The organism is Pseudonocardia yunnanensis (genome assembly GCF_039534065.1).
GTDB classification, from domain to species: Bacteria; Actinomycetota; Actinomycetes; order Mycobacteriales; family Pseudonocardiaceae; genus Pseudonocardia; species Pseudonocardia yunnanensis.
In genome coordinates, this window is sequence record NZ_BAAAUS010000043.1 from 53025 (window position 1) to 109335 (window position 56311).

At 72.0% G+C, this 56311-nt stretch carries 57 protein-coding genes; 18 read left to right on the forward strand and 39 right to left on the reverse strand.

Annotated elements, in window-relative coordinates; genetic code table 11:
• Positions 1-12: 12 nt before the first annotated feature.
• Together ABD743_RS33680 and ABD743_RS33685 are read right to left on the reverse strand one after the other, a co-directional pair.
• A complete protein-coding gene (locus tag ABD743_RS33680) occupies positions 13-1077 on the reverse strand; it encodes a coiled-coil domain-containing protein (RefSeq protein WP_344727059.1) in 1065 nt (354 codons plus the stop codon).
• 169 nt (positions 1078-1246) lie between these two features.
• Positions 1247-2005, reverse strand: coding sequence for an SDR family NAD(P)-dependent oxidoreductase (locus ABD743_RS33685; protein ID WP_344727061.1), 759 nt, complete (start codon positions 2003-2005; stop codon positions 1247-1249).
• A 152-nt stretch (positions 2006-2157) separates the two neighbouring features.
• Here ABD743_RS33685 and ABD743_RS33690 point away from each other — a divergent pair, with 152 nt between their 5' ends.
• Positions 2158-3249, forward strand: coding sequence for an adenosine deaminase (locus ABD743_RS33690; RefSeq protein WP_379659174.1), 1092 nt, complete (start codon positions 2158-2160; stop codon positions 3247-3249).
• A gap of 17 nt (positions 3250-3266) precedes the next feature.
• On the opposite strand, the gene ABD743_RS33695 is transcribed toward ABD743_RS33690, so the two are convergent.
• The 11 genes from ABD743_RS33695 to ABD743_RS33745 form a co-directional block, all read right to left on the reverse strand.
• Positions 3267-4487, reverse strand: a complete 1221-nt coding sequence (locus ABD743_RS33695) for a primosomal protein (protein WP_344727065.1) — start codon at positions 4485-4487, stop codon at positions 3267-3269.
• A gap of 25 nt (positions 4488-4512) precedes the next feature.
• Positions 4513-5397: an aldehyde dehydrogenase family protein gene (locus ABD743_RS33700; protein WP_344727067.1), complete on the reverse strand. Its 885-nt coding sequence runs from the start codon at positions 5395-5397 to the stop codon at positions 4513-4515.
• Between the two features lie 10 nt (positions 5398-5407).
• Positions 5408-6115 carry a response regulator gene (locus tag ABD743_RS33705; protein ID WP_344727681.1) on the reverse strand — a complete coding sequence of 236 codons (708 nt, stop codon included), beginning with the start codon at positions 6113-6115 and terminating at the stop codon, positions 5408-5410.
• Positions 6116-6132: 17 nt separating this feature from the next.
• Positions 6133-7758 carry a sensor histidine kinase gene (locus ABD743_RS33710; RefSeq protein ID WP_344727069.1) on the reverse strand — a complete coding sequence of 542 codons (1626 nt, stop codon included), beginning with the start codon at positions 7756-7758 and terminating at the stop codon, positions 6133-6135.
• Entirely contained in the window at positions 7721-8410 is a 690-nt protein-coding gene (locus tag ABD743_RS33715; protein ID WP_344727683.1) for a phosphatase PAP2 family protein, read from the reverse strand. Before ABD743_RS33715 ends, ABD743_RS33710 begins: the two co-directional genes overlap by 38 nt.
• 114 nt (positions 8411-8524) lie before the next feature.
• Positions 8525-11281: a helix-turn-helix transcriptional regulator gene (locus tag ABD743_RS33720; RefSeq protein WP_344727071.1), complete on the reverse strand. Its 2757-nt coding sequence runs from the start codon at positions 11279-11281 to the stop codon at positions 8525-8527.
• Entirely contained in the window at positions 11278-12651 is a 1374-nt protein-coding gene (locus tag ABD743_RS33725) for an MFS transporter (protein WP_344727072.1), read from the reverse strand. The genes ABD743_RS33720 and ABD743_RS33725 overlap by 4 nt, the downstream gene beginning before the upstream one ends.
• A gap of 68 nt (positions 12652-12719) precedes the next feature.
• Complete coding sequence (locus tag ABD743_RS33730; protein ID WP_344727685.1) at positions 12720-13304, reverse strand: NADPH-dependent FMN reductase; 585 nt, start codon at positions 13302-13304, stop codon at positions 12720-12722.
• Positions 13305-13418: 114 nt separating this feature from the next.
• Positions 13419-14852, reverse strand: coding sequence for an aldehyde dehydrogenase family protein (locus ABD743_RS33735; RefSeq protein ID WP_344727074.1), 1434 nt, complete (start codon positions 14850-14852; stop codon positions 13419-13421).
• Complete coding sequence (gene deoC, locus ABD743_RS33740) at positions 14849-15808, reverse strand: deoxyribose-phosphate aldolase (RefSeq protein ID WP_344727687.1); 960 nt, start codon at positions 15806-15808, stop codon at positions 14849-14851. The genes ABD743_RS33735 and deoC overlap by 4 nt, the downstream gene beginning before the upstream one ends.
• 280 nt (positions 15809-16088) lie before the next feature.
• A complete protein-coding gene (locus ABD743_RS33745) occupies positions 16089-16325 on the reverse strand; it encodes a hypothetical protein (RefSeq protein WP_344727075.1) in 237 nt (78 codons plus the stop codon).
• Between the two features lie 579 nt (positions 16326-16904).
• Between ABD743_RS33745 and ABD743_RS33750 the strand changes: the two genes are divergently transcribed.
• Both ABD743_RS33750 and ABD743_RS33755 read left to right on the forward strand, forming a co-directional pair.
• A complete protein-coding gene (locus ABD743_RS33750; protein WP_344727076.1) occupies positions 16905-17816 on the forward strand; it encodes a haloalkane dehalogenase in 912 nt (303 codons plus the stop codon).
• Positions 17813-19396: a metallophosphoesterase family protein gene (locus ABD743_RS33755; RefSeq protein WP_344727078.1), complete on the forward strand. Its 1584-nt coding sequence runs from the start codon at positions 17813-17815 to the stop codon at positions 19394-19396. The genes ABD743_RS33750 and ABD743_RS33755 overlap by 4 nt, the downstream gene beginning before the upstream one ends.
• A 6-nt stretch (positions 19397-19402) precedes the next feature.
• On the opposite strand, the gene ABD743_RS33760 is transcribed toward ABD743_RS33755, so the two are convergent.
• A complete protein-coding gene (locus ABD743_RS33760) occupies positions 19403-20776 on the reverse strand; it encodes an MFS transporter (RefSeq protein WP_379659189.1) in 1374 nt (457 codons plus the stop codon).
• A gap of 122 nt (positions 20777-20898) precedes the next feature.
• On the opposite strand from ABD743_RS33760, the gene ABD743_RS33765 reads away from it, so the two are divergent.
• Both ABD743_RS33765 and upp read left to right on the forward strand, forming a co-directional pair.
• The gene (locus ABD743_RS33765; RefSeq protein WP_344727082.1) at positions 20899-21363 is read left to right on the forward strand and encodes a winged helix-turn-helix transcriptional regulator; all 465 of its coding nucleotides are present in this window, start codon (positions 20899-20901) and stop codon (positions 21361-21363) included.
• A gap of 26 nt (positions 21364-21389) precedes the next feature.
• Positions 21390-22013, forward strand: a complete 624-nt coding sequence (gene upp, locus ABD743_RS33770) for a uracil phosphoribosyltransferase (RefSeq protein ID WP_344727085.1) — start codon at positions 21390-21392, stop codon at positions 22011-22013.
• A 218-nt stretch (positions 22014-22231) separates the two neighbouring features.
• On the opposite strand, the gene ABD743_RS33775 is transcribed toward upp, so the two are convergent.
• The 4 genes from ABD743_RS33775 to ABD743_RS33790 are packed head-to-tail and all read right to left on the reverse strand — an operon-like array spanning position 22232 to position 26937.
• The gene (locus ABD743_RS33775; RefSeq protein ID WP_344727087.1) at positions 22232-22807 is read right to left on the reverse strand and encodes a TetR/AcrR family transcriptional regulator; all 576 of its coding nucleotides are present in this window, start codon (positions 22805-22807) and stop codon (positions 22232-22234) included.
• A gap of 33 nt (positions 22808-22840) precedes the next feature.
• Positions 22841-24466, reverse strand: coding sequence for a phospho-sugar mutase (locus ABD743_RS33780; RefSeq protein ID WP_344727089.1), 1626 nt, complete (start codon positions 24464-24466; stop codon positions 22841-22843).
• Positions 24463-25263, reverse strand: a complete 801-nt coding sequence (locus ABD743_RS33785) for a purine-nucleoside phosphorylase (RefSeq protein WP_344727091.1) — start codon at positions 25261-25263, stop codon at positions 24463-24465. The genes ABD743_RS33780 and ABD743_RS33785 overlap by 4 nt, the downstream gene beginning before the upstream one ends.
• 36 nt (positions 25264-25299) lie before the next feature.
• A complete protein-coding gene (locus ABD743_RS33790) occupies positions 25300-26937 on the reverse strand; it encodes a serine/threonine-protein kinase (RefSeq protein WP_344727092.1) in 1638 nt (545 codons plus the stop codon).
• Between the two features lie 406 nt (positions 26938-27343).
• On the opposite strand from ABD743_RS33790, the gene ABD743_RS33795 reads away from it, so the two are divergent.
• Complete coding sequence (locus tag ABD743_RS33795; RefSeq protein ID WP_344727093.1) at positions 27344-28582, forward strand: amidohydrolase; 1239 nt, start codon at positions 27344-27346, stop codon at positions 28580-28582.
• 82 nt (positions 28583-28664) lie between these two features.
• On the opposite strand, the gene ABD743_RS33800 is transcribed toward ABD743_RS33795, so the two are convergent.
• Complete coding sequence (locus ABD743_RS33800; RefSeq protein ID WP_344727094.1) at positions 28665-29114, reverse strand: gamma-glutamylcyclotransferase; 450 nt, start codon at positions 29112-29114, stop codon at positions 28665-28667.
• A gap of 72 nt (positions 29115-29186) precedes the next feature.
• Between ABD743_RS33800 and ABD743_RS33805 the strand changes: the two genes are divergently transcribed.
• Positions 29187-30590, forward strand: a complete 1404-nt coding sequence (locus ABD743_RS33805) for an NAD(P)H-quinone dehydrogenase (protein WP_344727095.1) — start codon at positions 29187-29189, stop codon at positions 30588-30590.
• Positions 30591-30597: 7 nt separating this feature from the next.
• Here ABD743_RS33805 and ABD743_RS33810 read toward each other — a convergent pair whose 3' ends face one another.
• Together ABD743_RS33810 and ABD743_RS33815 are read right to left on the reverse strand one after the other, a co-directional pair.
• Entirely contained in the window at positions 30598-32028 is a 1431-nt protein-coding gene (locus tag ABD743_RS33810) for an FAD-dependent oxidoreductase (RefSeq protein WP_344727096.1), read from the reverse strand.
• 102 nt (positions 32029-32130) lie between these two features.
• Complete coding sequence (locus ABD743_RS33815) at positions 32131-32451, reverse strand: DUF5808 domain-containing protein (protein WP_344727097.1); 321 nt, start codon at positions 32449-32451, stop codon at positions 32131-32133.
• Between the two features lie 85 nt (positions 32452-32536).
• Here ABD743_RS33815 and ABD743_RS33820 point away from each other — a divergent pair, with 85 nt between their 5' ends.
• Positions 32537-32896 (forward strand): hypothetical protein, encoded by a 360-nt coding sequence (locus ABD743_RS33820; RefSeq protein ID WP_344727098.1) that lies wholly within the window; start codon positions 32537-32539, stop codon positions 32894-32896.
• Positions 32897-32954: 58 nt separating this feature from the next.
• Here the strand turns inward: ABD743_RS33820 and ABD743_RS33825 are convergent, their stop codons facing one another.
• The 13 genes from ABD743_RS33825 to ABD743_RS33885 form a co-directional block, all read right to left on the reverse strand.
• Entirely contained in the window at positions 32955-33728 is a 774-nt protein-coding gene (locus ABD743_RS33825; protein WP_344727099.1) for an ESX secretion-associated protein EspG, read from the reverse strand.
• A 175-nt stretch (positions 33729-33903) separates the two neighbouring features.
• Positions 33904-34380, reverse strand: coding sequence for a hypothetical protein (locus ABD743_RS33830; RefSeq protein WP_344727100.1), 477 nt, complete (start codon positions 34378-34380; stop codon positions 33904-33906).
• A gap of 224 nt (positions 34381-34604) precedes the next feature.
• Complete coding sequence (locus ABD743_RS33835; RefSeq protein WP_344727101.1) at positions 34605-35150, reverse strand: GNAT family N-acetyltransferase; 546 nt, start codon at positions 35148-35150, stop codon at positions 34605-34607.
• A gap of 11 nt (positions 35151-35161) precedes the next feature.
• On the reverse strand, positions 35162-36919 hold the full coding sequence (locus tag ABD743_RS33840) for an acetyl/propionyl/methylcrotonyl-CoA carboxylase subunit alpha (RefSeq protein WP_379659188.1): 1758 nt from the start codon (positions 36917-36919) through the stop codon (positions 35162-35164).
• A gap of 127 nt (positions 36920-37046) precedes the next feature.
• Positions 37047-37484, reverse strand: coding sequence for an SCO6045 C-terminal-like domain-containing protein (locus ABD743_RS33845; RefSeq protein ID WP_344727103.1), 438 nt, complete (start codon positions 37482-37484; stop codon positions 37047-37049).
• Positions 37481-38305, reverse strand: coding sequence for an MbnB/TglH/ChrH family RiPP precursor modification enzyme (locus ABD743_RS33850; protein WP_344727689.1), 825 nt, complete (start codon positions 38303-38305; stop codon positions 37481-37483). The genes ABD743_RS33845 and ABD743_RS33850 overlap by 4 nt, the downstream gene beginning before the upstream one ends.
• Before the next feature lie 13 nt (positions 38306-38318).
• Positions 38319-39227, reverse strand: coding sequence for a TIGR04222 domain-containing membrane protein (locus tag ABD743_RS33855; protein ID WP_344727104.1), 909 nt, complete (start codon positions 39225-39227; stop codon positions 38319-38321).
• Between the two features lie 97 nt (positions 39228-39324).
• Complete coding sequence (locus ABD743_RS33860; protein WP_344727105.1) at positions 39325-39765, reverse strand: SufE family protein; 441 nt, start codon at positions 39763-39765, stop codon at positions 39325-39327.
• A complete protein-coding gene (locus ABD743_RS33865; protein ID WP_344727106.1) occupies positions 39762-40652 on the reverse strand; it encodes a sulfurtransferase in 891 nt (296 codons plus the stop codon). The genes ABD743_RS33860 and ABD743_RS33865 overlap by 4 nt, the downstream gene beginning before the upstream one ends.
• Before the next feature lie 42 nt (positions 40653-40694).
• Positions 40695-41309, reverse strand: coding sequence for a hypothetical protein (locus ABD743_RS33870; RefSeq protein ID WP_344727107.1), 615 nt, complete (start codon positions 41307-41309; stop codon positions 40695-40697).
• Positions 41310-41485: 176 nt separating this feature from the next.
• Positions 41486-42118 carry a Maf family protein gene (locus tag ABD743_RS33875; protein WP_344727108.1) on the reverse strand — a complete coding sequence of 211 codons (633 nt, stop codon included), beginning with the start codon at positions 42116-42118 and terminating at the stop codon, positions 41486-41488.
• Between the two features lie 89 nt (positions 42119-42207).
• Positions 42208-42462 (reverse strand): hypothetical protein, encoded by a 255-nt coding sequence (locus tag ABD743_RS33880; RefSeq protein ID WP_344727109.1) that lies wholly within the window; start codon positions 42460-42462, stop codon positions 42208-42210.
• Between the two features lie 183 nt (positions 42463-42645).
• Positions 42646-42924, reverse strand: a complete 279-nt coding sequence (locus ABD743_RS33885) for a hypothetical protein (protein ID WP_344727110.1) — start codon at positions 42922-42924, stop codon at positions 42646-42648.
• A gap of 165 nt (positions 42925-43089) precedes the next feature.
• Between ABD743_RS33885 and ABD743_RS33890 the strand changes: the two genes are divergently transcribed.
• Entirely contained in the window at positions 43090-43683 is a 594-nt protein-coding gene (locus ABD743_RS33890) for a hypothetical protein (RefSeq protein ID WP_344727111.1), read from the forward strand.
• 9 nt (positions 43684-43692) lie between these two features.
• Here the strand turns inward: ABD743_RS33890 and ABD743_RS33895 are convergent, their stop codons facing one another.
• Together ABD743_RS33895 and ABD743_RS33900 are read right to left on the reverse strand one after the other, a co-directional pair.
• The gene (locus tag ABD743_RS33895) at positions 43693-43950 is read right to left on the reverse strand and encodes an acyl-CoA carboxylase subunit epsilon (protein ID WP_344727112.1); all 258 of its coding nucleotides are present in this window, start codon (positions 43948-43950) and stop codon (positions 43693-43695) included.
• A complete protein-coding gene (locus ABD743_RS33900) occupies positions 43947-45590 on the reverse strand; it encodes an acyl-CoA carboxylase subunit beta (protein WP_344727113.1) in 1644 nt (547 codons plus the stop codon). The genes ABD743_RS33895 and ABD743_RS33900 overlap by 4 nt, the downstream gene beginning before the upstream one ends.
• Positions 45591-45776: 186 nt before the next feature.
• Between ABD743_RS33900 and ABD743_RS33905 the strand changes: the two genes are divergently transcribed.
• The 5 genes from ABD743_RS33905 (at position 45777) to ABD743_RS33925 (ending at position 50383) form a co-directional block, all read left to right on the forward strand.
• Positions 45777-46583: a biotin--[acetyl-CoA-carboxylase] ligase gene (locus ABD743_RS33905; RefSeq protein ID WP_344727114.1), complete on the forward strand. Its 807-nt coding sequence runs from the start codon at positions 45777-45779 to the stop codon at positions 46581-46583.
• Positions 46584-46599: 16 nt separating this feature from the next.
• Complete coding sequence (locus tag ABD743_RS33910; protein WP_344727115.1) at positions 46600-47091, forward strand: PH domain-containing protein; 492 nt, start codon at positions 46600-46602, stop codon at positions 47089-47091.
• A 121-nt stretch (positions 47092-47212) separates the two neighbouring features.
• Positions 47213-48127 carry an alpha/beta hydrolase gene (locus ABD743_RS33915; RefSeq protein ID WP_344727116.1) on the forward strand — a complete coding sequence of 305 codons (915 nt, stop codon included), beginning with the start codon at positions 47213-47215 and terminating at the stop codon, positions 48125-48127.
• Between the two features lie 66 nt (positions 48128-48193).
• Entirely contained in the window at positions 48194-49141 is a 948-nt protein-coding gene (locus ABD743_RS33920) for a hydroxymethylglutaryl-CoA lyase (RefSeq protein ID WP_344727117.1), read from the forward strand.
• A 72-nt stretch (positions 49142-49213) separates the two neighbouring features.
• Entirely contained in the window at positions 49214-50383 is a 1170-nt protein-coding gene (locus tag ABD743_RS33925; RefSeq protein ID WP_344727118.1) for an LLM class flavin-dependent oxidoreductase, read from the forward strand.
• A gap of 16 nt (positions 50384-50399) precedes the next feature.
• On the opposite strand, the gene ABD743_RS33930 is transcribed toward ABD743_RS33925, so the two are convergent.
• Both ABD743_RS33930 and hisN read right to left on the reverse strand, forming a co-directional pair.
• Entirely contained in the window at positions 50400-50870 is a 471-nt protein-coding gene (locus ABD743_RS33930) for a MaoC family dehydratase (protein ID WP_344727119.1), read from the reverse strand.
• On the reverse strand, positions 50867-51661 hold the full coding sequence (hisN, locus tag ABD743_RS33935; RefSeq protein WP_344727120.1) for a histidinol-phosphatase: 795 nt from the start codon (positions 51659-51661) through the stop codon (positions 50867-50869). Before hisN ends, ABD743_RS33930 begins: the two co-directional genes overlap by 4 nt.
• Before the next feature lie 199 nt (positions 51662-51860).
• Here hisN and ABD743_RS33940 point away from each other — a divergent pair, with 199 nt between their 5' ends.
• Together ABD743_RS33940 and ABD743_RS33945 are read left to right on the forward strand one after the other, a co-directional pair.
• The gene (locus ABD743_RS33940; RefSeq protein ID WP_241039700.1) at positions 51861-52517 is read left to right on the forward strand and encodes a response regulator transcription factor; all 657 of its coding nucleotides are present in this window, start codon (positions 51861-51863) and stop codon (positions 52515-52517) included.
• 12 nt (positions 52518-52529) lie between these two features.
• Positions 52530-53816 (forward strand): ATP-binding protein, encoded by a 1287-nt coding sequence (locus tag ABD743_RS33945; protein ID WP_241039699.1) that lies wholly within the window; start codon positions 52530-52532, stop codon positions 53814-53816.
• Positions 53817-53841: 25 nt separating this feature from the next.
• On the opposite strand, the gene ABD743_RS33950 is transcribed toward ABD743_RS33945, so the two are convergent.
• Positions 53842-54351 carry a GtrA family protein gene (locus ABD743_RS33950; RefSeq protein ID WP_344727121.1) on the reverse strand — a complete coding sequence of 170 codons (510 nt, stop codon included), beginning with the start codon at positions 54349-54351 and terminating at the stop codon, positions 53842-53844.
• A 57-nt stretch (positions 54352-54408) separates the two neighbouring features.
• On the opposite strand from ABD743_RS33950, the gene ABD743_RS33955 reads away from it, so the two are divergent.
• Positions 54409-55629 (forward strand): 5-(carboxyamino)imidazole ribonucleotide synthase, encoded by a 1221-nt coding sequence (locus ABD743_RS33955; RefSeq protein WP_344727122.1) that lies wholly within the window; start codon positions 54409-54411, stop codon positions 55627-55629.
• Positions 55622-56125: a 5-(carboxyamino)imidazole ribonucleotide mutase gene (purE, locus tag ABD743_RS33960; protein WP_344727123.1), complete on the forward strand. Its 504-nt coding sequence runs from the start codon at positions 55622-55624 to the stop codon at positions 56123-56125. The genes ABD743_RS33955 and purE overlap by 8 nt, the downstream gene beginning before the upstream one ends.
• Positions 56126-56311: the final 186 nt, after the last annotated feature.

Sequence of the window (56311 nt, forward strand, 5' to 3'; positions counted from 1 at the left end):
CAGGGAAGAGGGTCAGTCGTCAGGGTCGTCGGCCACGGTGTCGCCGATCGACGCCCCGTTCGGGGACTTCACCGTGATCTTGCGCGCCCGGCGCTGAGCCGGACGCGGGGGCGGCGGCGGGGACTGGCCGGCGGGGCCCCGTCCCAGGATCAGCTCCGCGAACGTGGCCATGGCCTCGTCGAGCTGACCGGCGTTACGCCGCTCGGACTCCTCGTTGGCCTGCTCCACCAGCGTGCGCAGCGAGGTGGAGTCGGGCCGCTGCACCAGCGCGGCGTCGAGCTTCTCGAGCTTCGTGTCGATCTCGCCGCCGAGTGAGCCGAGGCGCCCGGACACGCCCTCCTCGAGCGCGTTGAGGCGCTCGCTGACGGTCTCCAGCCGGGTGGACAGCGACTCCAGCCGCTGCGCCAGGCCGTCGAGCGGTTCCGTCGGGTCGACCGCGGGGCGGGATGCCAGGTCCTCGAGCCGCCGGTGCAGCCCGATGCTGGTGTCGCCGAGCAGGTTGCGCATGCCCTCGTCGGACTCGTCCATGGCTCGGACGGCCGTCTCGAGCTGCTCGCGGACCGCGCGCTCGATCCCGTCGATCCGCTCCTTGATCGGCGTTCCCACCGACGACGGCATCGCGTCGAGCCGCATCTCGTGCCGGTCGAGGCGGTTGTCGAGGTCGTCGAGTCGCTTGTGGAGGCCGAGGAGCCGGTCGTCGAGCCCGTCCATCCGGCCCGACACGCCCTCCAGCCGCCCGGCCATTCCGTCGAGCCGCCCGTCGAGCTGGGCGATCGGCTTGGCGATCTTGTCGGGCAGCGCCTCGACGGCCCGCATGACGGCAGCGATGGCGGTGTCCTGGGCGTCGAGCTTGGCGACCGTCTCGTCCAGCCGCTCGGCCAGGACGCTGACCTCGGTGCGGTCGGGAAGCTCGGTCAGCCGCTTGCGGACCGTGCCCAGCGCGTCGAGCGCGGCGAGCCGGGCGTGGATCTCGTCGAGCGAGTCGAAGATCTGCTGCTGCTCGCTGTCGCGGATCTCCGCGGCGCGCATGAGCATGCCGCGCATGCGGTCGAACGACAGTGTGGAGTCATTGCTCATGGCGGGCGGGGAGCTTTCTCTTTGCCGGACAACGGGGAGTGCCGTGCGCACTGAGGGTAGCGAGGCGCGTAGATCACCCCCTCCGGGACTCCCCGTTCGGGAGCCATTACCCCGTTTGCAGTAGTTTGTCACTCTCGTGCGTCGCGGTATGCGCCCGGTGGCAGCACTTTCAGGACCGGAGGTACGACGCCCCGTTCACGTCGACGATCGCGCCGATGGCGTACTCGGTGCCAGGCGAAGCCAGGAAGACGATGACGCGGGCGATCTCCTCCGGGGAGGCGGCCCTCCCGAGCGGGCTCTGCGCCCGGACCGCCGCACCATCCGCTCCGTCGAGGTAGGGCGCCGCCATGTCGGTCTCGACGAAGCCCGGCGCGACCGTCGTGACGTAGATGCCGTGCGGTGCGAGCGCCTGGGCCAGCGACTGGCTCAGGCTGTTCAGCCCGGCCTTGCTCGCCCCGTACGCCGGGTGCTCCGGTTCCCCGCGGAACGCCCCGCGCGAGGTGACGTTCACGATCCGGCCACCGCCTGCCGCGATCATGTGCGGCACCACGCGGTGCACGAGGTTGGCCGGCCCGATCAGGTTCGTGTCGATCGTCCGCCGCCACGATTCCTGCCATTCCGCGTAGCCCGTGGTCGGGACGGGGTGACGCTCGTAGACGCCGGCGTTGTTCACGAGGACGCCGATGCCTCCGAGGCGCTCGACCACCGACTCCACGAGGTTCTGCACCTGCCCGGGGTCGGCGACGTCGGCCTGGAGCGCGATGTGTGCACCAGGCCCGAGCTCGGAGAGCACCTTCTCGGCCGCCTGGCGGTCCTGCCGGTACTGGACGACGACAGTGGCGCCCGCCGCGGCGAACTCACGCGCCACCGCCCGGCCGATTCCGCGTGAACCACCCGTGACCAGCACGACGTCACCATCGAAGATCATTGGTTCAGCATGTCAGCCGGGGGTGGCAGATGGCCGTCGGGGATCGGTGGTGGAGATCGGCGATCAGGAGTGGATCCCGGCCCCGACGGGTGACGTGGGAGGCGCTCCTCGGGTGCCCTCGCCCACGACGGCCAGGGGTGTTCTAGCGTGATGTGGTGCCCGTCTCGCTGAACGTCGACTCCGTCCGGGACGCACCGAAGGTGCTGCTCCACGACCATCTCGACGGCGGGCTGCGGCCCGCCACCGTCCTCGATCTCGCCGATGCGGCCGGCTATCAAGGCCTCCCGAGCACCGACGCGCAGGAGCTGGGCGAGTGGTTCCTCGCCGCCTCCCACTCGGGCTCGCTCGAGCTGTACCTGGAGACGTTCGGCCACACCGTCGGGGTGATGCAGAGCGCTGATGCGCTGGTCCGCGTCGCCGCGGAGTGTGCAGAGGACCTGGCCACCGACGGCGTGGTCTACGCCGAGGTGCGGTTCGCCCCGGAGCTGCACGTGGAGCGGGGCCTCGAACTCGACGCCGTGGTGGAAGCCGTGCTCGAGGGCTTCCGGGTCGGCTCGGCCCGGGCGGCGGAGCGTGGCAGGCGGATCCGCGTCGGCTGTCTGCTCACCGCGATGCGCCACGCCGCCCGCTCGCGCGAGATCGCGGAGCTGGCGGTGCGCTACCGGAACCTCGGCGTGGTGGGCTTCGACATCGCCGGCGCCGAGGCCGGGTTCCCGCCCACCCGCCACCTGGACGCGTTCGAGTACCTCCGCCAGCAGAACGCGCACTTCACGATCCACGCCGGCGAGGCCTTCGGGCTGCCCTCGATCTGGGAGGCGCTGCAGTGGTGCGGTGCAGACCGGCTCGGCCACGGCGTGCGGATCGTCGACGACATCACGCTGGGCGCCGACGGCACACCCCGGCTGGGCCTGCTCGCCGCGTACGTGCGGGACAAGCGCATCCCGCTCGAGATGTGCCCGACGTCCAACGTGCACACCGGCGCGGCCAAGTCGCTCGCCGACCACCCGATCGGGCTGCTCACCGAGCTGCGCTTCCGTGTCACGGTCAACACCGACAACCGGCTCATGTCCGACGTGTCGATGACCAGTGAGATGACCGCCCTCGCCGACACCTTCGGGTACGGCTGGGCCGACCTGCAGTGGTTCACGGTCAACGCGATGAAGTCGTCGTTCCTGGGCTTCGACGAGCGGCTGGCCATGATCAACGAGGTGATCAAGCCCGGGTACGCCGCCCTGATGGCCTGACGGCCCCAGAGCGCCGGTCAGTGCACCGCGAGCCGGCGCGTGAGGTTCTCGACCAGCTCCCGGAATCGCGCCGCCTCGGCGTCGAACGGCGGGCTGGGCGCGAGCCGGGTGGGGTCGGGCTTGATCACGAACGAGACGAGCCAGCCGAGGGCCTGCGATTCGGTGAGCGCCTCGCGGGCGTCGTCCTTGCCTGCCCACTCGTCGACGTCCAGCAACAGCTCGACGGCCAGTTCCAGCTGCGAAGGGTCGACGGAGAGCGTGCCCTCGGCGATGTCGTCGTCGAGGCCGGTGAGGGTGTAGGTGTTCAGTTCGTCGACCTCCACCTCCAGCTCGCCCACCGCGGCCCGCTCGACCACCTCCGTCCAGGTCGACGCGGCGACGAGGTCGTGGCCGTCGGCGCCGTCCTCGCCGACCCACCGGGCGAGCGCGCGTTCCGAGGTGAAGACGTCGATCTTGCCGTTCGAGCCCAGGAAGACCGGGGCGTCGTCGAGGTAGCAGCGCAAGGTGACGAACTCGCCGTCGCGGGTGGTGATGCGGACGGGGTCGATGCCGACCTCCTCCCAGAAGCCGGCGGGCTCGTCCTCGTCCGCCTCCTCGCCGTCCTCGTCGAGAGTGGTGGCACCGGCCTCGTCGGCGTCCTCGGCGACGACGATTTCCTTCTCCGCCGCGGCCAGGGCAGCAGGGTCGACCTCCGGGGTGGCGACCAGGTCGTCGATCGTGTCGATGACGTCGTCCCAGCGGTCCGCGATCGTCTCGACCATCTGTGACCACAGCCGTGCGCCCTCGCGACCGGCGAACGGGAGGGTGCCCTGGCGCAGCAGGCCGAACGCGGGCGCGGCGTCGAGCACCTCTGTGACGCCGTCCAGTTCACAGACGTCGGCGATCGAGCGCACCATCTCGGTGATCTCGGCCAGCTCGGCGACCGTCCACGTGTCGGGGTCCTCGGCTGCCAGCTCGGGCACCCCGACGATGTCGAAGCGCCGCGTCTCCTCCGGCGTCAGCTCGGCGACCGTCAGGTCCGGGACCACCGACCAGGCCGGGTGGTCCAGCAGGTCGTGCTCGCCGGCCGTGCGCACGAACGCGGCGAGCTGGGCGACCTCCGGGAACGCGAAGAGCGCGTCGTCGTCGCCGAGGAACGCCTCCCACTCCTCGCCGTCCTCGCGCCACCGCGGGGCCCAGAGCGTGACGAGGTCTCCCTCCGTGAGGGAGAGCTGGATCGGGACGATGTCGCTGGCCACGACGGAAGCCTAGGACGTTCGCAGGTCAGCGCCCGACCGGGTGCCAGACAGTCTTGATCTCGGTGAAGGCGCGCAGCCGCGCGATCCCTGCTGGTCGCATCGGATCGGCCTCCGCGGCGGGCCGGGGCAGCACACGTTTGACGGTCTCGGCCGCGGCGCGTTCCAGGTCGGCGCTCAGCTCCTCCGGTGCACCGGCCAGGTCGAGCGCTTGTACGTCGGCGTGGCCGGCGAGCCACGGCCCCAGCTCGGCGGCACGTCCCGTGAGCAGGTTGGCGACGCCGCCCGGCACGTCGGAGGTGGCGAGCACCTCGGCGAGCTCGATCGCGGGCAACGGCCTGCGCTCGGACGCGACGACGACGGCGGTGCACCCGGTGGCGAGCACCGGGGCGAGCACGTCGACCAGGCCGAGCAGGGCCGACGACTGTGGTGCGAGCACGCCGACGACGCCGGTGGGCTCGGGGGTGGACCAGTTCAGCAACGGGCCGGCCACCGGGTTGACCGAGCCGAGCACGGTCGCGATCTTGTCGGTCCACCCGGCGTACCAGACCCAGCGGTCGATCGCGGCGTCCACCAGCGTCGATGCCCGCTCACGCGGCACGCCCTCGGCCGCGACGACATGGTCGGCGAAGCGGTCGCGGCGGCCCTGCATCATCTCGGCGACGCGGTAGAGCACCTGACCGCGGTTGTACGCGGTGGCGCCCGACCAGCCGCCGAACGCGGAGCGGGCGGCGCTCACGGCGTCGCGGACGTCCTTGCGCGAGGCGAGCGCGGCGTGCGCGAGGAGCACGCCCGTGGCGTCGTGGACGGGGTAGCTGCGACCGGACTCCGACCGCGGAAACGCGCCGCCGACGTAGAGCTTGTAGGTCTTGGCGACGCCGACGCGACCGTCGACGGGCGCGGACTGGGTCATGCTGCCGAGCCTAGGGGTCTGAAGCCGAATCCGGACCGGGTCGAGGCGGCGGGCCGGCTGCGGGGCGGGTTGCGCGCGGGATGAGGCCTGCCTCGTGGGCCAGGATGGCTGCCTCGACCCGGTTGCGCACCCCGAGCTGCCGGAAGATCCCGCTCACGTAGACCTTGACGGTGCCCTCGACCACGTGGATGTGCTCGGCGATCTCGCCGTTGGACATTCCGGAGCCGAGGAGCCCGAGTACCTCTCGTTCGCGGTTGGTGAGCCCGTCGAGTTGCTGTGCGGCGCCCAGACGCGACCCGGTGGCGGCGAGGTGGTCGATCACCCGCCGGGCGACGGAGGGCGAGAGGTAGGCCGCGCCGGAGGCGACGGCGCGCACGCCCGCGATGATCTCGGTGGGGTCACCCGTCTTGAGCACGAAGCCTCCCGCGCCCTCCCCGAGCGCCCGGGAGATGTAGGCGTCCTCGGCGAAGGTGGTCAGCACCAGCACCGTCGTGCCGACGGACAGCCGGCGGATCTCCGCCGCAGCCTCGAGTCCGTTGAGCCGTGGCATCCGGATGTCCAGCACGGCGACGTCCGGGCGGTGCGCCAGCACCAGGTCCACCGCCTCGCGCCCGTCCTGTGCCTCGGCGACGACCTCGACCTCCGGCGCGGCGGCGAGAACGGCCCGCACCCCGACGCGCACGACGGCCTCGTCGTCGGCGAGCACGACGCGGATCACGCCGCGGTCCTGGCCCGTCACCGTTCGCTCCCGACGAGCTCGTCCCCGCTCACGAGTCGTCGCGTGCCCCGGACGAGCAGGTCCTTGCTCACGAGCCGCCCGTCGCGGAAGCAGAGCCGGTACAGGTCGCTCCCGCGTTCGTCGAACGGGTTGGGGTGGGTGCTGTAGTGGCTGCAGGCCGAGCCGGCCGGTGGCGGCGGCACGCCGTCGGGCAGGTCGACCCGCGTCTCGGCGGGCAGCAGCGGCGTGACGGACGACTGGTCCTGCCCGACCGTGAGCCTGGCGTAGTCCGCGGGGTCGAGCACCGACGTGACGGCGTCGACGACCATGTAGGCCACCACGCAGGCGACGACCGCTGCCGAGATCCCGGCGGTGACGAGGACCGTCCGGCGTCCGCTGCGCCGCACCTGCAACTCGGCCTGCCTGCGGTGCAGGTGCGTGGCCGGTCCCGCGGGTGCCGAGGGCCGGTGGGGGACGTGCGCGGTGACTTCGTACCCGCCGTCGGCGCGGTGGCCGGCATCGAACCGCCCTCCGACGAGCCGCACCCGTTCGGCGAGCCCGAGCAGGCCGTACCCACCGGTGACCCCGGGTTCGGGTGCCTCGGGCGCCGCCGCATTGGCCACCCGCACGACGCTGCCCTCGTCGGTCTCCTCGATCCGGACGGTCACGGGGGTGCCCGGGGCGTGCTTGATGGCGTTGGTGAGGGCTTCGGCGACCACGCGGTGGATCGTCCGTGCGATGAGGGGGTCGTGGTCGCGCGGGGGGTCCGCGACGAGCTCCACGTCGAGCCCCGACGTCCGGGTCCGGGCCACGAGCTCGGCCACCGACTCGGTGGATCCGTCGGTGCCGCTCCGGTCCGCGCGCAGCACGCGTACCGCGTCGGCCAGGCGTTCGGCGGCTGTGGTCACGGCCGCGCGGGCGCCGCCGGCCGCCGATCGATGCCGATGGTCGAGCCCGGCGTCCACCTCGAGGGCACCGATGCGCAGCGCGGCGTGCGCCAGCTCGTGGCCGATCAGGTCGTGCATCTCGCCGGCCAGTCGGGCCCGTTCGCGGGTCCTGGCCCTGTCCTCGGCCAGCTCGAGCTCCCGTTCCACCCGTTCCGCGTGCTCCCAGCCGGCTCGGACCATCCGGGTGTACTCGCGGCGGTACCGGCCGATCGTCCAGGGCACGACCGCGAGCACCGCCATCGCGGCGACCGTCCCGAGGGCGGAGTCGCCCCCGCCGCCGAGGGCCGCCGCAGCCGCTGCACCGGTGGCGGTGCCCGCCAGCAGGACCACCGCACCCGCTGTGCCCGTGAACGCGTTCCGGCCGGCCACGAAGCTGACCGCGAGCAGAGCTCCCGCGAACGCGAGCACTCCGAGCGTGCTGTCCAGCTCGGCCCGCGACAGGAACGTGATCTGCCACGCCACCACCACCAGCACGAGAGCCACGACCGGCCGGCGCTGCACGACGGCCGCTGCGACGCCGAGAACGGCCAGCCCGGCGAGGGCCTCTCCTGTCGAGAGCCGGCCGGTCCACGGTCCGATCGCGGCCGCGAGCACCGGCACTGCCGTGATCGTCCAGAGGGCGAGTGCGCGCACACCCATCAGTTTCGCGGACGTCGTCTCAGGCGCGTGGGCGGTGAAGACGAACGGTCGGCGCATCGACCGGCTCAGCGGCCGGACGACCGACCAGCCATGCCGCACGGGGTCGCTTCCGTGCCTCGGCGATCACCGGCGCCAGCAGACGTGCCGATGCCGGAAAGACGAGGGCCACCGTCGCACCGAGAACCAGGCCGGCGATCACATCGTGCGGATAGTGCACGCCCACGACAACACGTGAGGCGGCGGCGAACAATGCCACGCCCACGGCGAAGAATCCGAGGCGCGCACCCGACCAGGCAAGAGCGACGGCCGCCGCTCCCGCGACCGTTGCGTGGTTGCTGGGAAAGGACCAGTCGCCGTACGCGGGGCAGGCCGCGATCGTGGCCAGCTCGCCGAGCGTTCGGCACGGACGTTCCTCCTGCCACAGCTCCTTCGCCATCTCGCTGAGCAGGTACGCCACCACCGTTGCCACCGGGACCAGCAGAGCCCGTGCCATCTGCAGCGACGAGCCGGTCCGCGCGCGCCACCACGCCGCCACGAACATCGCGGCGAGCAGGACGGCGACGGCATCGGTGGCGATATCGACGAGTACGCGAACGGCCTCCGGGCTCTCAGCCGCCGATTCGACGACACGCCGGTACCATTCCGCACTGACATCGGGCACATCCGGAATTCCGGTGCCATCCGGAATCGGCTCCACGAGCGCATTCATCACGAAGATGAACGCTATTTATCGGTGCCGGTCGATCGCCTTCGTCGAAAGCGCTGCGCCGCCCCTGTCCTTCGGCAGGGTCGCGCACCTGACGATCGGCAGGGCGCCACCGGCTCAGGCGGGCAGATCGAGCCGGACGAGCTGCCCGCGGGAGGTGACGCCGAGCTTCGGGAACGCCTTGTACAGGTGGTAGCCCACCGTGCGCGGGCTGAGGAACAGCTGGGCGCCGATGTCCCGGTTGCTGAGCCCGGCCGCCGCGAGCCGGACGACCTGCAGTTCCTGAGGGGTGAGCTCGGCAAGGAGGTCGCGGCCGGGCTGCGCGTCGGCCCGGCTCTCCCCGGTGGCCCGCAGCTCGGCCCGCGCGCGCTCGGCCCAGGGACGGGCACCGAGCTCCTCGAACGTCTCCAACGCCGATCGCAGCGGCGATCGGGCCTGTGCCCGGCGCCGTTCCCGGCGCAGCGACTCCCCCTGGAGCAGTTCGGTGCGGGCGCGCTCGAAGGGGCGTGTCCCGTCGAGCCGGTGGTGCGCCACGGCCTCTGCGAAGAGTTGTTCCGCCCGGTCACCGCCGTCGACGAGCGCCCGGCAGCGCAGCGCGACCGCCCGTGCCCAGGCCTGTCCGACGTGGCCCGCCCATCGCTCGAAGCGCGTGGCCGCGTCGCGGGCGAGCTCCGTGCGACCCGCGCGTGTGGCCGCCTCCACCAGGTCGGGCAGGGACTGTGAGTGGTGCGGGTCCGCCATCAGTTCGGCCAGCCGCTCGGCGGCGCTGTCGATGCGGCCGAGTCCCAGGTCCAGAAGGCTGCGGGCCGCCGCGGCGGCCTCGGGGAAGCCCAGCGGCATCCGGCGTCCGTCGAACTCGGCGAGGACGGCAGCCAGGCGCACCTCGTCGCCCTCGACGGCCGCCAGATGCGCCACCACCACCGCGAGTTCGCCGAGAGCCTGCTCGTGGCCGGTGTCCCGGGCGAGCTGCAGCCCCTCGGCCGCGGCGACAGCGGCGTCGTGGCGGCGACCCAGGTGCCACCGCCCAGCGGCCAGCACGGCCAGCACCCGCGGCAGCACGCCGCGCGCCCCGTGGGTGCGGCAGTCGCGCTCGGCGCAGGCGGCGAGCGCATGGGCCGTGATGTGGTCGCCGACGGCGAGGTGCCACGCCGCGAGGGTGGCCCCGACGCGCGGCGATCCCGAGCCGTGGCAGATCGCCATCTCACGCAGGCCCGCGATCGCCCTCGGCAGCGCGGCGTCGCCGGCGTCGGGGAGTTGGGCGAGTGCCACCGCGGCCAGCGCCCGGACGTACCGCGCGTTGCCGGACAGCTCGGCAGCGGCCACGATTCGCTCGATCATGCCGCGCTCACGCGCCGACCACCCCGCCTCCACCGCCCACATCAACATCTCGCCTGCCAGCTCGGGGGCGACGACCGCGATCGGCATCGCCGCCTCCATCAGCAGCCGGTGCGTCTCCTCCGGCCGGTTGACCTCGTCGGCGAGACGGGCGTGGATCAGGGCGAGCCGCGCAAGCTGCACCTGGTCGGCCACGGGCCGTGCGGCGTCGATCGCCAGGGCGGACGCCCATTCACGGTGCCCGGCGTCCGCCGCTGCCTCCGCTGCGGCGGTGAGCCGGCGTGTCCGCCGTGCGGGGTCGGGGCTGAGCGAGCCCGCCCGTTCGTACGCGGCGGCCGCCGCCTCGTTGCTGCCGCGGTCCGTGGCCGCGCGTGCGCTCTCCTCGAGCGCGGCGGCGACGTCCTCGTCGGGGCCGATGCTGGCGGCGGCGCGGTGCCAGTTGCGCCGGTCGACGTCGGGCCGCCCGTCGAGTACGTCGGCGAGCGCGCGGTGGGCCGCCTGTTTGCGCACGACGGTGGCGCTGCCGTAGGCGGCCGTGCGGATCAGCGGGTGCTGGAAGCCGAGGCACCCCTCGGAGAACATGAGGAGCCTCGCGCGCTCCGCCGCCTCCAGGTCGGCCACGGAACTGCCGAGGCGTTGTGCGGCCGCGAGCACCACACCCGTGTCACAGGTGTTGTCCGCCGCCGCCACGAGCAACACGGTGCGGACCCTCTCGGGCATCGCCTCGATCCGGGCGGCGAACTCGCGCTCCACCGGGCTGTGTGTCGGTGCCGACCCACCCCGCCCGGCCTCGGGTGGACCGAGTGGGTACACCGGTGCCCGCCCCGCACGGTGCGCCGCAGGCAGCTCGTGCAGGGCGAGCGGGTTGCCTGCCGCCTCCCGCAGCAGCTGTTCCCGGATGTGGCGGGGCAGGTCGCCAGCACCGGAGTCCAGGACGTGCCGCGCGGTCGGCTCGTCCAGCCGGGGGAGCGCGAGCTCCGCCAGCCCCGGGGCCGGAAACGCGGGGGCGTGCCCGGTGCGCGCCGCGAAGAGCATCACGACGGCCTCGGCGTCGAGCCGGCGCGCGACGAACAGCAGCACCTCGGCCGATGCACGGTCGAACCAGTGGGCGTCGTCGAGCAGGCACAGCACCGGTCGCTGCGCCGCCAGCTCGCCGAGCAGCGTCAGCACGGCGAGTCCGACCAGGAACCGGTCAGGGGCACGTTCCGGTGTCGCCAACCCGAGTGCCGCGCGCAACGCGCCCGCCTGCGCCTCGGGCAGCTCGTCGACGCCCGCCATGTTGTCCTTCACCAGCAGGTGCAGGGCGGCGAACGGCAGCTCCGTCTCGGTCTCGACGCCGGTCCTGGTCAGCACCAGCATGTCCGGCGCGGCCGCGGCGGTGTGCCGTAGCAGGGTCGACTTCCCGATCCCTGCCTCCCCACGGACGACCAGAGCAGCACTGCGGCCCGCGCGGGCGGTGTCGAGCAGGCGCTGCACGTCCGCGGTCTCGGCGGCCCGGCCGGGGAGAGCGGGGCGGACCGGCGCCCCGGCCAGGTTCATCGGGCTTCCTCCACCCTGGGCTGGGCGGCCACCGGTACCAGCAGCACGAGAAGGCCGAGGCCGACCACCGCGGTCACCACCACGACCCCGGCGCGGAAGCCCGCTGCGCCGCCCCCTGCCATGGTCCAGGCCAGCGCGGTCACCGCCGGGGCCACCGTCATCGCGATCGTGCGCACCGTCATCCCGACGCCACCGGCCACCCCTTCCGACCCGGCGGGGGTGCCGACGAGCAGCGCGGTGTTGATCGCCGGGTTGAACAGCCCGGATCCCACGCCCAGCAGGATCAACCGCCAGGCCAGATCCGCGAGTCCCGAGCCGGCGTCCAGGGTGAGCATGGAGAGCATCGCGACGACAGTCACCGCGCTCCCGACGACCGCGACGGCCCTCGTCCCGTAGCGGTCGGACAGCAGGCCTGCGAGCGGGGAGACCGGCGCCATCGCACCGACCACGAACAGGAGCGCCACGCCGGTGACGTCGGGTCCGTCGCCCAGCACGTCGGCCACGAAGTACGGGAGCAGGAACGCGATCAGCCCGCCGGTGAACGTGGTCGTGAACAGCGCGAGCAGCGTGCCGGCGAACGAGCGCCCGCGCACGAGCGCGATCACCGGCCCCGACGCCGTCAGCCGTGCCCACCACACTCCGAGCGCGACCGCCGCCACCCCGAGGGCGGCGGCGACGAGCGGCTGCCCGTCCACCTCGTCGAGCGCCAGCAGCAATGCCGCCACCGCGCCCCCGAGCAGCAGCGCCTCGCGAACGAGTGCCACGCCCGGGCGGGGCAGGCCGCGGTCCGGGGTGCGCGGGATGCTGCGCAGGCCGATCCACAGCACGACGAGGACCAGCGGGATCTTCATCAGGAAGACCTCGCGCCAGGTGAACACCTCGGCCACCAGCCCGCCGAGGGGCATGCCCACCGTGGCCCCGATCGTCATGATCGTGATCACGAACCCGATCGCCCGGCCGCGCTGCTCGTGGCGGACGCTGCCGCTGATTATCGGCATGTACGCGGCCACCACGAGCGCACCCCCGATCCCCTGCACCAGGCGGCCGACGACGACCAGCCCGAACGTCGGTGCGAGCGCCACCAGCACGCTCGCCAGTCCGAGCCCGATCATGGCCAGGGCGAAGACCGCGCGGACGTCCGCACCGTCGGCCCAGCGGCCTGCGGGAACGGACACGGCTGCCGACGGCAGGGCGTAGGCCAGCAGCACCCATGCCGTCGCCGCAGCGGACACGCCCAGCTCGGCGCCCATGCCGGGGAGGGTCACCGCGGGGATCGTCATCTCGGAGGTGACCATCAGCATCGCGAGCCCGAGCGCCGCCACCGGAGCCCAGCTCGTGCGTTGCGGCGGGAGTACCGCTCTCGTGGTCATGGGCGTCCCTCCTGCGGTGATCGGGATCCTGACCGTAAGAGCTGAAGCTGACTCGAGGTCAAGGGATCTCACCCGGTCACGTAGGGCCGGGCGGCGCGGGCCTCGCGCAGGGCCAGCGCCCACCACGTGAGCTGGTCCAGCATCGTCTTCGCGGCCGCCGAGCACTCCGCCTCCTCGAGCGGACGGCCGCCGTCGCCGAACCGGGCCCACGCTCCGTGGAAGCTGACGGTGTCGCGCACCGTGGTGGCGTGCACCTCCGCGAACACCGGGCGCAGGTGCTCCACGGCCCGCAGGCCGCCCGACATCCCGCCGTACGACACGAACGCCACCGGCTTGGCCTGCCACTCCCGCCCGTACCAGTCGATGAGCGTCTTCAACGGAGCCGGATAGCTGTGGTTGTACTCGGGCGTGACCACCACGAACGCGTCGGCCGCAGCGAGCCGTGAGGACACGGCGGCGACGGCAGGTGGCGTCGGCGACCCGAAGGATTCCAACCGGTCGGGCAGCGCGGCTTCCGCCAGGTCGAGCACGTCCACATCGAGGTCGGCGCGTTGACGCGCCTCCCCGGCGAACCAGTCGGCCACCGTCGGCCCGAACCGGCCGCCACGGGTGCTGCCGATGATCACCACCAGCCGGATGCTCGCGTCGGTCATGGTGGGTTCCTTCCCCTCGTCACGGTCCATATGGCGGACGCTATGAGCGGGGAAAGGGGCACCGAATCCGTCACGTGACCGGTGCGAGCGCCTCGACGATCGTCGAGTTCGGGCTCAGGCCCGGAGGTAGGCCTCCAGGCCGACCCGGCCACCTTCGCGGCCGAAGCCGGACTCGCGGTAGCCGCCGAAGGGGGCCGTGGGGTCGAAGCGGTTGAAGGTGTTGGCCCAGACGACGCCCGCGCGCACCCGCTGTGCCGTCCACAGTGCCTTCGCGCCGTTGCTCGTCCAGATGCCGGCGGACAGGCCGTAGCGCGTGTTGTTCGCCTTCGCGACGGCCTCGTCCGGCGTGCGGAACGTGAGCACCGAGAGGACCGGCCCGAAGATCTCCTCCCGCGCCACGCGCATGGTCTGCTCCACCCCGGAGAAGACGGTGGGCGGGAAGAACAGACCGCGCTCGGGGAGCGGGCACGAGCTCGTCCAGCGCTGTGCACCCTCGGCGTCGCCCGCGGCCGCGAGGTCGACGATCCGCTCCAGCTGGGCGGGCGAGTTGATGGCGCCGACATCGGTGTTCTTGTCGAGCGGGTCGCCCAGTCGCAGCGTCTCGATCCGGGCGCGCAGGAGCGTCTCGAACTCCTCCGCGATCGACTCCTGCACCAGCAGGCGCGAGCCCGCGCAGCAGACGTGTCCCTGGTTGAAGAAGATGCCGTCGACGACGCCGTCGATGGCCTGGTCGAGCGGTGCGTCGTCGTAGACGATGTTGGCGGCCTTGCCGCCGAGCTCCAGGGTGAGCCGTCTGCCCGCGCCGGCGAGGCGGCGCTGGATCTCCTTGCCCACATCGGTGGAGCCGGTGAACGCCACCTTGTCCAGCCCGCCGTGCCCGACCAGGGCCTCGCCCACGTCACCGGCGCCCGGCAGCACGTTCAGCACGCCTGCGGGCAGCCCGGCGTCGGCGGCGATCTCCGCGAGCACGAGCGCCGTGAGCGGGGTGGTCTCGGCGGGCTTCAGGACGATCGTGTTGCCGCACGCCAGCGCGGGAGCGATCTTCCAGGCCGCCATGAGCAGCGGGAAGTTCCATGGGATCACGGCACCCACCACGCCGAGCGGCTGCGGGTCGGGACCCAGGCCCGCGTAGCCGAGCTTGTCGGCCCAACCGGCGTGGTGGAACAGGTGCGCCGACGCGGTGGGCACGTCGACATCGCGCGACTCGCGGATCGGCTTGCCGTTGTCCAGCGTCTCCAGCACGGCCAGCTCGCGGGCGCGCTCGGCCACCATCCGCGCGATCCGGAACAGGTACTTGGCCCGCTCCGCGCCGGGCATCGGGCCCCACACCTGCTCGTACGCGCGACGGGCCGCGGCGACGGCACGGTCGACGTCCTCGGCTGCCGCCGTGCCGACCTCGGCGAGCACCTCCTCCGTGGCCGGGTTGACCGTCTTCAGCGGCTGACCGCCGCCGTCGACGAACTCCCCGCCGATGAACGGCCGGTAGGTGGGTTTGAGGTTCGCGAGCGACGCCGACTCCGGGGCCGGGGCGTAGGTCCACTCCATCACGCGCTCCCGATCCGGTCGGCGCTCTCGTAGTGCCCCTCGAGCTGGGTGCGGCGCTGCCGCAGCAGATCCCCGAGCAGCGAGGATGCTCCGAACCGGAACAGCTGCGGCGTGAGCCATGCGGGTCCGGCGATCTCGTTGACGGCCACCAGGTGGCGGATGGCGTCCTTCGCGGTGCGGATACCGCCCGCGGCCTTGACCCCGCGCAGCCGGCCTGTGGCGCGTTCCCAGTCGCGGACGGCCTGCAGCATCACCTGTACGACGGGCAGTGTGGCGGCCGGGGAGATCTTGCCCGTGGATGTCTTGATGACGTCGGCGCCGGCGAGCAGGGCGAGCCAGGAGGCGCGGCGCACGTCGTCGTAGCCGGCGAGCTCGCCGGTCTCGAGGATCACCTTGAGGTGGGCGCTGCCGCAGGCCTGCTTCACGGCGACGATCTCGTCGAACACGGCGCCGTAGCGCCCGGTGAGGAACGCTCCGCGGTCGATCACCATGTCGATCTCGGACGCCCCTGCCTCGACGGCGAGCGCGGTGTCGGCGAGCTTGACCGCCCGCGACGACCGTCCGGACGGGAACGCGGTGGCGACGGCGGCGACCGCCACACCCGATCCGCGCAGCGCCTCGACGGCGACGCCGGCCAGATCGGGGTAGACGCAGACGGCGGCGACGGGTGGCACCTGGGGATGGTCGGGGTCGGGCCGGCGGGCCTGCGCGCACAGCGAGCGCACCTTGCCCGGGGTGTCGGCGCCCTCCAGCGTGGTGAGGTCGATCATCGAGACCGCCATGTCGAGGGCGTGGAGCTTGGACTCCCGCTTGATGCTGCGGGTGGCGAGCATCGCCGACCGGCGTTCGAGCCCGACCTGGTCGACCCCTGGCAGCCCGTGGAGGAAACGGCGCAACGCCGCCTCGTCCCTGACGACGTCACCGAATCCGGGCGCGGCATGGCCGTCGTGGCTGTCGATGCGGGCCTTGCCGGCGCCGGGCGCGTCGGGGCGCGGGGCGGGCACGGTCGTTGTCACGGCGCTGAGTGTAGGGGCCGGGGGAGCGCGGTCGAGGGTTTGCGCAGTGCTCGCCAAGGGCCTGATCGATCGCAATTCCGGCCCGCGGAATCGGAGCCGGAATGGAGAACAGGAACCAGTGCCGAGCGGCCGACTTCAGGGAGCGCGCCGCCCGCTGCGCGTCCAGGCGCAGCGGGCGGCGACGAATACGAAGGGAGCGCGTCGCGAGCCGCGTTGGTGGAGCTCAGGTTGAGCTGTGCAGGCGGACGACGCCGACAGTGACGTCCTCCAGTCCACCGCGGTCGAAATCGCGGCGCAGCTGATCGGCCTTGACGGTTGCCGTCAGCCCGTCGAACGGTCCATGTGCATCAACCTCCCCGGTCTGGGGATCAACAGCGAGGACGACATAGCCGTCGCACTGAGTAAGCTTCTCCGCTGCAGCGACCAGCGTCGCTTCGTCGGATGTCGAGTTGTCCGCCACCGGATCACCTCCTAGTCATTAGTACAGCGTCGGGGAGGCCCTCGGCGTGACACTGTTTGTGCCAGACCACCCATTCGGGTCAGGGTGAATCTTCGAGTTCGATCACTGTCGGTACCGGCAACCGGGTGACGAGGTAGCGGAATCGGTGGTCATACACTCCTGACTACGATCAATGTGTCGATCTTGACACTCTTAGTCATCACTACTGTCGGTGCCCGCCGGGCCTTCCGACCGCCTTCAGCGGGCTCTTGTCGGGCTCCGAAACGGCCTGTTTCGTATGTCAGCTGGGCCGCGGAGTCGCATCACTCCACTGTGTCGCGCTCTCCGGAATTGTTGCGGAAAGTGACGTTCCGGGGGTGTCGCGACGGCGGCTCGGCCCCCGATGAGGTGACGCGCGGTTCGGGCTCCGCGCGGTCTCCTCGCGGTCTCCGCGGCGCCATGCTGACGCCATCCTGACGTCTCCCCGGCGTCTCCTCGACGTCTCGGCCGAGGGGCCGCGGCGTCGTCGCTCCGAAAGTCGTCACCGTCGGCGACCCTGCCGCGGCTCCGTGCGGCCCGGGGGCTGCCAAGATCGTCTTCATGCGAACTCTCCGCACCCCCGACGAGCGGTTCGCCGGACTTCCCGGCTTCGACATCGCTCCCCGCTATGCCGAAGTCCCCGCGTCCGATGACGGAGCGTTGCGGATGGCGTGGGTGGAGGCGGGTCCGTCGGACGGGCCGGTCGTGTTGTTGCTGCACGGCGAGCCGAGCTGGTCGTTCCTGTACCGGACGACGATCCCGGTGCTGGCGGCTGCCGGCCTCCGGGCCGTTGCGCCCGACCTCGTCGGCTTCGGGCGCTCCGACAAGCCTGCCGACATCGCCGACCACAGCTATGCGCGCCACGTCGAGTGGCTGCGGGCGCTCGTGTTCGACGTGCTCGACCTGCGCGGCGTCACGCTCGTCGGGCAGGACTGGGGCGGGCTGCTGGGCCTGCGGCTGGTTGCCGAGCACCTGGATCGGTTCAGCGCCGTGGTGGCCGCCAACACCGGCCTGCCCACCGGCGACCGCGACATGCCCGAGGTGTGGTGGCAGTTCCGCCGGGCCGTGGAGAAGGCGGAGCAGCTGGACATCGCGCGGCTCGTACAGGCGGGCTGCCGCACCCGGTTCACCCCCGAAGTCCGCGCCGCCTACGACGCCCCGTTCCCCGACGAGAGCTACAAGGCAGGCCCGCGGGCGATGCCGCTGCTCGTGCCGACCCGGCCCGACGACCCGGCGACGGAGGCCAACCGCGCGGCCTGGGCCCGGCTCTCGGCCAGCGAGATCCCGTTCCTCTGCGCGTTCAGCGACGGTGACCCGATCACGGCGGCGATGGAGCCGATCCTGCGCAGCGCCATGCCCGGCGCGGCGGGCCGGGAGCACCCGACGATCAGCGGTGCGGGCCACTTCCTGCAGGAGGACGCGGGACCGGCGCTGGCGGCGGAGGTCGTGCGTTTCGTGGCTGGTGTGCGGTGACCGGCGTCCGTCCCGAGCTGGGGAGTGAGCCGTCGCGGAGTTCCACGGGCGGAGCGGGGTGGGGTTGCCACGAGCCCGGCGTCGGTGCTCGCCTCGCACCCGTCGACAGCCGCCTCTCCTGGTTGTCGCCCGGCCCGCTCATCGCCTCTCGCAACGACGTACTGACACGCTGGCTCGGCGACCCCACCGACAACCAGCGCCGAGAGTGGCTGCGCAGGCTCGACACCTACGCCGAGGCGGCCGGCGCGGCCCCGCCACCGCGCGACCGGCTCGTCACGCGCTTCGCCGACCGCGACCGCATCTCGGTGGCGGTGCTGGGCGACCCGGGCGAGGGGGACGCCTCGCAGTACGTCGTGGTGCCGGTGCTGGAACGGGTAGCAGGCGACACCGACCTCGGGATCATCTGCAGCGACGTCATCTACCCGGCAGGCGGGGTGCGCGCCTACGCCGACCGCTTCTATCGGGCCTACGCCGACTACCAGGCGCCGCTCTACGGCCTGCCCGGCAACCACGACTGGTACGACGGGCTCAGCGGTTTCATGACCGCGTTCTGCGACGCCCCACCCGACGCCGGGGCGCCCTCGCCCGCCGTGCCCGGTCCGTGGTGGAAGCGGCTCCTGCGGCAACTGCTCTGGCGCCGCGCGCCGAAGGCGACAGCCGCCGACGTCGCCGACATGCGCTGGTACCGGGACGCCGAGTCGCAGCAGGCGACCCAGCCCGGCCCGTACTGCGCGATCGACGCCGGCCCGGTGCGGCTGGTACTCATCGACGTCGGCATCGACGGCCACATCGACCGCGACCAGGCCGCCTGGCTCCGCGAGGTGTCGGCGGGCGACCGCCCCAAGATCCTGCTCACCGGTAAGCCGCTCTACACCTATGCCGCCTTCCAGCCGTGCCCGATCGAAGGCGGCGGGGACGTGAACGACATCGTCACCGACCGGGCGCACAACTACGTGGCGGCCATCGGCGGGGACGACCACAACTACCAGCGCTACCCCGTGCGGCAGCCGGACGGGCGCACGATCCTGTACCTCGTGGCGGGCGGGTCGGGGGCCTATCTCTCGGCCACCCACCAGATCCCGAACGTGGACCGGCTCGCTCCCGCCGTCCACGAGGAGGACTTCCGCTGCTACCCGCTGCGCGGCGACTCGCTCGCCCATTTCAGCCGGCGCTACGACAAGCTGCTCGGCTTCGGGCTCGGCCGGCTGGTGATCGACCCCGACGACGCCACCGCGCTGATGGCCGAGCGGGTGGGCATCACGCCGCCGCGGCCGGGCTCGTCGGCCGTGTCCGCCCGGGCCCGCCGGGCCGCTGATCGCATCTTCCCGCTGCCCGCGCGGGGATCGGCGCCCGCGCACAACCTGATGTCGGTGCTGTTCGACTCGAACGCCGTGCCGCAGTTCAAGAGCTTCCTGCGGCTCGACGCCACGAGCGACGAGATCGTGGTGTCCTGCTGGGCCGCCACCGGCTGCCGCGAGCACGAGATCGACCCGGTGCTGGAGGACCGGATGCGCGCCACACGGCAACCGGACGGCCGGTGGGTCTGGGCGAGCGAGACCCCTGGCCGTCCGGTGCCGTGACAGCGGTCAGGCGGCCCGCACCGCCCGCTTGCGCAACCCGGCCGAGGTGAGGAGTACGCCGACCACGGCGCCTGCCACCGGGACCAGCAGCCCGGATCGCAGGCCGTCGAGTGCGGCCTGCGGTGAGCCGTCCGCGGTGTTGGCGACGATCACCGCCGCCACCACGGCGAGCCCGAGAGCGGCGCCGAACTGGAACGACGTGGTGAGCAGTGCGCTCGCAAGCCCCTGCTCCTCATCGGCGACGCCGTCGGTGGCCGCGATCGTCAGCGGCCCGTAGGCGAGGGCGAAGCCGACGCCCAGCACGAGGAGCGCGGGGAGCATCGCGACGTAGCCCCAGTCGGGCCCGACCGACAGGAACAGCAGATAGGCGAGCGCCGAGAACACCAGCCCGCCGACGATCACACGGGCGTTGCCGAAGCGGTTCACCAGCACCGGGGTGAGGGTCGGCGCGAGCACGGCGTCGATGCCGGCGACGGCGAGGGCGAGACCCGTCTCGACCTCGGACCAGCCGCGCAGCTCCTGCAGGTAGAGCACCACCGTGAACTGGAACGCCATGAACGAGCCGATCAGAAGCAGCGCGCCGGCGTTCGCCCGCAGCAGGGGCGCGGAACGCAGGATCCCCAGCCGGACGAGCGGGGCCGCCGATCGACGCTCGACGAGCACGAACGTCACGAAGAGCGCGACGGTGGCGGCGAGCGTGCCGAGCGTCGTCCAGAGCCCGACGTCCGGCGCCCGCACCACCGTCACGACGAGCAGCATCATGGCGCCGGTCAGTGTCACCGTGCCGGCGACGTCGAAGCCGCCTGATATCGGCGCAGGCCGCGGCTCCCGCGGGATGAGCAACACAGCTGCGACCAGGATCACCGCGGCCATCAGCACGGGTGCGAAGAACACCCACCGCCAGCCGACGGCGGTCAGCAAGCCGCCGGCGACCATGCCGAGCGAGAACCCGCCCGCCCCCGCGCCTGCGTAGACGAGGACGGCGCGGTTGCGGGCGCGGCCCGCGGCGAAGGTGGTGGTGATGATGGAGAGCCCCGCGGGCGCCATGAACGCCGCGGCCACCCCCGTGACGAAGCGGGCGAGGACGAGGAGCCAGACGTCGGTGGCGAGGCCTCCGAGGCCGGAGAAGACCACGAACACCACGAGCCAGGTGAGGAACATCCGCCGCCTGCCCAGGAGGTCGGCCGCCCGACCACCGAGCAGCACGAAGCCGCCGTAACCGAGCACGTAGGCGGTCACCACCCACTGCAGCGAACCCGTGGACATGCCGAGATCGGCGCGGATCGACGGCAGGGCCACACCCATCATCGAGACGTCGATGCCCTCGAGGAAGATCGCGCCGCACAGCACGAGCAAGAGCCCCCAGGCGCGGCCACTCATGCGCTCGGCGAGCGCGGGTGACGCAGAAACGGACACCGCTTTCGTCTCCTTCGGTCTGTTGGCGCAGGGAAAAGCCGGTTCTTTCTTGTAACCGACCCCATCGTGAGTCACCATCCCGAATCGTGGAAGAAGGCACTTCGAAGTCACCGAGGCACTGCGGCGACACCCATCTGCTCCCTGACGACGACCCGCGCTGGGACGTCCACCAGTGGGACACCCGGGAGGACTGCGAGGTCCGCCAGATCCTGGACCGGGTGGCCGACAAGTGGTCGTTGCTGGTCATCGCCCTGCTCGAGCAGCGCTCGATGCGGTTCACGGAGCTGCGACGCGCGATCGACGGCGTCAGCCAGCGCATGCTCACCGTCACCCTGCGCCAGCTCGAACGCGACGGGCTGGTGCTCCGCACGGTGCACCCCGTCGTCCCGCCGCGGGTGGACTACGAGCTCACACCCCTCGGCGGCACGCTGCACGAGACGATCCGGGCCCTGGTCACCTGGACCGAGGCCCACCAGAACGAGATCGCCGCCGCTCGGGCGGACTATGACGCGAGGGCGCAGGAACGAGCCGGGGCGATGGGAGCCGTGTGAACCGCGGGCGACGCTAGCCTCTGCACATGGACGTGCAGGTGGTCGACCACCCATTGGCCAAGACCCGGCTCTCCGAGCTGCGCGACGCGCGCACGGACAACCCCACCTTCCGGGCGGCGCTGCGCGACCTGACCCTGATGCTGATCTACGAGGCCACCCGTGATGCGCCGCTGGCGTCGGCTCCGTTGCACACGCCCGTCGCCCGCACCGTCGGCTACCGGCTGTCGAACCCGCCGCTGCTGGTGCCTGTGCTGCGCGCCGGGCTCGGCATGGCCGACGCGGCGCTGGGGCTCATGCCGGAGGCGCAGATGGGGTTCGTCGGGCTCGCCCGCGACGAGGAGACCCACCGGCCCGTCCCGTACATGGAGTCGTTGCCGGAGACGCTGGAGGGGCGCCCGGTGTTCGTGCTCGACCCGATGCTCGCCACGGGCGGGTCGATGGCGCACACGATCCGGCTCCTCACCGAGCGCGGCGCCACCGACGTCAGCGCGATCTGTGTGCTGGCCGCTCCCGAGGGAATCGAGCTCCTGCGGGGCAGCGGGCTGCCGGTGCGGGTGATCACCGCCAGCATCGACGAGCGGCTGAACGACTCGGCGTTCATCGTCCCGGGCCTGGGTGACGCTGGGGACCGCCAGTTCGGCGCCGTCTGACACCGCCGCCCGTCACCGCTACCGGTGAATCCCGGCCCGCGACGAGACGCCGGGAGCGCAGGGAGCGAGGTAGCCGGTGACGGCGGGCCGAGGGTGGTGACCGAACGAGCGCTTTCCCGCGGTGCTCGTGAGGGGTCGCAGCACGGCCCCGGCCCGCTGTCTCCCCGTGGCACGAGCGGCACGTTGGTCCAATAGGTCTGGACTGACGTGCCGCTCGTTCAGAGTGTGCGTTGAGCCGGGGCCCAGCCTGCCGTGACGCACCGCAGCACGTCCTCGAAGCGGGTCTCGGCGCCTGGCGGGAGCAGGCCTCGCAGCTGCAGCGACACCCACCCGTGGACGGTCGCCCAGAGCGCGAGCGCTGCGGTGGACGGGTCGATGTCGGGCCGCAACGCGTCGTCCTTGATGGCCCGCTCCACGAACTCGCGCAACGGAGCGAGTGCGGCGTCGCTCGCGAGACCGGGAGTGTCCCGGTCGAACACCACCTCGAAGAGGTGTGGCTGCTCGAGCGCTCCACGCCGGTAGGCCAGCGCCAGCCGGACCAGGTCGTCGAGGCTGTCGCCGCCCGGGGTCACGGCGAGGTGGGCGCGGAACTGCTGCAGCGCCTCGTCGAACAGTGCCCTCAGCAGGCCTGCCTTCCCGCCGAACAGCGAATAGACGGCGGTGGTGGACGTGCCGCACTCGGCGGCGAGAGAACGAAGACGGAGCGCGGGCACGCCGTCGGCGCAGACCCGCTCCAGCGCGCAGTCGAGAAGCCGGTTCCGCAGCGCCTCGTCGTGGACCTTGGGCCGGGCCATCGGCGCAGGCTAGTACGAACCGCTCGGACGGCGTCAGGCATCCAGTAGCTGGAGGACTTCCGCGCGCAGGGCGTCGAGCCGGGCCTGCGCCGCGGACGTCGCGGCGTCCAGCCCCGGACCACCCGCCACGGGCTCGACGACCTCCAGGTACGCCTTCAGCTTCGGTTCCGTGCCGGAGGGGCGGACCACCAGGCGCTCGCCCGGGCGCCGGAGGACGAGGACGTCGGGTGCGGGTCGTTCGGCCGTCCAGCCGGCGGGCGGGGCCGTCCGCAGCCGCTCGAGCATGGCGTGGCGGCCCGCCGGGTCCAGGCGCACCGACAGCCCTTCCGTGCGGTGCACCCCGTGGGCGACGGCGAGCTCGTCGAGCCGGTCGGGGAGGCTCAGCCCCGCGGCCTTCAGCCCTGCCGCCAGGTCGCAGGCGAGCACGGCGGCCGCGATGCCGTCCTTGTCTCGCACGGCGCCCGGGTCGACGCAGTAGCCGAGGGCCTCTTCGTAGCCGTAGACGAGCCCCGGGCCGCCGCGGACGATCCACTTGAAGCCGGTGAGCGTCTCGGCGTAGCGCGCCCCGTGCGCCGCGGCGACGGATCGGAGCATCGAGGACGAGACGACGGTGGTGGCCACCAGCGGATCGCGGTAGGGAACTCCGCGGGCGGCGCCGGAGCGCAGCAGGTGATCGCCGAGCAGCACGCCGGTCTCGTCACCGGTGAGCATTCGCCACCCGTCCGCGGCGGGCACCGCGAGCGCGCACCGGTCGGCGTCCGGGTCGAGCGCGATTGCGAGATCCGCGTCCACCTCGGCCGCCAGCGCGAGCACCGCGTCCAGTGCCCCCGGCTCCTCCGGGTTGGGGAAGGCGACGGTCGGGAAGTCCGGGTCCGGCACGGCCTGTGCGGCCACGACGTGCACGTCCGTGAACCCCGCCCGGTGCAGTGCGTGCACCGCCGTGGCCCCGCCGACCCCGTGCAGCGGGGTGAGTGCCACCCGCAGCTGCCGGGCGGTGCCGCGCGGGAGCCGTCCGACGCGGTCGAGGTAGGCCTCGCTGACGTCCACGGTGGACACGGCGCCTGCGGCACCGGTCGGCACGGCGACCGCCGGCGGTGAGGCCGCGATCGCCGCCTCGATCTCGGTGTCCGCGGGTGGCGCGATCTGCGCGCCGTCGGCCAGATAGACCTTGTAGCCGTTGTCCGCCGGCGGGTTGTGCGACGCGGTGATCTGCACCCCCGCCACGCCGCCGAGCTCGCGGACCGCGAAGGCCAGCAGTGGCGTGGGCAGCGGCCCGGGCAGGGCGAGCACCGGGAAGCCTGCACCCGCCAGCACCTCGGCGGCGGCGGCCGCGAAGGCCTCCGATCCGTGCCGCGCGTCGCGGCCGACCACCACCGGCCCCCGCTCGCCCCTGCCGGCCAGCCAGGCGGCGAGCCCGGCGGTGGCCCGCCGGACCACGGCCACGTTCATCCCCGCGGGCCCGGCCCGCACCGGTCCGCGTAGCCCGGCGGTGCCGAAGCGCAGCATCCCGGACATCCGGTCGCTGAGGTCCTCCACCGCCCCGGGGGTGCCCACCATCGCCGCGGCCAGCACCCGCTGCAGCTCCGTGCGGGTCTGCGGGTCGGGGTCGTCGGCGATCCAGCGGGTGGCGGCGTCACGCAGGTCGGGCCGCAGTGTCACGAGCGGGCGATCAAGTCGCGCAACAGCTTGCCCATCCGGCCGGCCGACGCCACACCCGCGGCGAGCACCTCGTGGTGGTCGAGCGGCTCGCCGGTCATCCCGGCGGCCAGGTTGGTGACCAGCGACAGCCCGAACACCTCGACGCCCTCGGCGCGAGCCGCGATCGCCTCCAGCACGGTGGACATCCCGACGAGGTCGGCGCCCAGCGCGCGGAGCATCCGGATCTCTGCCGGGGTCTCGAAGTGCGGTCCCGGCAGACCGGCGTAGACACCCTCGGACAGCGAGGGGTCGATCTCCCGGGCCAGCGCGCGCAGCCGCGGGGAGTACAGGTCGGTGAGGTCGGTGAAGCGCGGGCCGACCAGCGACGAGCGTGCGGTCAGGTTGAGGTGGTCGGAGATCAGCACGGGGTCGCCGACCCGCATGCCCTCCCGGATCCCACCCGCGGCGTTGGTGAGCAGCACCGCGCGGCAGCCCGCGGCCGCGGCCGTGCGCACGCCGTGCGCCACCGCCTCGACGCCGTGGCCCTCGTAGAGATGGGTGCGACCGAGCAGCACGAGCGCGCGGCGCTCGCCGACCGGCACCGAGCGGATCGTCCCGCCGTGACCCGCGACGACAGGGGGGACGAAACCGGGAAGGTCGGCCATCGCGACCTCGTGGGAAGGTTCGCCGATCAGGTCGGCGGCGGGTCGCCAGCCCGAGCCGAGCACGACGGCGACGTCGTGGGCGTCCACTCCGGTGGCTGCGGTGATGGCTGCGGCCGCGGCTGCGGCGGGTGGCGCGGAGACCTCGACGCTCATGAATGCGAGCCTAACGATCCGGGACGTCCGCCGCGGTCAGGTGCTGGTGAGCATGAAACCGTCGGCGATCCGCTCGAAAAGGTTGGCCGACGTGTTTCCGGCCGCGACGCGGGGGACCGTCAGCGTGACGGTCCACACGCCTTTGGGAGCGGGCACGATACGGCGCCACGACGTGCGTTCGGCGGACTCGTAGCGCAGTTGCACGGCCTCGGGCGAGGCGTTCGTGGGGACCATCAGCGAACCCAGCACCGTGCCCGCCACGGCCTGCGCCTTCTCCTTGGACTCGGCCTGCGCCACCGCGAGCCCCTCGGTGCCGTCCGTGCTGATGAAGTTGACCGTCGGCAAACCCTCGAGCGGCTCGTTCCGGTACTCGGTCCAGTCCTGCGGCACCGGGAGCGTGAAGCCGAGACCGTCGTTGTGCTGACGCAGCGAGGTGCCGGCCGATGTGACGTTGACCGTGGTGAGCGGGGACTGCCCGGCCAGGAGCCGCGTGATCGTCCAGCCGCCGAAAGCGCCGGCCAGGACGACCGCGGCGCCCGCCACCACCATCCCCGCCGCGGCCCATCCCGTGAGCGGTTCGGCGGTGGCCGCGTGCCGTCGCGGAGCCGAACCGGCGATCGGCCGTGGCTGGGTGGGTGGCCTGGTACGCATCTGCGGCAGCGGGCCGGGCGAGGCGGCGAGCGGTGCGGGGTCGGCGACCGGACGCCCACCTGTCGGTGCGGGCGGCAGGGGCGCGGGGCGGGGGGCGCTGCTCGCCGCCCGCGCCGCGCTCGGAACGAGGATCCCGGCGCCGATCGTCGGAGCGTCCGGCGAACCGGGGTAGAGGGGGTCGTCGGGGTCGTCGATGAGCGGGCGCAGCCGGTGGCGGACCTCCTCGAGCGGCATCCGCCCGTCGGGGTCCTTCACCATCAGCGCCATGATGACGTCCGCCACAGGGCTCGACGACCGCGGCCGCGGGACCTCGCCGTCCACCACTTCGGTGATCGTGGACACCGGGTCGCCGTTGACGTCGTAGGGCGGACGGCCCTCGATCGCGGCGAAGAGCGTGGCGCCGAGCCCCCACAGGTCCGCGGCCGGCGTGACCGGCTGGCCCGCCGCGACCTCGGGCGCGATGTATGCGGGAGAGCCGAGGACGAGCCCGACGCTGGTCATGGGGGCGTCGGCGACGTTGCGGGCGATGCCGAAGTCGGTGAGCTTGACGCGGCCGTCGTCGGCCACGAGGACGTTGCCGGGCTTGACGTCCCGGTGCGTGATCCCGCTCCGGTGCGCCGCCCGCAGCCCGCCCGCTGTGGCGAAGCCCACCACGGCGCTCTGCTGCAGCGTGAGCGTGCCCTGCTCACTGATCATCGTGGCGAGGTTGCGCGACGGTACGAGCTCCAGGACGACCACCGGTGCCCCGTCGACCTCGACGACGTCGAACACGGTGATGATGTTCGGGTGCGACAGACCACCGAGGGCCCGCGCCTCGCGCATGATGCGCTCCCGAGCCTCTGCCGCCTCGTGATCGGGCACCCCGGGAGGGACTTTCAGCTCCTTGACCGCCACCCGGCGCTGTAGCACCTCGTCGTAGCCTGCCCACACCGTGCCCATTGCGCCGCTGCCGAGAAGATCGGCGAGCCGGTAACGGCCACCGATCCGGCGCACGTGCTGGTCCCCCGGGCTGTCCTGCGACACCCGTGCATTCTCCCTGGACGCACGCGGAGGCCGCTGCCGCCCCCCGCGTGCACAGCGCCGTCCACCGATCGCGTCCAGCACAACCGGTGTGGGTGGCGCGAGAGCCCTGTGGGGGAATCGCCGCCACACGGTGTTTCGGTCAGGCCCGCAACGACCAGCGACGAGCGGCGCCTACCCCCGTTTGTCTCAGTGCCACGCGACCGTTCGTCACTGCCTGCGTGCCCGCCCGCAGCAGATCCGCAACACCTCGGCGCGTATTTCAGGCATACATGCGATTCCGGTTGGTACACCGCCGTCCGGGTGAGCACCATGGCCAGATGCACTGCAGAGCAGCCTCGATGCGCGCGTCACTGACGACGCGCGCTGCGACCGGTCGCCGGAGGACCACCGCGCGCGGTGGTGTGCGGTGACCTTGCTGGAGGCACACACCGACCTCGTGCCACCGGCGGAGCTGGCCGTGATTGACCTAGGCGCGGGCAGCGGCCCGCCATGGCTGGAGTCCTGGCTCAAGGCCCATCGCACCGACGTCGTCGCGTGGCGACGTGCCCTGCACTCCGTACCGGAGCTCGGACGCGCCGAACACCGCACCACCGAGTTGGTGGCGCGGCGGCTCATGGCGGCCGGGCTCGAGCCCCGCACCCTCCCCGGCGGCACCGGCCTCGTCTGTGACATCGGCTTCGGCGACCGTTGCGTCGCGCTGCGCGCCGATCTGGACGCGCTGCCCCTCCAGGAGGACACCGGTCTGCCCTTCGCCTCCACCGTCGACGGCGTGATGCACGCCTGCGGCCACGACGCCCACACCGCCATGCTGCTCGGGGCCGGGCTCGCCCTCGCCTCCGCGCCGTCGTTGCCCGGCCGTGTGCGGCTCCTCTTCCAGCCTGCCGAGGAGATCCAGCCCGGCGGTGCGATCGACATGGTGGCCGACGGCGTCATGGACGGCGTCGAGCGCATCTTCGCGCTGCACTGCGACCCCCGCCTGGAGGTCGGCAAGGTCGGCACGAGGGTCGGGCCGATCACGTCGGCCTGCGACGTCCTGGAGATCCGGCTCACCTCGCCGGGTGGCCACACCTCACGACCGCATCTGACCGCCGACCTGATCGAGGCACTCGGGCTCATCATCACGCAGCTGCCGCTGCTCCTCACCCGGCAGGTCGACCCGCGCTCGGGCACCGTGCTGGTCTGGGGGGCCGTACAGGCGGGGGAAGCGGCCAACGCGATCCCACAACAGGGTGTCCTTCGGGGCACCTTGCGCACTGCCGACCACAACACGTGGGGCGAGCTGGAGGTCAAGGTCCGCGCACTGGTCACAGCGCTGCTCGCGCCCACCGGCGCAGGCTATGTACTCGAGCACATCCGCGGCGTGCCGCCGGTGGTCAACGAAGCGGTGAGCGCAGGCATGCTCGCCTCGTCAGCGGTCACGGTGGGCGGTGTCGACGCCTCCACCAGCACCGAGCAGAGCAGCGGTGGCGAGGACTTCGCCTGGTACCTGGAGCACGCCCCCGGCGCCATGGCGCGGCTCGGGGTGTGGCCGGGCCACGGGCCGATGCGCGACATCCACCAGCCCACGTTCGACCTCGACGAGCGCGCCTTGCCCTTCGGGGTCCGGGTCCTCATCCAGTCCGCTCTGACCGCCCTCACCTCCTGACGCCCCGCGGGCGGCTCGCGGTCACCCCGCGAGTCGCCCGTTTCGGGTGTGCGAGTCGCGCAGGCCTGGCGCCCGAACGGCGTCAGACGGACTTGCCGCTAGGGCGGTTACGCAGCGCCGACACATAGTCGGCGGGCGCTCCGGCGTGCTCGGCGGCGTCGGCGATCACTCCGAGGTAGCGGGCGCTCGGCATGCCGCCCTCGTAGGCGTCGAGCACGTAGATCCACGCGAGAACGTCGCCGTCCAGCGTGTGCACGCGCAGCCGGAGCTTCTTGTGCAGCCCCAGCTCGCCGCCCTCCCATCGGTCGAGCTGCGCCGCGTCGAGCTCCGAGACGTCGTAGAGCACGACGAAGACCTGCGAGTCGGAGTCCTCGACCACAGTGGAGAGGGCGCCCTCCCACCCGTAGTCCTCGCCGCCGAAGGTCAACCGCCAGCCGAGGAGCCACCCGGTACCCGCCATCGGCGAGTGCGGGGCACGCTCCTTCATCTGGTCGGGATCCATGTTCGACCCGTAGGCGGCGTACAGGGGCACCGGCACAGAGTAGAGCGCCACGGCCCGCGTACGGTGCTGGGGGAACCGGACATCAGGAGGAGGCACGCCGCGGTGACGCGCATCGTGATCATGGGCGGGGGCCCGGCAGGGTACGAGGCCGCACTGGTGGCAGCCCAGCACGGCAGCGACGTCACCGTCGTCGAACGTGACGGCATGGGTGGGGCCTGTGTGCTCGACGACTGCGTCCCGTCCAAGACCTTGATCTCGTCGGCCGGTATCCGCGTCGACCTGCATCGTGCCCCTGACCTGGGCATTGTTGCCGACCCGAAGACCATCGGCGTCGACCTGCCCACAGTGAACGCCCGCGTCAAGCGCCTCGCGCTGGCCCAGTCTGCGGACGTTCGGGCGCGCGTGGAGCGCGAGGGTGTGCGGATCATCCGCGGCACGGGCGTGTTCACCGACGAGCCCTCCGCGCGGGCGCCCCACATCGTCGAGGCCCGGGGAGCCGACGGGAACACGGAAGTGCTTCCGGCCGACGTCGTGCTGATCGCCACAGGCGCCACACCGCGGGTGCTCCCCGACGCCGTCCCCGACGGGGAGCGCATCCTCACCTGGCGCCAGCTGTACGACCTCGAGTCGCTGCCCGATCACCTGGTCGTCATCGGCTCCGGTGTCACGGGCGCGGAGTTCGTCTCCGCGTACGTGGAGATGGGCACCCGGGTCACGCTCGTGTCCAGCCGCGACCGCGTGCTCCCCGGTGAGGACGCCGACGCCGCCGCCGTGCTGCAGGACGTGTTCGCCGAGCGGGGGGTCGAAATCCTCTCGCAGGCACGCGCCGACTCCGTGAAACGCGACGGAGACGGCGTCGTCGTGACGCTGGCCGACGGTCGCACGGTCACCGGCTCGCACGCCCTCATGACCGTCGGCTCGGTGCCCAACACCACGGACATCGGGCTGGAGAAGATCGGCGTCGAGACCGGCCGGGGCGGGTTCATCCCTGTCGACCGCGTCTCGCGCACGTCCGTGCCGGGCGTCTACGCGGCAGGCGACTGCACCGGGCTGCTGATGCTCGCGTCGGTGGCTGCGATGCAGGGCCGTATCGCGATGTGGCACGCCCTGGGCGAGGGCGTGGCGCCGATCAAGCTGAAGACGGTGGCCGCGGCCGTGTTCACGCGTCCGGAGATCGCGACCGTCGGGATCAGCCAGCGTGCGATCGACGCCGGCGAGGTGCCCGCGCGCACGATCATGATGCCGCTCTCGACCAACCCCCGGGCGAAGATGCAGGGACTGCGCCGCGGGTTCGTCAAGCTGTTCTGCCGTCCCGCCACCGGAGTGGTGGTGGGTGGTGTCGTCGTGGCGCCGGTCGCGAGCGAGCTGATCCTGCCGATCGCGATGGCCGTGCAGAACAATCTGACGGTTGCGGACCTCGCCCACACGTTCTCGGTCTACCCGTCGCTGTCGGGCTCGATCACCGAGGCGGGCCGGCAGCTGATGCGCCACGGCGACCTGGACTGAACCGCCGTCACCCCGCGGTCGCCGGCCTGCGTTGAACGCCGGCCACCAGGCGGAGCCAGACGGCCCGTAGCAGGGTGCTGGGCCGGCCCAGCGAGCTCGGGTGCGCGAGCATCGTGGTGACCAGGCTCATCCGCCGGTTCATCTCGGGGTCGGTCGCCGACATCGCGAGAACCGTGTCGCCGAGCTTGGAGATGAGCTTGTATCCACGCGGGTAGGGGCCGTCCACATGGGGCAACGCGAGGTCGGCGATGGTCGAGACCTGCCAGGCCGCGTCGACGATCACCCGCACCTTCTCGAAGTACTCCCGCGCAGGCTCGTCGAGCCGCGGCGCCCCGCTCAGGTAGGCCGAGAGACACGACGCGTGGAGTGCGGCAGAGGTCATGCCCTGCCCGTAGACGGGGTTGAACGAGGCCACCGCGTCGCCGATCGCCACGAGCCCCGCAGGGAAGCGGGTCAGCTCGTGGAACTCCCGGCGCCTGCTGTCGGCCTGGTGATAGGTGATGACGTCGCCGAGCATCTCGGCCTGCTCGGCGATATCCCCGAAGACGGACGGGAAATCCCGTCGGCAGCGGGCGGCGAAGTCGGCGGGATCGCGGCTCGGGCGGTCGTCCGCGTAGCCCGAGATCAACATGATCCAGCGGTCGTTCTCGACGGAGTTGATCCCGGCGATCCGGGCGACCCGGTCCTCGGCGGGGCGGGTCTGTGACACGACGACGCTGATGTCGCTGATCCGTTCGTCACGGCGGAACATCGCCGTGGCGTAGTTCAACTTGATCGGCATCCGCTGCATCGGAGGCCGGTCCCAGCCGTTCTCCTCCAGCCAGTCGCTGAGGCGGCTCGACCGGCCCATTGCGTCGACGACCAGGTCCGCCGTCTGCGTGACCGAGGCGGCGTCGGCGCTCTCGTCCGTCGGCAGGTACCGCACGCCCGTGGCCCTGTCTCCGGTGAAGATCACGCCCTCGGCGCGCCCGTGGACGATCCGGATGTTCTCGATCGCCGTGATGCGGCGCCGGACCATGGCTTCGAGGAACGGCCTGGTCGTCACCAGCGCGACGCCCGAGCCCTCGATCTGCGGTGGGGGTGGCTGCAGTGCGCCGTTGATGTACAACCGGGTGCCGGACGCCTCTGGCACCACGGCGCCTGCCGCGATCACCTCCTCGGCGAAGCCGGGGAACCACCGTTCGAGCTGGACCTGGCCCGCCGGCAGGAGCGCGTGCACCTGGCTGCCCTGCGGCACTCCTGGCCGGGGCTCGTACCCGGTGTCGGCCGCGTCACGCTCGATGACGACGACCTCGTCGGCATGGTCGCTGAGCACGCGCGCGGCCAGGAGCCCCGCCATGCTGGCGCCGAGCACGACCGCGCGACCCATGATCGGTCTCGGGTCGGTCGGGCGCCGGGACGTGCTGAGCTCCGCGAAGACGCGGGATGCGGACGGCACAGAAGACTCCTGCAGCTCCCCGCCGAGGGTGGGGAGTCCGGCGCGGGGGGAAGAGATGGTCGGGACAGACCATGGTCATCTTCTGGACCACTCGCGTCAAGATCACCCTGCGGTGTTCGTCCCTGGTGCGACGGCGGGAGCGCCTGCGGCTTGTGGCGCCAGGCCGAGCGGGCGGGCGAGGCTGGCGAGGTTGACCGACCAGCCGACCCCGAAGACCTGCGGCACTAGCAGCGCCGGGTTGTCCGGGTTCCACAGGGAGGCCTGCATCCGAGCCATGGTGGGCGGGCGCAGGTCGTAGGGCACGCCGACGACGTTCCCGTGCCAGGTCCGCTCACCTGCGGGTTTGCGCAGCTCGGTGAGCACTGCCGCGCCCACGAGCGCCACGCCGGTCGCAGCCAGGAACTGATCCAACCCGATGGCCATGCAAGGACGCTACGCCGGATACCCCGGGGACGGGCTCCGGGCGATCCCCGATGTCGGTGCCCTGCCAGGAGCGCACGCTCGAGACATGACCACTCCGTCTGTCATCTCCCGCGTGCCGGTCGGCGCCGTCCTTCTCGCCGGGGTCGGCGCGCAACTCGTGGACGATGCCGCGTTCCTCGTCCTCCCGCCGGTCGCGGTGCTCGCGCCGCTGAGCGGGCTGATCGCGATCATCCTCACTGCCGTGGGGGCCCGGATCGTCACGCGGGGCCGCACCGGCGCGACGGTGGCCCGCACGGGGCTCGCCGTCGGCGCGGCGTCGGCGGTGATCGGGCTGCTCGTCGGCGGGTTCGGCCTGGTGGCGATCCTGCTGGCCGGCATCACGGTCGTGGCAGGCGTCGCGGGCGCGGTGGTGGGCCGCGGCCTGACGCCGAAGGACCTCAGCTGATCGACGCCGCACCTGCAACGGCCGAGCGCTGACCGCGGGCCGGAACGGGTGGCTTGTGTCAGGGAGCAAGGAGCTCTGACATTCGGTGGGCCAGGCGGCGGGCGTCGGTGGGGGCGATCGTGGTCCACTCGACGCCGTCCTCGCCCGTGGAGCGGGTGAGGAGGTAGCGCCCGCGCGGCGCGTCGAGGATCGCGAGGACTCCGCCCGAGCGGCGGAGCACGCCCCAGCGGTCGGCGACCAGCGCGACGATCTGCGCCCCGGCCGTGATGCCGCTGAGCATGCGGGCGAGGAGACCGGCCTCGGTGGGCGGGACATCCGCGCCGAGGAGCGGTGCCCGTAGCCCGGTGGCGGATGCGGCGGCCGTGGCCGAGGTGAGCAGGGCGGACGGAACCGTGCTCGCCCGGCCCGGCCCTGGTGCGGAGTGGGGGAGCGCGCGGAGCAGTGCGGCCGGGAGCGAGCCGTGGGCCTCGAGAGTGACGGTGGCGTCCTGCCGCACGGCCAGCACACACGTGCCCGCGGCACCCGCGGACACGGCCCTGACGCGGCGCTTCCACAGGCCGCGCAGCTCCAACTGGCCGGTCGGACGGGCGAGCAGGTGCAGCAGCCGCGCGAGCTCCGGATCGGGTCCGGTGGGCCCGGCGAGCCCACGGCTGCGCAGCGCCTGCCACCCCGATTCCTGGAGATCGCGCCGTTCGGTGTGCGTGCGGCCGGGTGAGTCGAGGCGCAGCACGACGGGTGTGGGCCCCAGCCCCAGCCGTTCCCACAGCACGTCGAACTCGACGGCGGTGAGCACGTGCCGCGGGGTGTCGGGCTGGAGGGCCGGCTCGGCCACGGTGTCCTCCCCTGTGCGAGATGTTCTGCGCGAGATGTCGGGGCGACGGTAGGCCGGGGTGAGCGTTCGCCAGGCCCGTTCCCGGGATCTGCTGTGCGATCGCGAACGACCCCCGGAACGCCGACGGCCGGTGCGGCTGCAGTCCGCACCGCCCGTCGCTGGTGGCGATCTCGTGTCAGCTCGTCTTCGCCAGCACCGTCTCCGGCATCCGGCACCCGGCGAGCGGGCAGTGGGTGGAGCAGTCGATGCGGGCGTGGAGATCCGCATCGGTGACGGTCCTGGCGAAGGGCCAGTGGCCGGCGAAGCGTTGCAGATACCAGTACAGGAACAGGTAGTCCGGATCTGCGGTGTCGGCGACGAACACCGGCCGCCCCGGCAGATCGTCGATCCACTGGGCGAAGGCGGTCATCGCGAGGGCTGGTGGACGGCTCGCCCGGCGGGTGGAGAGCCAGTCCTCCGCCCGTCGCCTCCAGGTCTGGAGGGCGACCGGGTGCAGGGTGGCACCGGGCAGTTCACGCACGTTGGTGGTGAACACCGTGGTCGGAATCCCGTCGAGCGTGTGCGCGACGGAGATGAGGGTGAGTAGGGAATGGGGGCCGGGAATCGGCCCGTCGGTGTGGATGTGGCTGGTCACGAACATCTCGGGGGGCATACGGATCCTGGTCGCCGGTCGGGATGGGGGCGTGTTCGCGGCGCGGCCTGAGCCTGCGTGGCGAACGGATCCGCGGCGCGGCACTTCCGCGTGGCGGAGTCACCGGGCCCCGTGGTGGTCACGGGTTTGCGTCACTGCTTTCCGCTATGCACTTGTCCAGCACGGTGCGGGGTCGCTGTGGAATCGCCTGGCTCGACGACGGTAGGACGCTCTGTCGTTGATCGTCAACTGTCCGTCGCCGACCGCGCCGTGATGAGGACGTCCTGGCGTCGCCCGTCGGAAACCCACGCGGAGTGCTGCCTCGCCGTCGGCCGGAAGCCGCATTTGATCGCCACCCGTGCCGATGCCGCGTTGCCCTCGGCCACGGCGTAGGTGACCTGCTGTAGCCCCAGTCCGGCGAACGCGAACCGCAGCACGGCCGACAGCGCGGTGGTGATCATGCCGCGCCCACGCGCTGCAGGGAGTGCCCAGCAGGTCGCCTCGGCCGTGCCCGCGGCCAGGTCGAGGGCTGCCAGCTCGATCTCGCCGAGCATCTCCCCGGTGGTCGGCTCGCAGACGGCCCACGTGTAGCCCTCGTCGTGCTTCCAGCGCTGTGCACACAGACGCACGTAGTCGCCTGCGGCGTCCTGGGTGGCCGGAGGCCGTTCGCGCCAGCGGCGGATCTCCGGATCGCGGCAGGACGCCAGAACGGCCGGCCGGTCGTCGACGCGGTCGTCGGCCCGCAGGGCGCGCAGGTACCAGGAGCCGGCGTTGATCTCGACAGGGTCCATGCGTGGAGCGGTCAGTCCTTGATCTCGCAGATGACGGTGCCCTGGGACACCGAGCTGCCGGCCTCGGCGGCGAGGCCGGTGATGGTGCCGTCCTTGTGCGCGAGCACCGGGTTCTCCATCTTCATCGCCTCCAGCACGACGACCAGGTCGCCGGCCGAGACGGTGTCGCCGTCGGACACCGCGACCTTGATGATCGTGCCCTGCATGGGTGCCGTCACCGCGTCGCCGGACGCCTTCGCGCCACCCCGGCCGCCGCCGCGCTTGCGGGGCGCCGCCTTGGCCGTGGCGCCCCCGCCTCCACCGATGGCGAGATCACCGGGCAGCGAGACCTCCAGCCGTCGTCCGCCGACCTCGACGACGACGGTCTGCCGCGGTCCCGCGTCCTCCTCGGCGCCCTCGCCGCCCTCGAAGGGCGCGACGGTGTTGTCCCACTCCGTCTCGATCCACCGCGTGTGGACGGTGAAGCCCTCCTCCGTGGCCGCGAACGCCGGGTCGTCCACGACGAGCCGGTGAAAGGGCAGCACGGTCGCCATGCCCTCGACCTGGAACTCGGCGAGCGCGCGGCGCGAGCGCTCGAGCGCCTGGGCCCGGTCCGAGCCCGTGACGATGAGCTTGGCCAGCAGCGAGTCGAACTGACCACCGATCACCGAGCCCGACTCGACCCCGGCGTCCACCCGCACCCCGGGCCCGGCGGGCAGGGAGATCGACGTCACCGTGCCCGGTGCGGGCAGGAAGTTGCGACCGGCGTCCTCACCGTTGATCCGGAACTCGATGGAGTGCCCGCGCGGCTGCGGGTCCTCGAGCAGGTTGAGGACCTCGCCCTCGGCGATGCGGAACTGCTCCCGCACGAGGTCGAGCCCGCTCGTCTCCTCCGAGACGGGGTGCTCCACCTGGAGCCGCGTGTTGACCTCGAGGAACGAGATCAACCCGTCCTGCCCGACGAGGAACTCCACGGTGCCGGCCCCGTGGTAGCCGGCCTCCTTGCAGATGGCCTTGGCCGCCTCGTGGATCGTGCTGCGCTGCTCGTCGGTGAGGAACGGGGCGGGCGCCTCCTCCACGAGCTTCTGGAACCGGCGCTGCAACGAGCAGTCACGCGTGCCGACCACGATCACGTTGCCGTGGGTGTCGGCCAGCACCTGGGCCTCGACGTGGCGCGGTTTGTCCAGGTAGCGCTCGACGAAGCACTCGCCCCGGCCGAACGCCGCAACGGCTTCGCGGACCGCCGACTCGTAGAGCTCGGCGATGTCCTTCTTCTCCCGCGCCACCTTCATGCCGCGGCCACCGCCGCCGAACGCGGCCTTGATCGCGACGGGGAGCCCGTACTCCTCCGCGAAGGCCTCGACCTCCTCGGCGCCGCTCACCGGCTCGTCGGTGCCTGGCACGAGCGGTGCGCCCGCCCGCGTGGCGATGTGCCGGGCGGTGACCTTGTCGCCCAGGTCGCGGATGGCCTGCGGTGTGGGGCCGATCCACGTGAGCCCCGCGTCGATGACGGCCTGCGTGAAGTCGGCGTTCTCGCTGAGGAAGCCGTAACCCGGGTGGACGGAGTCGGCGCCGGAGCGCTTCGCCACGTCGAGCAGCTTGTCGAACACGAGGTACGAGTCGGCAGCGGTGGTGCCGCCGAGGGCGAACGCCTCATCGGCCAGCCGTACGAAGGGAGCGTCACGGTCGGGGTCGGCGTACACGGCAACGCTCGCAAGTCCGGCGTCCCGGCAGGCCCTGATGACGCGAACGGCGATCTCCCCACGGTTCGCGACGAGAACCTTGCTCAAGCGCGCCACGGTCTGCCTCCTCGTGGTGGTGCTGTACCGGGTGCCCGGCCCAGTTGTTACTGAGGAGTTTAGAGGTGGGGAGCGGGAGATCCGTGCGGCCGCTCCCGGCAATAGCGAGAGATCGCCCTCAACGTCGGGCGAGCAGCTTCGCGACGGACCGGCGGAAGCGGACGCCGCGGCGAGGCCGGGGGTCGCCCTGTCCGTCGTAGCGGAAGGCGGACTCACGTTCGGCCAGCTCGGCGGCGGCCCCGGCGGTCAGCTCGCCACGCCGATGCAGGGCCCGGGCCACGTCCCAGCCGTCGCGCAGCGCCCCGACCGGCTCGTGGCCGGCGCGGTGGGCGGCGAAGGCGCGCGGCCAGTCCGCACCGCAGGACGCAGCCAACAGCGGCCAGGCCTTCGCGGCCTCGCCTGCGCGTTTGCGCACCAGGGCCCGCCGGGCGGCGTCGAGGCGAGCGGCGTCGAAGCCGGGCGGGACGGCTCGGCCGGCGACGAGCGCCGCCACCAGTTCGGCCTGTCGCACGGCGAGGCCGGACCGCTCGGCCGCGCCACCTGGCTCGGGCGTCACCGCACCACCGCCAGGTGGCCGGCCGCCGCCGCGATCGCGTCGAGCTCGGCCTCCAGCTCTGCGGCGGACGGGTAGCGGCCGTCGCGCTCGAGCATGATCGGCGGGGCCGCGGCCGTCCGTTCGACGAGCAGTTCGACCAGGCCCAACACGGCTGAGGGCACCGGGTGGGTGTGGGTGTCGTGGTAGAGGCCGGGGTCGTCGGGATGCTCCGCGCCCCCGGCCACGTGGACGTAGGCGACGCGCTCCAGCGGGAACCGGTCGAGCACGGCTTCCGGGTCCTGCCCGCGGTTGACGGCGTTGGCATACACGTTGGCTACATCGAGCAGGAGCAACGCGCCGGTGCGCTCGAGCAGGGCGGTGAGGAAGTCGGGCTCGGTGTACTCGTCGTCGGGCCAGTCGAACAGCGCCGCGATCGGTTCGAGCGCGAGCGGGACGTCGAGCTCGGCCTGCGTGCGCCGGATGTTGCCGGCGAGCACGTCCAGCGCCTCGCGGGTGCGCGGCACCGGAAGCAGGTGGCCGACCTCACGGCCTCCCGCCCGGACGAACGCGACGTGCTCGCTCACCAGCGGGGCCTGCAGGGCGGCAGCGCACGCCGCGAGGTGCGCCACCCGGCGGTCGTCGACGGGCTCGGTGCTCCCGAGCGAGAGCCGCACTCCGTGCGGCACGACCGGGATCCCTCGCTCCCGCAGCTCCACCACCCCCCGGGGCGTGGCTGCGGGAGCGATGGACTCGGCGATGACCTCGCAGAAGGCCGGTGCGATGCGGCCGGCCACCCAGCCGGCGATCTCCGGTCGCCAGCCGATGCCGACCCCCGCGGGCAGCGGCGCCCCCGTCTCAGCCACCGCAGCCCCCGCCTCCGCCGCAGCCCCCGCCGCCACCTCCGCTGTCGCCACCGCCGCCTCCGCAGCTGACCCCGGCGCCTCCGTCGCCACCCGAGCCGCCCGCAGCCACTCGCTGGGCGGCGAGCTCGTCGGCGAAGGCGGGATCGGACGCCCACAGCGCGCCCATCCCGAAGATCCCGACGCCCAGTGCGGCGCCGACAGGTCCGTGGACCGACCAGTCGGGCTTCACCTCGGGCGAGAGCAGGTGGTGTTCGGTGCGCAACGTCGCGAGCATCCGGTCACCGCGGCGCGTGCGTCGTGGGGCCCGTGCGAACTGCACGACGGCCACGAGCGCGACGGCGATGAGCGCCGCGACGAGGAATCCCACGGGCTTGGCCTCGGCCACCCCGGCGAGCACGCGAACCAGACCGAGGACGGCGACCGCCAGCATCCACACCCCGACGCGCCGGATCCGGAGCCGCTGCTCCTCCGACAGCAGCAGACCGGCTCCGACCAGCCGCTGCTCGATCTCGGACAGGGCGGTCATCACGGGGCGGTGGAAAGGCAACCGGCTGCGGCGCACCGTCCCCCTGGCGGTGAAGTGGATGGCGCGCTCCAGGCCGTCGGTACCGGGATCGAGCCGGCCTGCGGACTGGACAGCGCCACGCGAGGACGTGATCGTGCCGCGCAGGTGCATCGAGCTCAGCGCCGAGAACACCGCGAGCTCGGCGCCACCGTTCAGGTACGCGACGTCGTGTGGATGTGCCGTGACGTCAGCGGTCGGACCGGTGGCCCGTGGGTCGGCCAGCATCCGGCGCGTCTGGGTGCCGGCGATCCACACCGCCACGGCCAGCACGAGATAGGCCAGCAGGAACGTCGGACCGCTGATGCCCCAGGTCTCCGCTGTCGCTTCGAGGGCCATCACACACCTCCTGAGCCGTCCTTATGAGACGACTCACAGTGTTGTCACCCTCACGTGGCGCTGGAAACCTTCTTGACCAGGACTTGAGGTTGCCTAGTCAGGCTGCGGCGGTGGCCATCCGCACCTGGTTCTTGATCCTGCTGAGCATCGCCGCCATCCCGCGCAGCCGCAGCGGGCTGACGGCCTGGGCGAGCCCCAGCTGTGTGTAGAAGTCGTCGGGTACCGCCAGCACGTCGGCAGCCGGTTCGCCGTCCAGCCCGGTGTGCATGATCGAGGCAAACCCGCGGGTGGTGGGCGCCTCGGGCGGGGCCGAGAAGAACAGGTGCACCGTGCGGTCGCCGCCGGGCTCGACCTCCACCGCCAGGAACAGCGGCGACTGGCACTCGTGCACCTGCTCCATCGTGTCGGCCGCGTCGGCGTAGCGCGGAGGGAGCTGCGGCAGCTCCTGGGACAGCTCCAGGAGCAGCTGCAGCCGATCCTTCGGACCGACTTCGGAGAAGTCCTCGACCAGCTCGGCGAGCTGCGGGGGGAGAGTCATACCGAGCCGCGCTCCGATCCCTGGACGATCGGCACGCGCACGGTGTTGCCCCACTCCGTCCAGCTGCCGTCGTAGTTGCGGACGTGTCCGAAGCCCAGCAGGTGCGTGAGGACGAACCACGTGTGGCTGGAGCGCTCGCCGATGCGGCAGTAGGCGATGACGTCGTCGTCGGCGGAGAGCCCCTGCTCCTGCAGGTAGATGGCTTCCAGGTCGCTGCGCGACTTGAAGGTGGCGTCCTCGGCGGCGGCGCGGGCCCACGGCACGCTCGCCGCCCCCGGGATGTGGCCGCCGCGCACGGCGCCTTCCTGCGGGTAGTCGGGCATGTGCAGCAGCTCGCCGGAGTACTCGCCCGGCGAACGGACGTCGACGAGCGGCCCGCCCAGGTGGGCGAGGACGTCGTCCTTGAAGGCGCGGATCGTGGCGTCGTCGCGCTCGATCACCGGGTACTCGACCTGGGCAGGCTTCGCGGCCTCGGTGGTCATCTCGCGGCCCTCGGCGACCCACTTGGCCCGCCCGCCGTCGAGGATGCGCACGTCGGGGTGGCCGAACAGCGAGAACACCCAGAGCGCGTAGGTGGCCCACCAGTTGTTCCGGTCGCCGTAGAAGACGACGGTGCTGTCGCGCGTGATGCCACGTTCACCGCAGAGCTCGGCGAACCGCTCGCCGTTCACGTAGTCGCGGGTGACGGGGTCGTTGAGTTCCGTGTGCCAGTCGACCTTGACCGCGCCGGGGATGTGCCCGGTGTCGTAGAGGAGAACGTCCTCGTCGGACTCGACGACGACGAGGCCCTCACTCCCGAGGTTCTGCGCGAGCCACTCGGTGGTGACCAGCCGCTCGGGGTGGGCATACTCGGCGAGCTTCGGGTCGGTGTCGTTGGGCAGAGCCATACATTCAGGCTAGTCCCGTCCGCGCCGTTGCTGTAACGGTGTTCACACGTCGAGCGCGTCGCGGAGGCCGAGACCCGCCCCGGTCGCGTACACGGACTCGAACGACTGCCGCCCAAGCGTGGTGACCAGCCCTTCCCTGAGGGTTGTCTGCTCGATCGCGTCGTCCGGATCCAGGATCTGTCCGGCTGCGCGAAGCGCGTGGTCGAGCGCAGCGAGAAGCCGGGTGGCCCGCAGATGGTCGCCGTCGGCGGCGGCCATCACCGCTGTGTCGAGTGCGACGTACGGCAGCATGTCGTCGATGTCCTGGTCCACCGTCCGCGTGAGGGCCGTGGTGAACAGTTCCCGGGCGCGATCGACGTGGCCCGCGTGCAGCTCGATGTATGCCAGGTTGTGGAGTTCCACCACCACCATCCGCCATTCGCCGAAAGTCTCGTTGAGCGAGATGCTCTCCTGGTAGAGCGTGCGGGCGAATGCGAGATTGCCCGAAATCCGCGCGCAGCCCGCCAAAATGTGGGTCGGAGAGAGTTCGAGTCGCTTTTCGCCCGTGCCGCGCGCGAGCGCTCGTGCCACCCGCCCCAACCGCTCGGCCTCGGGAACGTCGCCGTCGCGCACGGCCACCCTGGCCAGCATGCAGATCGCCTGCACCTCGGCCGCCACGTCGGAGGACTCGCGAGCACGCGCGAGCTCGCGCCGACTCAGCTGCTCCACGAGATCTGTCTCACCCCGCCGAAAAGCGGCAAGGGTTTCATCGTAATACCCCACGCTGCAACGTTATTCCTGAGCCCCGGCAGTTGTGGAGCCCTTGTGTTGTCGGCGTCAGGCCCGGGCCGGCGCTACAGCTCCGAAACGCTTGTCCACAGGTCTGTGACAGTCACCCCTACCGCACTCAGTAGGCGGCGGGTCAGCGGGAGGCTGATTCCTATGACGTTCGACGGGTCGCCCTCGATGCCCTCGACGAACCAGCCGCCCAGCCCGTCGAGTGTGAAGGCTCCGGCAACCGCGAGTGGTTCGCGAGTGGCCAGGTAGGCGTCGAGTTCGGCATCGGTCGGCTCGGCGAACCGGACGACCGTGACCGCGTGCCCTTCGGCGACGCGGTCGATCTCCCCGTCGGCCATCCGCAGCACGGTGTGGCCCGTGACCAGCTCTCCGGAGCGTCCCGCCATGGCCCGCCAGCGCCGCCTGGCCGTCTCGACGTCCGCGGGCTTGCCGACCAGTTCGGAGTTGACGTGCAGCATCGAGTCGCAGCCGATGACGACGGCGTCCGGGTGTGCGTCGGCGATCCGGCGGGCGACGGTGGTGGCCTTCGCGCCGGCGAGCGTGGTGACCTTCTCGCCCGGTGACGCGTGGGGCACGGTGGTGAGCAGCGCCTCCTCGTCGACGTCTGCCACCTCGACGATCGGGTTCAGCCCTGCGGCCCGCAGGACCGACAGCCGGGCGGGGGAGGCGGAAGCCAGTACGAGACGCACGACGTCCGACCCTATGCGTTCACTCCGCGACGATCTCGTGGCGGTAGGCGTGCCGCACGGCCTGGCCGGTCGTGCGGCACGGCCTCCGGTCAGTGGCCGTGGCCGCCGCTCGCGCCCCCGTGGTGTCCGCCACCCCAGCCGCCGTGGTGCCCTCCGTGCCAGCCGCCGTCATAGCCGGGGAGAACCCCGCTGTGGTCGGAACCGGAGAGGAGATCCGGGTTGTAGTAGGAGTTCTGCCGGCCCGCGGAGCGGCCGCGAGCGCTGTAGCGGCCCCGCATCGTTGCCACCCGGATCAGCACCATGAGTACCAGCACGGTCAGGCCGATGCCGACAATCGGATCCACGTCGATTCCCCCTTCTCGGCCGCGGACCCCCTGTCCGGACGGGCGTGCCCGTCGCCTGCGACCGATCACTCCAGTTTGCGACCGGTGATCACGAGGTGGCCACGAACGTGAGCGAGTCGTGGATCGGTCACCCGACCCGGTTCCGGCCGTTGAGGAAGGATGCGGGCGAACCCGTGATCGGGGTCAGCAGCTCCCGCCGCCCCCGTCACCGCCGCCCGAATCGCCACCGCTGCCTGAGTCGCCACCACCCCAGCCGCAGTCGCTGCCGCCGTCGGCGCCCGGCACGACGATGCCGGAGAAGTCACCGCTCGACCTGCGGCGCCCGCTCCGAGCTGCGACCTCCGGCCGGCGTGTGGCGGCCTTCGGGCCGGGCGGGCCGCCTGCGTGAGAACCCAGCACAACGCCGAGCGTGACCAGCGCCACGATCCCGATCACCACGACGACGACCATCGACTCGTTCATCGCTGCACCCCCTGTCGTCGGCCGAACGTCGGCCGTCTCCGGGCGAGTGTGTGCGTGCTCACGGAGCCCCGGCCAGGTTCTTGAGCAGGAATTAAGGCTGCGGCTGGGCGGAAGATCGGTAGAAGTCCTGATGTCCGTTCGCGCAGAACCCCCGACGCTCTACGGGTGACCACGCGACCGCTGCGCCATCGTCGACCCGGCCTGCTGACCACGACCTCCACGCTCGCGCTGGCCGTCGTGGCCACCACAGTCGTCGTGACGGTTCCCGGGAAGGCCGACCCCGGCGGACCGACCGTGCGGGACGACACCGCCGGCCTGGACTACGCGCTGCCTGCGGGCTGGGCCGCCCTGCCGGCGGAGGAGCGCCTGTTCGGCATCTCGTCCGGCGGCATGCTCGACGGGACCCAGCCGGGCACCGTGCTGATGATCGGCGTCGTCCCGCCGTCGTCCGACGCCGCGGGGCCGCCGCTGACCACCGCCGCGCGCCGGCTGGCGGGCGACCTCGGCGAGTTCTTCCTGCCGGTGCCCGGCAGGCGCGAGTACTACATCGACGAGGAGACCACGGTGGACGGCCGCCCGGCGTGGGTCGCCGGCTACCGCGTGATGCCTGCCGGTTCCGCGGAGGTCGGCGCCGACGTGCAGGTCACCGTCGTCGAGGACGGTACGCGCCGGCTGTTCGTGCTCGTCGTCATCGGTCCGCCGGACGCGGACCGGCTGGCGGCGGCGAACGAGTCGGTCTCCTCGATCCGCTTCCGGTGAGCGGGCGGCTCAGCGCGGCCAGGTAGAGGTTTTCCAGGCGCCAGGCCCGGGGTGCAGTGGCACGCGCAACCGGGCCGCAGGCTCCGACCAACGGTCGCGAACCGCGGCCGGGGCCGTCATCACCGCCGGGGCGGCGGCCGCTGCGAGCACCACGGTGAGCGCGGCCACCTCCTCGTCGGTCGGCTCGCCCCGCACGACCCGGAACGCAGCCCGGCGCTCTTCGGGAGTCCGCTCGCCGGGCTCCGTCGCCGGGTTCTCGGGGGTCACAGCGGGATGTTCCCGTGCTTGCGGGCCGGCACGGCCTCCCGCTTGGTGGCAAGCAGGCGCAGTGCGCGCCCGACGTAGCCGCGGGTGTGCGACGGGGGGATGACGCCGTCGATGTAGCCGCGGTCGGCCGCGATGTAGGGGTTGGCGAGGGTGTCCTCGTACTCCTGCTGCAGTTCGGCGCGGCGTGCCGCGAGCTCGTCGCCCTCGAGACCGGCCAGCTCCTTGCGATACAGGATGCTCACGGCGCCGGCTGCGCCTGTCACGGCGATCTGCGCGGTGGGCCAGGCCACGTTGACGTCGGCGCCCAGGTGCTTCGACCCCATCACGTCGTACGCGCCGCCGTAGGCCTTGCGGGTGATCACCGTGACCTTGGGGACGGTGGCCTCGGCGTAGGCGTAGATCAGCTTCGCGCCGCGGCGGATGATCCCGTTCCACTCCTGCTCGGTGCCGGGCAGGAAGCCGGGCACGTCCACGAACGTGAGCACCGGGATGTTGAACGCGTCGCAGGTGCGGACGAACCGGGCCGCCTTCTCGGAGGCGTCGATGTCGAGGCAGCCGGCGAACTGCGTGGGCTGGTTGGCGACGACGCCCACCGACTTGCCCTCGACCCGGCCGAAGCCCACCACGATGTTGGGCGCGAACAGCTCGTGCACCTCGAGGAACTCACCCTCGTCGAGCACCCGGTTGATCACCTCGCGGATGTCGTACGGCATGTTCGGCGAGTCCGGGACGATGCTGTCGAGCTCGAGGTCGGTGTCGGTGAGCCCGTCGGCGAGCGCGCCTGCCGTGGGTTCGGGGGCAGGGTAGGCAGGCGCCTCGGAGAGGTTGTTCGACGGCAGGAAGGAGAGCAGCTCCTTCACGTAGGAGAGCGCGTCGGCCTCGTCGTCGGCGAGGTAGTGGGCCACGCCGGACTTCGTGTTGTGGGTACGGCCGCCGCCGAGCTCCTCGAAGTCCACCTGCTCGCCGGTGACCGTCTTGATGATGTCCGGGCCGGTGATGAACATGTGGCTGGTGCCGTCGACCATCACGGTGAAGTCGGTGATCGCAGGCGAGTACACGGCGCCGCCCGCGCAGGGGCCCATCACCAGCGAGATCTGCGGCACCACGCCGGAGGTGCGCACGTTGCGCACGAAGATCTCGCCGTAGAGCCCGAGCGCGACCACGCCCTCCTGGATCCGGGCTCCACCGCCGTCGTTGATCCCGATGACGGGGCAGCCGATCTTGGTGGCGAGGTCCATCACCTTGACGATCTTCTCGCCGTACACCTCGCCGAGCGCCCCGCCGAACACCGTGGCGTCCTGGCTGAACACGGCGACGGGACGACCGTCGATCGTGCCGGTGCCGGTCACCACGCCGTCGCCGAACGGGCGCTTCTCCTGCATCCCGAAGTTGGTGGAGCGGTGGCGCGTGAGGGCGTCGAGCTCGACGAAGGAGCCGGGGTCGAGGAGCTGGTCGATCCGTTCCCTGGCCGTCTGGCGGCCCTTCGCGTGCTGGCGCTCCACGGCGGCGTCGCTGCCCGCGTGGACCGCACCGTCGATGCGCTGGTAGAGGTCGGCGAGCTTGCCGGCCGTGGTGTGGATGTCGGGCTCGTCGGCTGCGGCGCCGGACGCGTCCGCGATCGGCTCCATGGCTGCGCTCATCGTCGTCCCTCGCTCATGGCCGCGCAGCTTAATGCGGCTGTAACCGCACGGCCGGGGCGGAAGATGTCGTCTTCGCTACTTCGCGACCGTTCGAGCGGGTGCGTCCGCCGCCCAGCAGGGTCCGTCCGCCGCGAGGTTCGCGCTGCAGGCCACGCCGGGGGCGCACCGCCGGTAGCGTCCGACGCCATGGAACGGACCGCTCAGCCGCTGGACGCGGATGTGCTGCGCACGTCGCTCGTCGGGCTCTGGGCTCAGGTCGACGTGGTCGAGCGCACCGGCTCCACCAACGCCGACCTGCTGGCCGCCGCCGCGGCCGGTGCTCCGGACCGCTCGGTGCTCGTCGCGGAACACCAGGAGGCCGGCCGTGGCCGGCTCGCCCGCACATGGGTGGCGCCACCCGGCTCCGGCATCGCCGTCAGCATCCTGCTGCGGCCCACGGGCGTGCCGCCGTCCCGGTTCAGCTGGCTGCCACTGCTGGCGGGGCTCGCCGCCCTCGATGCCGTCCGCGAGCTCACCAGCGCCCCCGCCGGCCTCAAGTGGCCCAACGACCTGCTGCTCGGCGCGGAGCCCCGCAAGGTGGCCGGCATCCTGGCGGAGGTGGGCGACCACGCTCGTCCCGCCGTGGTCCTCGGCATCGGGCTGAACGTCGTCTCCTCACCCCCGGACCAGCCCGGCGCCACCTCGCTGGCCGCCGAGGGCGGCCCCACCGATCGCACGGCCGTGCTCGTGGCGTTGCTCACTCAGCTCTCCCGCCGTGAGGCCGAATGGCGTGACGCCCGTGGCGATCCGGACGCCACCCGGCTGCGTGCCGACTACCGCGCAGGCTGCTCGAGCCTGGGGTCCGAGGTGCGGGTTGAGCTGCCCGGCGGTGCGGTGCTCACCGGCATCGCCGAGGACGTCGACCGCGACGGACGGCTGCTGCTCCTCGACCGGGCGGGCCACCGGCGGGCCGTCGCGGCGGGCGACGTTGTTCATCTGCGAAAGGCCGACTGAGCAGTACCGTGTGTTCGTGGCCTACCCGGACGAGCTGCTCGTCGAGGGCGAGCGGGTCGTGATGCACAAGCACCCGCATTGGAAGATGCTCGTCGTCCCCGTTCTCGTGTTGTTACTGGTGGTGGCGATCGGGTCGTACCTCGCCGCACTGGCAGGCCGGCAGACGTGGGGCCACTGGGCCTGGCTGGCGCTCGCGGTGGTCGGGCTCGGGCTCGTCATCCGGTTCACGGTGGTGCCCGTCGTGCGCTGGCGCACCACGCACTTCGTGGTGACCACCCGCCGCGTGTTGGTGCGCGAAGGACTGTTCACCCGTCGCGGGATCGACATTCCGTTGAAGCGGATCAACAGCGTGCAGTTCCGCCACACGATCTTCGAGCGGATCGTCGGCTCCGGCACGCTGATCATCGAGTCGGCGTCCGACGAGCCGCTGGAGTTCGACGACGTTCCGGGCGTCGAGAAGGTGCACATGCTGCTCTACGACGAGCTGTCCGACATCTCTCAGGCCTGAGAGCGCGCTGAACCCTCCTGGCCCCCCGGCTTGCACGGATCGGCAAGACCTCTGCAGGAATCGGCACGTCCCCGTTCCGCCGCCCGCACAGACTGGTGGCAAGGAGCGAGGAGGGGGCGCGATGCGCGAGGAGATCGAGTTCGATGCCGAAGGCGTGACGCTGCGGGGGTGGTTCTACCCGCCGGAGAACGGTTCGGCGTCCGCACCCTGCGTGGTGATGGCCCACGGGTGGGGCGGCACCACTCGGCAGTTCATCGACGATTTCGCGGAAGTCTTCGCCGGGGCGGGGCTGGCCGTGCTGCTCTACGACCACCGCGGGTGGGGCCGCTCCGACGTGGCACCCGGGAAGCCCCGCAACGAGGCGGACCCGTGGGAGCAGATCCGCGACTACCAGCACGCGATCAGCCACGCGCAGAACCGGCCGGAGGTGAACGGCGCGCCCATCGGGGTGTGGGGATCGAGCTTTTCGGCCGGACATGCCTACGTGGTGGCCGCCATTGATCGGCGGGTGAAGGCGGTGGTCGGCCAGATGCCGTTCATCAGCGGCTCCCGCCAGTTCCAGGCGCTGGTCGGTCTCAACATCGCGGCAACCCAGGAGGCCTTCGCGGCGGACCGCCGGGCGCGGGCCCGAGGGGAGGCGCCCGCCGTGATCCCGCTCGTGGCCGAGGACCCCTCGGCGCAGGCGGGTCTCCCGCTCCCCTCGGCCTACGAGTATTTCTACGGGCCCGGCGGCGCGGCGGAACGCGATCCGGAGTGGACGAACGAGATCACCCTGCGCAGCGTCGAGCACCTGTCCGGCTACGAGCCGGGGTGGTACCTCCCGCGGATCTCCCCGACCCCCGTCCTGATGGTGGTCGCCCCGCACGACGGCCTCACCCTCGGCGAGTGGGCTTTCGAGGCCTACGAGACGGCGCTACAGCCAAAGAAGCTCGTGACCGTGCCCGGCAACCACTTCGCCGCCTATCGCGGCACGGGCGCGGAGATCGCGAGCACGGCCGCCCGCGACTGGTTCGTCGAGCATCTCCTGTCGTCCTGAATCAGCCGCTGCGCGCCCGGAGCACGTCGTTGACCTCACCCACCAGGCACGGGGAAGCTTGCGCGGATGAACGGTGGACGGGCCCGTGAGCTTCCGATGGTGATCCGTGATCCCGCGCTTCCCGACGAGGTCACGATCTACGAGGTCGGTGCGCGCGACGGGCTGCAGAACGAGGCGGCTGTGGTGCCCGTCGAGGTGAAGGCCGAGTTCCTGCAGCGGCTGGCCCGTGCGGGCCTCAAGGTGGTGGAGGCCACCAGCTTCGTACATCCGCGCTGGGTGCCGCAGCTCGCCGACGCCGCCGACCTGCTGCGCACGATGGTGCGCGTCGACGGCGTCGACTACCCGGTGCTCGTGCCCAACGAGCGCGGGCTCGACCGCGCACTGGCGGCCGGCGTGCGCCACATCGCGATCTTCGCCAGCGCCACCGAGACGTTCGCGAAGCGCAACCTCAACCGCACGCTCGACGAACAGTTCGCGATGTTCGCCCCGGTCGTCGAGCGGGCGCGGAGGGAAGGGCTGCGGGTGCGCGGCTACGTGTCGATGTGCTTCGGCGACCCGTGGGAAGGTGCGGTCGCTCCGGCGCAGGTGGCCGCGGTGGGACGCAGGCTCGTGGAGATGGGCTGCCACCAGCTGTCGCTGGGCGACACGATCGGCACGGGCACCCCTGCGCACGTCGATGCCGTGCTCGACGCGTGCGCGGCGGACGGGGTGCGGATCCGGCAGATCGCGGTGCACTTCCACGACACCTACGGCCAGGCGCTGGCCAACACGCTGACCGCGCTGCGCCGCGGCGTCACGACCGTCGACGCGAGCGCAGGTGGCCTCGGCGGCTGCCCCTACGCCGAGTCGGCCACCGGCAACCTGGCCACCGAGGATCTCGTCTGGATGCTCGACGGAATGGGCATCCGGCATGGGGTGGACCTCGACGCGCTCGTCGCCACGAGCACCTGGATGGCGACCCAGCTCGGCCGTCCGTCGCCGTCGAACGTAGTGCGGGCGCTCTCACACGGCTGACCCGACAGGGGGGTGCCATCGGTGACAGCCATGCCTACGGTCGGTATGACGGTCCGACGATTGGAGTGCTCCGTGACCCGACTGCGTTTCGGCATCTTCCTGGCACCGTTCCATCCCGCGGGCGAGAACCCGACCAGCGCGCTACAGCGTGACCTGCGGCTCGTCGAGCACCTCGACCACCTCGGCTACGACGAGGCATGGATCGGCGAGCACCACTCGGCCGGTTCGGAGATCATCGCCTCACCGGAGATCTTCATCGCCGCCGCCGCCGAGCGCACCGCACACATCAAGCTCGGCACCGGCGTGACGTCGCTGAGCTACCACAACCCGCTGTGGGTGGCCGAGCGGATGGTGCTGCTCGACCACCTGACCCGCGGCCGCACGATGCTCGGCGTCGGCCCGGGCTCGCTGCCCACCGACTCCGCGATGATCGGCCTGAACCCCACCGACACGCGCGAGCTGCTCGAGGAGAACCTCGACATCGTCATGCGGCTGCTGCGCGGCGACGAACCGGTGAACGCGACCACCCGCACGCACACGCTGATCGACGCCCGCCTGCACCTGCGCCCGTACTCCGATCCGCTGTTCGACGTCGCGGTCGCCGCTGTTGCCTCGCCCACCGGACCCCGGCTGGCCGGTCGGCACGGCCTCGGGCTGCTCTCCATCGGCGCCACGCTGACCAAGGAGGGTTTCGACGCTCTGGCCCACCACTGGAAAGTGATGGAGGAGCGGGCGGCCACGTTCGGCATGGAGGTCGACCGGAGCAAGTGGCGTCTGGTCGGGGTCATGCACGTCGCGGAGACCCGCGAGCAGGCCTACAAGGACGTCGAGCACGGCATCGAGCAGTGGTTCGAGTACTTCCAGAAGGTGGCGGCGTTCCCGCAGATGGCGGTGGAGGGCAACCGCGTCCGGGAGATGATCGACTTCATCAACGAGGCCGGGATCGGCGCTATCGGCACGCCGGACGACGCCGCGGCCCAGGTGCAGAAGCTCGTGGACCAGTCGGGTGGTTTCGGGGCGATGCTGATGTTGGCCCACGAGTGGGCCAACCCGGAGGCGACCCGGCGGTCCTACGAGCTCATCGCCCAGCACGTGATGCCGAGGTTCCAGGGCCAGGCCCAGCCCACACTGGACGCCCGGCGTCGCGCGGGCGAGGTGCGCGAGGGCCTTGCAGAACAGCAGAACATCGCCGTCGCGCACATGACGGAGAAGTACCAGAAGGAGCTCGCCGACCGCGGATGACGCACGCGGCGATCGGTCAGGGCTCGCCCTGGGCCGCGTCGACGGTGTCACGCGCGGCGAACATCCCGGTCAACGTGCTGGTGTAGACCAGCTCGTCGCCGCGATGCAGGAGCGCCCGCAGCCGCACCAGCCCCACGCCGGGGCGGCTGCGGGAGCGCCGTGCCCCCAGCACCTCCACGGACGCGCGTAGCTCGTCGCCCGCGAAGACCGGCGCAGGCCACCGGATCTCCTCGCCGCCGGGTGACCCGACGGACGCGGCCCGGACGAGCAGACCGTCGACATAGGCGCGCATCCAGAGCGCCGCGGTGAACCAGCCGGACGCCGCGAGGCCGCCGAAGATCGACGCGGCCCCCGCCTCCTCGTCGACGTGGAAGGGCTGCGGATCGAACCGACGGGCGAACGCCAGCATCTCGTCCCGATCCACGACCGTCGTGCCCAGCTCGAAGTACCGGCCCGGCGTCAAGTCCTCATAGGCCAGTTCGGTCACGGGGCGAGCTTCTCTCGTCCGATGATCGCCAGCGCGGCGTCGTGCACGGCGCCGTTCGACGTGATCCCGTCCCCGCCGGACGGTGTCGCGACCCCGCCGAGGTCGGTGAGCGCCCCGCCCGCCTCGACGAGGATCGGCATCAGCGCGGCCAGGTCCCATGTGTTCGCGAGGACGTCCACGGCGACGTCGATCACGCCCTCGGCGACGAGGCAGTGCTGCCAGAAGTCACCGAATGCGCGGCTCTCCCAGCACGCGTCGACGAGGCGCAGGTAGTGCTCGCGGCGTCCCAACTCCGCGAACGTCCGGATGTCCGTTGTGGAGACGTACGCGTCGGCCAGGTCGGTCACGCCGGAGACGGCGATGCGCCGCGGCTGCCCGCCCGGTGCGTCCGTGGTCCACGCTCCCTCTCCGCGGGCCGCCCACCACCGCCTGCCCAGCGCGGGAGCGCTGGCGACCCCGACGACCGGCTCGCCATCCACGGCGAGTGCGATCAGGCTGGCCCATACGGGCATGCCGCGCGAGAAGTTCTTCGTGCCGTCGATCGGATCCAGCACCCAGCCGCGGCCGGACGGCGGCACGTCACCCCCGCGTTCCTCCCCGAGCACCGCGTCGCCGGGCCGTTCCGCGGAGATGGTTCGGCGGATCGCGTCCTCTGCGGCGGTGTCGGCGTCGGTGACCGGTGTGCGGTCGGGCTTGCGCGTCACGCGCAGGTCTGCGGCACGGAACCGGTCGAGGGTGATCGCGTCGGCGGTGTCGGCGAGTTGCAGGGCGAGGTCGAGATCGCTGTCCACGCCCGAGAGCCTGCCTCACGCGCTCATGACACCGTCGATCTGCTCCCGAAGGTTTAGCACTACCGGGCTAGTCACCCCAAGAACATTTATGCCATTTTCGACGAAATGGGGGTTTTTGGGACCGTGGTGCCATCGGTGGCAGAGACGTGGCAGTGACATTGTCAGACCGTGCGTCAGTTTGCAGCCTAGACTGTATGTCGTGACCACCGTCCTGTTGGCCGAGGACGACGCCGCCATTGCCGAACCCTTGTCGCGCGCACTGCAGCGCGAGGGGTACGACGTGGACGTCGCCGTCGACGGCGTTGCCGCGCTCGACCGGGTGCGGCTCGGGCAGGTCGACCTGCTCGTCCTCGATCTGGGTTTACCTGGAATGGACGGGTTGGAGGTGTGCCGCCGCGTGCGGTTGGATGCACCTGACCTGCCTGTTCTCATGCTCACCGCGCGCACCGACGAAGTCGACTTCGTCGTCGGTCTCGATGCCGGCGCCGACGACTACGTCGGCAAGCCGTTCCGGCTCGCCGAGCTTCTCGCCAGGGTGCGAGCGCTACTGAGGCGGCTCACTCCGGAATCGGTGGAGGTGGGCGGCGTACGCATGGAGCTGTCCGGTCGCCGGGTGCTGGTCGACGGCGCCGAGGTGGGGCTCGCGAACAAGGAGTTCGAGCTGCTGCGGGTGCTGTTGCTGCGTGCCGGTCAGGTCGTCACCCGCGAGGAGATTCTTCGCGAGGTGTGGAACGACCCGGAGATGAAGACGTCCAAGACGCTCGACATGCACATGTCGTGGTTGCGCCGCAAGATCGGCGGTGAGCGCCGTATCGCAACTGTGCGCGGCGTCGGTTTCCGGTTCAACCACGACTGATCGGCTCGTTCGGTGCGCCGTCGCATCCTGCAGTCGACACTGCTCGTCGTCGCTATCACGGCACTCGTGCTCGGCGGACCGCTGACGATCACCACGTGGCGGCTCGTCGAGGACTTCACCCGTGGTGAGCTCACGTCCAGCCTCGAACGGGTGGCCGGACGGCTGGACGCAACGATGTCCGGAGCCAACGGGGACCTCTCCGGCATCGACATGCGGGCGCTCGAACTCGCGATTCCGGCGGGTGGCCGGCTCGTGCTGCAGCAGGCAGGCCAGCCGCCCCGCGTGATCGGGCCCGACCCGGGGGCGAACCCGGTGACGGAGACGATCCCCTTCGGACCCGGCGGGTCGATCACGCTCGAGGAGCCGCATCTCGTCCTACGGGCCGAGCAGGTTCAGGTCACGCTGGTCGTCGCGCTGCTGGTGGTGCTGTCGGTAGCCACGGGGGCCGTGGTGGCCACAGTCACCGCCCGGCGGCTGGCGGAGCCGTTGCGCGGCGTCGCCGAACGGGCGGCCCGGCTCGGCGCCGGTGACTTCCGCTCCGCTCCTGAGCGGCACGGCATCCCGGAGCTCGACGCGGTGTCCGACGTCCTCGACACCTCGGCCACGGCGCTGTCCGAGCTGGTGCAGCGAGAACGCGCACTGGTCGGTGACGTGTCGCACCAGCTGCGCAGCCGGCTCACCGCGCTGCAGCTGCGACTCGACGAGCTCGCCTCCCACCCCGACCCCAGCGCCCGCCGGGAGGCCCTCGCGGCCCTCGAGCAGGCCGAGCGGCTCTCCGGAGTGCTCGACGAGCTGCTGGAGGCCGCCCGTGCGGCCCGTGCGGCGGGAGCGCAGCTGCAGGACCTGCGGGAGGGCCTCAGCACCGTGGCCGACGAGTGGCGCCCCGCGCTGCGCGCCGCCGGGCGCTCGCTCAAGTTGCGGGTGCCTGCCGGGCTCCTGGCCAGGGTGACGCCTGCGCGGATCCGGGAGGCGGTCGGCGCGCTCGTCGAGAACGCCATCCAGCACGGCGCCGGCACCGTCACGCTGAGCGCCCGGGCGGCCGAGAACAGCCTGCTCATCGAGGTCAGCGACGCGGGTGCCGGTGTACCGGAGGAGCTGGTGCCCCACGTGTTCGACCGGGGCGTCTCGGTGGGGTCCTCCACGGGGCTGGGGCTCGCGCTCGCCCGTGCCCTCGTCGAGGCCGACGGCGGCCGACTCGAGCTGTCCCGGGCCCGCCCGCCGATGTTCACGATCTTCCTGCCGGTGGCGCGGGCCGACGACGTGGTCGGCGCTCCGCGCCCGGTGACCACCCCGCGCTGACCGCTCCGGCGGGGCCCTCAGGCGCTCAGGCGGCGGGCACCTTGCGGCGTGCGTTCTCGTCGGGGAAGACGTAGCGGCGGAAGGCCCACCAGCGGAACGCCATTCCTGCGAGTACGCCGATGATCTGGCCGCTCACGAAATCGGCGATCTCCTGGGTGACCAGGCTCACGCCGGGCACCTTGAGATCGAGTATGTAGCGGGATATCGCCAGTGGGGCCGTGTAAACGAGGACACCGACACCGCTGATGATGAAGAAGAGCGCGGCCTCGTGATGGCGATCCCGGCCGCCACGCGTGCGAAATGACCACTCGCGGTTCAGGACGTACGACACGATCGTCGCCACCAGCACCGAGATGACCTTGGCCGTGAGTGGCTTGTCGGTGAGCACGGTGCTCTTGAGGAACAGGAAGATTGCTGTATCGATAACCCAGGTGCTGCCGCCGACCACCGCGAACTTCACGAGTTCGCGATGCTTCACAGCGGCGTCACGGTAGGGCTGCGGAATAGCGGCCAGCACCGACTCGACCAATGGCACCTGCTCGATCGTGCCAGACGCCGGTACTCGCGCGCCCGCAGGTAGGCTTTCCGCATCGTGGACTCACCCGACTTTCACCCCCTTCCCGTCGTCGGCATGATCGGCGCCGGCCAACTGGCCCGCATGACACACCAGTCAGCGATCGCCCTGGGTCAGTCGCTCCGTGTGCTCGCGGTGCGCCCTGACGACCCCGCCGCTGTGGTGTGTGCCGACGTGCGTGCCGGGGCTGCCACCGATCTGGCGGCCCTGCGCGAGTTCGCGCACGGGTGCGCAGCGGTCACCTTCGACCACGAGCAGGTACCGCAGGAGAACCTGCGCGCGCTCGTCGATGCGGGGGTCACCGTCCACCCGCACCCGGACGCGCTCCTGCACGCACAGGACAAGCTGGTGATGCGGCGCAGGCTCGAGGCGCTCGCCACCGTGCCGAGGTTCGCGGAGATCCGCGAGGCAGACGACGTCGAGCGGTTCGGCGCCGAGCACGGGTGGCCCGTGGTGCTGAAGGCCGTACGCGGCGGCTACGACGGGCGCGGCGTCTGGATGCTCGACGGTCCGGCGCCTGCGCAGGTGGGCGAGCTGCTGGCCGCAGGCACGCCCCTGATGGCCGAGGAGGCCGTGCCGATGCGCCGCGAGCTGGCCGCGCTGGTCGCGCGCTCGCCCTACGGGCAGGCGGCGGCGTGGCCGGTGGTGGAGACGGTGCAGGAGGACGGCCAGTGCGTGCAGGTGCTGGCCCCGGCGCCGGGCCTGGCCGAGGACGTCGCCGTGGAGGCCCAGGAGCTCGCCCTGCGCATCGCGTCCGAGCTGGGCGTCACGGGCCTGCTGGCCGTCGAGCTGTTCGAGCGCACCGACGGCGTCCTGGTCGTCAACGAGCTGGCGATGCGGCCCCACAACTCGGGGCACTGGACGATCGAGGGCTCACGCACGTCTCAGTTCGAGCAGCACCTTCGTGCGGTGCTCGACTACCCGCTCGGGGCCACCGCACCCACCGCCCCTGCGGTGGTGATGGCCAACGTGCTGGGTGCCGTGACGTTGCCCGCCATGACCGTGGACGAGCGGCTGCACCACCTCTTCGCGCGGTTCCCGGACGTCAAGGTGCACCTGTACGGCAAGGCGGAGCGACCGGCACGCAAGGTCGGGCACGTCACGGCGCTGGGCACCGACATGGCGGAGGTGCGCCGCCGGGCCGGGCTCGCCGCGGCCTGGCTGTCCACGGCGGAGTGGCCCGACGGGTGGTCGCCGCACACCGGCGGCGCGATCGAACGAGAGGTGCAGCGTGTCTGAGCCGTTGGTCGGCGTGATCATGGGCAGCGACTCGGACTGGCCGGTGATGGAGGCCGCGGCTCTCGCTCTCGCCGAGTTCGAGGTGCCCTACGAGGTGGGCGTGTACTCGGCCCACCGCACCCCCCAGCGCATGCTCGACTACGCCACGGCCGCGGCCGGCCGCGGACTCCGGGTGGTGATCGCCGGGGCAGGCGGTGCTGCGCACCTGCCCGGGATGGTCGCGGCGGCCACGCCCCTGCCGGTGATCGGCGTGCCCGTGCCGCTCGCCCGGCTCGACGGACTGGACTCCCTGCTCTCGATCGTGCAGATGCCCGCCGGTGTTCCGGTGGCCACCGTGGCGGTCGGCGGCGCGCGCAACGCCGGCCTGCTGGCCGTGCGGATCCTGGCGGCAGGCGACCCCGCGCTACTGGCCCGGATGGAGCGCTTCCAGGCCGAGCTGGCGGAGTCGGTGCTCGCGAAGGACACGGCGCTGCGCGCCTCCGTAGGGCATGGCTGACGCCACTCGAAATTCCGTGGCGCGCTGTTGCTCTTCGCCCGTACTGTGGCAGTACACGTGAGAGGAGGTGGTCCAGCGTTGATTAGCTACAGGACTCGTGAGGTGGCTGTCCGCTAGCACCACAGGACACGTTCTCCGACGGCCAAGTGGAAGCCGGTGTGGTGCCGGCAAATTCCAGGCAGTCAC

Excerpts from the sequence above, each read along its gene's own strand:
- ABD743_RS33680 (WP_344727059.1), bottom strand. The coding sequence starts at position 1,077 with ATGAGCAATGACTCCACACTGTCGTTCGACCGCATGCGCGGCATGCTC.
- ABD743_RS33685 (WP_344727061.1), bottom strand. The coding sequence starts at position 2,005 with ATGATCTTCGATGGTGACGTCGTGCTGGTCACGGGTGGTTCACGCGGA.
- ABD743_RS33700 (WP_344727067.1), bottom strand. The coding sequence starts at position 5,397 with ATGACCCAGTCCGCGCCCGTCGACGGTCGCGTCGGCGTCGCCAAGACC.
- ABD743_RS33710 (WP_344727069.1), bottom strand. The coding sequence starts at position 7,758 with ATGCGCCGACCGTTCGTCTTCACCGCCCACGCGCCTGAGACGACGTCC.
- ABD743_RS33715 (WP_344727683.1), bottom strand. The coding sequence starts at position 8,410 with ATGAATGCGCTCGTGGAGCCGATTCCGGATGGCACCGGAATTCCGGAT.
- ABD743_RS33720 (WP_344727071.1), bottom strand. The coding sequence starts at position 11,281 with ATGAACCTGGCCGGGGCGCCGGTCCGCCCCGCTCTCCCCGGCCGGGCC.
- ABD743_RS33725 (WP_344727072.1), bottom strand. The coding sequence starts at position 12,651 with ATGACCACGAGAGCGGTACTCCCGCCGCAACGCACGAGCTGGGCTCCG.
- ABD743_RS33730 (WP_344727685.1), bottom strand. The coding sequence starts at position 13,304 with ATGACCGACGCGAGCATCCGGCTGGTGGTGATCATCGGCAGCACCCGT.
- ABD743_RS33750 (WP_344727076.1), top strand. The coding sequence starts at position 16,905 with ATGCGAACTCTCCGCACCCCCGACGAGCGGTTCGCCGGACTTCCCGGC.
- ABD743_RS33760 (WP_379659189.1), bottom strand. The coding sequence starts at position 20,776 with ATGAGTGGCCGCGCCTGGGGGCTCTTGCTCGTGCTGTGCGGCGCGATC.
- upp (WP_344727085.1), top strand. The coding sequence starts at position 21,390 with ATGGACGTGCAGGTGGTCGACCACCCATTGGCCAAGACCCGGCTCTCC.
- ABD743_RS33775 (WP_344727087.1), bottom strand. The coding sequence starts at position 22,807 with ATGGCCCGGCCCAAGGTCCACGACGAGGCGCTGCGGAACCGGCTTCTC.
- ABD743_RS33785 (WP_344727091.1), bottom strand. The coding sequence starts at position 25,263 with ATGAGCGTCGAGGTCTCCGCGCCACCCGCCGCAGCCGCGGCCGCAGCC.
- ABD743_RS33815 (WP_344727097.1), bottom strand. The coding sequence starts at position 32,451 with ATGGCCATCGGGTTGGATCAGTTCCTGGCTGCGACCGGCGTGGCGCTC.
- ABD743_RS33820 (WP_344727098.1), top strand. The coding sequence starts at position 32,537 with ATGACCACTCCGTCTGTCATCTCCCGCGTGCCGGTCGGCGCCGTCCTT.
- ABD743_RS33830 (WP_344727100.1), bottom strand. The coding sequence starts at position 34,380 with ATGCCCCCCGAGATGTTCGTGACCAGCCACATCCACACCGACGGGCCG.
- ABD743_RS33835 (WP_344727101.1), bottom strand. The coding sequence starts at position 35,150 with ATGGACCCTGTCGAGATCAACGCCGGCTCCTGGTACCTGCGCGCCCTG.
- ABD743_RS33855 (WP_344727104.1), bottom strand. The coding sequence starts at position 39,227 with ATGGCCCTCGAAGCGACAGCGGAGACCTGGGGCATCAGCGGTCCGACG.
- ABD743_RS33860 (WP_344727105.1), bottom strand. The coding sequence starts at position 39,765 with ATGACTCTCCCCCCGCAGCTCGCCGAGCTGGTCGAGGACTTCTCCGAA.
- ABD743_RS33865 (WP_344727106.1), bottom strand. The coding sequence starts at position 40,652 with ATGGCTCTGCCCAACGACACCGACCCGAAGCTCGCCGAGTATGCCCAC.
- ABD743_RS33885 (WP_344727110.1), bottom strand. The coding sequence starts at position 42,924 with ATGAACGAGTCGATGGTCGTCGTCGTGGTGATCGGGATCGTGGCGCTG.
- ABD743_RS33900 (WP_344727113.1), bottom strand. The coding sequence starts at position 45,590 with ATGAGCGCAGCCATGGAGCCGATCGCGGACGCGTCCGGCGCCGCAGCC.
- ABD743_RS33905 (WP_344727114.1), top strand. The coding sequence starts at position 45,777 with ATGGAACGGACCGCTCAGCCGCTGGACGCGGATGTGCTGCGCACGTCG.
- ABD743_RS33915 (WP_344727116.1), top strand. The coding sequence starts at position 47,213 with ATGCGCGAGGAGATCGAGTTCGATGCCGAAGGCGTGACGCTGCGGGGG.
- ABD743_RS33920 (WP_344727117.1), top strand. The coding sequence starts at position 48,194 with ATGAACGGTGGACGGGCCCGTGAGCTTCCGATGGTGATCCGTGATCCC.